This is a genomic window from Kitasatospora sp. NPDC098663, assembly GCF_044760075.1.
In the GTDB taxonomy this organism is placed as follows: domain Bacteria; phylum Actinomycetota; class Actinomycetes; order Streptomycetales; family Streptomycetaceae; genus Kitasatospora.
This window is the reverse complement of the sequence record NZ_JBIWAP010000015.1, coordinates 1-57,671: the sequence shown is the minus strand read 5'-3', so window position 1 is coordinate 57,671 and position 57,671 is coordinate 1. Positions and strand designations below refer to the sequence as shown.

Annotated in this window: 41 protein-coding genes and 2 pseudogenes (1 of these 43 running past the window's edge); 22 read left to right on the top strand and 21 right to left on the bottom strand. The window is 74.0% G+C overall.

Annotated elements, in window-relative coordinates; genetic code table 11:
* On the top strand, positions 1 to 4,390 hold the 3' portion of the coding sequence (locus ACIQVZ_RS18380) for an amino acid adenylation domain-containing protein (RefSeq protein WP_402451111.1). 1,169 nt of this gene lie to the left of the window's left edge; 4,390 of the gene's 5,559 nt are visible here — the last part of the coding sequence; its start codon lies beyond the left edge, outside the window; its stop codon occupies positions 4,388 to 4,390.
* Positions 4,387 to 7,623 (top strand): amino acid adenylation domain-containing protein, encoded by a 3,237-nt coding sequence (locus ACIQVZ_RS18375; protein WP_402451108.1) that lies wholly within the window; start codon positions 4,387 to 4,389, stop codon positions 7,621 to 7,623. The genes ACIQVZ_RS18380 and ACIQVZ_RS18375 overlap by 4 nt, the downstream gene beginning before the upstream one ends.
* A gap of 58 nt (positions 7,624 to 7,681) precedes the next feature.
* Here ACIQVZ_RS18375 and ACIQVZ_RS18370 read toward each other — a convergent pair whose 3' ends face one another.
* Positions 7,682 to 10,774, bottom strand: a complete 3,093-nt coding sequence (locus ACIQVZ_RS18370; protein WP_402451105.1) for an AMP-binding protein — start codon at positions 10,772 to 10,774, stop codon at positions 7,682 to 7,684.
* Between the two features lie 156 nt (positions 10,775 to 10,930).
* Between ACIQVZ_RS18370 and ACIQVZ_RS18365 the strand changes: the two genes are divergently transcribed.
* Positions 10,931 to 11,653 carry a leucine-rich repeat domain-containing protein gene (locus ACIQVZ_RS18365; protein WP_402451103.1) on the top strand — a complete coding sequence of 241 codons (723 nt, stop codon included), beginning with the start codon at positions 10,931 to 10,933 and terminating at the stop codon, positions 11,651 to 11,653.
* Between the two features lie 199 nt (positions 11,654 to 11,852).
* Positions 11,853 to 13,148, top strand: coding sequence for a threonine--tRNA ligase (gene thrS, locus ACIQVZ_RS18360; protein ID WP_402451100.1), 1,296 nt, complete (start codon positions 11,853 to 11,855; stop codon positions 13,146 to 13,148).
* Here thrS and ACIQVZ_RS18355 read toward each other — a convergent pair.
* Positions 13,142 to 13,552: a VOC family protein gene (locus ACIQVZ_RS18355; protein WP_402451097.1), complete on the bottom strand. Its 411-nt coding sequence runs from the start codon at positions 13,550 to 13,552 to the stop codon at positions 13,142 to 13,144. The genes thrS and ACIQVZ_RS18355 overlap by 7 nt on opposite strands.
* A gap of 95 nt (positions 13,553 to 13,647) precedes the next feature.
* Here ACIQVZ_RS18355 and ACIQVZ_RS18350 point away from each other — a divergent pair, with 95 nt between their 5' ends.
* Entirely contained in the window at positions 13,648 to 14,160 is a 513-nt protein-coding gene (locus tag ACIQVZ_RS18350) for a MarR family winged helix-turn-helix transcriptional regulator (RefSeq protein ID WP_402451095.1), read from the top strand.
* Between the two features lie 7 nt (positions 14,161 to 14,167).
* On the opposite strand, the gene ACIQVZ_RS18345 is transcribed toward ACIQVZ_RS18350, so the two are convergent.
* Complete coding sequence (locus ACIQVZ_RS18345) at positions 14,168 to 14,788, bottom strand: C40 family peptidase (protein ID WP_402451093.1); 621 nt, start codon at positions 14,786 to 14,788, stop codon at positions 14,168 to 14,170.
* A gap of 218 nt (positions 14,789 to 15,006) precedes the next feature.
* Here ACIQVZ_RS18345 and ACIQVZ_RS18340 point away from each other — a divergent pair, with 218 nt between their 5' ends.
* The 4 genes from ACIQVZ_RS18340 to ACIQVZ_RS18325 all read left to right on the top strand — a co-directional run bounded on the left by ACIQVZ_RS18340 (position 15,007) and on the right by ACIQVZ_RS18325 (position 18,452).
* On the top strand, positions 15,007 to 15,411 hold the full coding sequence (locus ACIQVZ_RS18340; RefSeq protein ID WP_402451092.1) for a RidA family protein: 405 nt from the start codon (positions 15,007 to 15,009) through the stop codon (positions 15,409 to 15,411).
* A 261-nt stretch (positions 15,412 to 15,672) separates the two neighbouring features.
* A complete protein-coding gene (locus ACIQVZ_RS18335; RefSeq protein ID WP_402451089.1) occupies positions 15,673 to 16,392 on the top strand; it encodes a ScbR family autoregulator-binding transcription factor in 720 nt (239 codons plus the stop codon).
* 422 nt (positions 16,393 to 16,814) lie between these two features.
* Positions 16,815 to 17,690, top strand: a complete 876-nt coding sequence (locus tag ACIQVZ_RS18330; RefSeq protein WP_402451087.1) for a BTAD domain-containing putative transcriptional regulator — start codon at positions 16,815 to 16,817, stop codon at positions 17,688 to 17,690.
* A gap of 84 nt (positions 17,691 to 17,774) precedes the next feature.
* Entirely contained in the window at positions 17,775 to 18,452 is a 678-nt protein-coding gene (locus tag ACIQVZ_RS18325) for a ScbR family autoregulator-binding transcription factor (protein WP_402451086.1), read from the top strand.
* A gap of 70 nt (positions 18,453 to 18,522) precedes the next feature.
* Here ACIQVZ_RS18325 and ACIQVZ_RS18320 read toward each other — a convergent pair whose 3' ends face one another.
* Positions 18,523 to 19,305 carry an MBL fold metallo-hydrolase gene (locus ACIQVZ_RS18320; protein ID WP_350886283.1) on the bottom strand — a complete coding sequence of 261 codons (783 nt, stop codon included), beginning with the start codon at positions 19,303 to 19,305 and terminating at the stop codon, positions 18,523 to 18,525.
* Between the two features lie 81 nt (positions 19,306 to 19,386).
* On the opposite strand from ACIQVZ_RS18320, the gene ACIQVZ_RS18315 reads away from it, so the two are divergent.
* From ACIQVZ_RS18315 to ACIQVZ_RS18305, 3 genes are all read left to right on the top strand, one after another.
* Positions 19,387 to 20,004, top strand: a complete 618-nt coding sequence (locus ACIQVZ_RS18315) for a CGNR zinc finger domain-containing protein (RefSeq protein ID WP_402451084.1) — start codon at positions 19,387 to 19,389, stop codon at positions 20,002 to 20,004.
* Between the two features lie 142 nt (positions 20,005 to 20,146).
* On the top strand, positions 20,147 to 22,213 hold the full coding sequence (ligA, locus tag ACIQVZ_RS18310) for an NAD-dependent DNA ligase LigA (RefSeq protein WP_402451081.1): 2,067 nt from the start codon (positions 20,147 to 20,149) through the stop codon (positions 22,211 to 22,213).
* Between the two features lie 284 nt (positions 22,214 to 22,497).
* Complete coding sequence (locus ACIQVZ_RS18305) at positions 22,498 to 23,289, top strand: putative protein N(5)-glutamine methyltransferase (RefSeq protein WP_402451079.1); 792 nt, start codon at positions 22,498 to 22,500, stop codon at positions 23,287 to 23,289.
* A 69-nt stretch (positions 23,290 to 23,358) separates the two neighbouring features.
* On the opposite strand, the gene ACIQVZ_RS18300 is transcribed toward ACIQVZ_RS18305, so the two are convergent.
* The 6 genes from ACIQVZ_RS18300 to ACIQVZ_RS18275 all read right to left on the bottom strand — a co-directional run bounded on the left by ACIQVZ_RS18300 (position 23,359) and on the right by ACIQVZ_RS18275 (position 30,775).
* Complete coding sequence (locus tag ACIQVZ_RS18300) at positions 23,359 to 24,705, bottom strand: MFS transporter (RefSeq protein ID WP_402451077.1); 1,347 nt, start codon at positions 24,703 to 24,705, stop codon at positions 23,359 to 23,361.
* Positions 24,698 to 25,897: a cytochrome P450 gene (locus tag ACIQVZ_RS18295; RefSeq protein ID WP_402451075.1), complete on the bottom strand. Its 1,200-nt coding sequence runs from the start codon at positions 25,895 to 25,897 to the stop codon at positions 24,698 to 24,700. The genes ACIQVZ_RS18300 and ACIQVZ_RS18295 overlap by 8 nt, the downstream gene beginning before the upstream one ends.
* 30 nt (positions 25,898 to 25,927) lie before the next feature.
* On the bottom strand, positions 25,928 to 26,647 hold the full coding sequence (locus ACIQVZ_RS18290) for a DUF5825 family protein (protein WP_402451073.1): 720 nt from the start codon (positions 26,645 to 26,647) through the stop codon (positions 25,928 to 25,930).
* A complete protein-coding gene (locus ACIQVZ_RS18285; protein ID WP_402451071.1) occupies positions 26,628 to 28,574 on the bottom strand; it encodes a RiPP maturation radical SAM C-methyltransferase in 1,947 nt (648 codons plus the stop codon). Before ACIQVZ_RS18285 ends, ACIQVZ_RS18290 begins: the two co-directional genes overlap by 20 nt.
* Before the next feature lie 78 nt (positions 28,575 to 28,652).
* Positions 28,653 to 28,814, bottom strand: a complete 162-nt coding sequence (locus tag ACIQVZ_RS18280) for a hypothetical protein (protein ID WP_159398304.1) — start codon at positions 28,812 to 28,814, stop codon at positions 28,653 to 28,655.
* On the bottom strand, positions 28,811 to 30,775 hold the full coding sequence (locus ACIQVZ_RS18275) for an alpha/beta hydrolase family protein (protein ID WP_402451069.1): 1,965 nt from the start codon (positions 30,773 to 30,775) through the stop codon (positions 28,811 to 28,813). Before ACIQVZ_RS18275 ends, ACIQVZ_RS18280 begins: the two co-directional genes overlap by 4 nt.
* Positions 30,776 to 31,275: 500 nt before the next feature.
* Here ACIQVZ_RS18275 and ACIQVZ_RS18270 point away from each other — a divergent pair.
* Together ACIQVZ_RS18270 and ACIQVZ_RS18265 are read left to right on the top strand one after the other, a co-directional pair.
* Positions 31,276 to 31,896 (top strand): annotated as a pseudogene (locus tag ACIQVZ_RS18270) (carbohydrate binding domain-containing protein); the annotation flags it as partial.
* A gap of 198 nt (positions 31,897 to 32,094) precedes the next feature.
* Positions 32,095 to 33,060, top strand: a pseudogene (locus tag ACIQVZ_RS18265) (chitinase); the annotation flags it as partial.
* A gap of 112 nt (positions 33,061 to 33,172) precedes the next feature.
* Here ACIQVZ_RS18265 and ACIQVZ_RS18260 read toward each other — a convergent pair.
* From ACIQVZ_RS18260 to ACIQVZ_RS18215, 10 genes are all read right to left on the bottom strand, one after another.
* Positions 33,173 to 33,811 (bottom strand): hypothetical protein, encoded by a 639-nt coding sequence (locus tag ACIQVZ_RS18260; protein ID WP_350886265.1) that lies wholly within the window; start codon positions 33,809 to 33,811, stop codon positions 33,173 to 33,175.
* A gap of 270 nt (positions 33,812 to 34,081) precedes the next feature.
* Entirely contained in the window at positions 34,082 to 35,272 is a 1,191-nt protein-coding gene (locus ACIQVZ_RS18255) for a hypothetical protein (protein WP_402451066.1), read from the bottom strand.
* A gap of 124 nt (positions 35,273 to 35,396) precedes the next feature.
* The gene (locus ACIQVZ_RS18250; protein WP_402451064.1) at positions 35,397 to 36,761 is read right to left on the bottom strand and encodes a sugar porter family MFS transporter; all 1,365 of its coding nucleotides are present in this window, start codon (positions 36,759 to 36,761) and stop codon (positions 35,397 to 35,399) included.
* A 254-nt stretch (positions 36,762 to 37,015) separates the two neighbouring features.
* Complete coding sequence (locus ACIQVZ_RS18245; RefSeq protein WP_350886306.1) at positions 37,016 to 38,368, bottom strand: phosphomannomutase/phosphoglucomutase; 1,353 nt, start codon at positions 38,366 to 38,368, stop codon at positions 37,016 to 37,018.
* Between the two features lie 10 nt (positions 38,369 to 38,378).
* Positions 38,379 to 39,569: a glycosyltransferase family 4 protein gene (locus ACIQVZ_RS18240; protein ID WP_402451062.1), complete on the bottom strand. Its 1,191-nt coding sequence runs from the start codon at positions 39,567 to 39,569 to the stop codon at positions 38,379 to 38,381.
* Between the two features lie 8 nt (positions 39,570 to 39,577).
* Positions 39,578 to 40,309, bottom strand: a complete 732-nt coding sequence (locus ACIQVZ_RS18235) for an NDP-sugar synthase (protein ID WP_402451060.1) — start codon at positions 40,307 to 40,309, stop codon at positions 39,578 to 39,580.
* Between the two features lie 11 nt (positions 40,310 to 40,320).
* Entirely contained in the window at positions 40,321 to 41,304 is a 984-nt protein-coding gene (locus ACIQVZ_RS18230; RefSeq protein WP_402451057.1) for an NAD-dependent epimerase/dehydratase family protein, read from the bottom strand.
* Positions 41,305 to 41,581: 277 nt separating this feature from the next.
* Positions 41,582 to 42,784, bottom strand: a complete 1,203-nt coding sequence (locus ACIQVZ_RS18225; protein WP_350886253.1) for a hypothetical protein — start codon at positions 42,782 to 42,784, stop codon at positions 41,582 to 41,584.
* A 356-nt stretch (positions 42,785 to 43,140) separates the two neighbouring features.
* Positions 43,141 to 44,538: a hypothetical protein gene (locus ACIQVZ_RS18220; protein WP_402451056.1), complete on the bottom strand. Its 1,398-nt coding sequence runs from the start codon at positions 44,536 to 44,538 to the stop codon at positions 43,141 to 43,143.
* Between the two features lie 189 nt (positions 44,539 to 44,727).
* Entirely contained in the window at positions 44,728 to 46,983 is a 2,256-nt protein-coding gene (locus ACIQVZ_RS18215) for an RICIN domain-containing protein (protein ID WP_402451054.1), read from the bottom strand.
* Positions 46,984 to 47,224: 241 nt separating this feature from the next.
* On the opposite strand from ACIQVZ_RS18215, the gene ACIQVZ_RS18210 reads away from it, so the two are divergent.
* The 8 genes from ACIQVZ_RS18210 to ACIQVZ_RS18175 all read left to right on the top strand — a co-directional run bounded on the left by ACIQVZ_RS18210 (position 47,225) and on the right by ACIQVZ_RS18175 (position 56,571).
* Positions 47,225 to 48,112, top strand: coding sequence for an SIS domain-containing protein (locus tag ACIQVZ_RS18210; protein WP_063345963.1), 888 nt, complete (start codon positions 47,225 to 47,227; stop codon positions 48,110 to 48,112).
* Between the two features lie 101 nt (positions 48,113 to 48,213).
* Positions 48,214 to 49,164 (top strand): ROK family protein, encoded by a 951-nt coding sequence (locus ACIQVZ_RS18205; protein ID WP_402451053.1) that lies wholly within the window; start codon positions 48,214 to 48,216, stop codon positions 49,162 to 49,164.
* Positions 49,161 to 50,111, top strand: coding sequence for a 1-phosphofructokinase family hexose kinase (locus ACIQVZ_RS18200; RefSeq protein WP_402451051.1), 951 nt, complete (start codon positions 49,161 to 49,163; stop codon positions 50,109 to 50,111). Before ACIQVZ_RS18205 ends, ACIQVZ_RS18200 begins: the two co-directional genes overlap by 4 nt.
* A 25-nt stretch (positions 50,112 to 50,136) precedes the next feature.
* Positions 50,137 to 50,997 carry a ketose-bisphosphate aldolase gene (locus ACIQVZ_RS18195; protein WP_402451049.1) on the top strand — a complete coding sequence of 287 codons (861 nt, stop codon included), beginning with the start codon at positions 50,137 to 50,139 and terminating at the stop codon, positions 50,995 to 50,997.
* A gap of 50 nt (positions 50,998 to 51,047) precedes the next feature.
* On the top strand, positions 51,048 to 52,829 hold the full coding sequence (locus ACIQVZ_RS18190; RefSeq protein ID WP_402451047.1) for a beta-galactosidase family protein: 1,782 nt from the start codon (positions 51,048 to 51,050) through the stop codon (positions 52,827 to 52,829).
* A gap of 454 nt (positions 52,830 to 53,283) precedes the next feature.
* Complete coding sequence (locus ACIQVZ_RS18185; protein WP_402451045.1) at positions 53,284 to 54,597, top strand: extracellular solute-binding protein; 1,314 nt, start codon at positions 53,284 to 53,286, stop codon at positions 54,595 to 54,597.
* A 103-nt stretch (positions 54,598 to 54,700) separates the two neighbouring features.
* Positions 54,701 to 55,657, top strand: coding sequence for a carbohydrate ABC transporter permease (locus ACIQVZ_RS18180; RefSeq protein WP_402451042.1), 957 nt, complete (start codon positions 54,701 to 54,703; stop codon positions 55,655 to 55,657).
* On the top strand, positions 55,654 to 56,571 hold the full coding sequence (locus tag ACIQVZ_RS18175) for a carbohydrate ABC transporter permease (RefSeq protein ID WP_350886237.1): 918 nt from the start codon (positions 55,654 to 55,656) through the stop codon (positions 56,569 to 56,571). The genes ACIQVZ_RS18180 and ACIQVZ_RS18175 overlap by 4 nt, the downstream gene beginning before the upstream one ends.
* 53 nt (positions 56,572 to 56,624) lie before the next feature.
* On the opposite strand, the gene ACIQVZ_RS18170 is transcribed toward ACIQVZ_RS18175, so the two are convergent.
* Entirely contained in the window at positions 56,625 to 57,383 is a 759-nt protein-coding gene (locus ACIQVZ_RS18170) for a DeoR/GlpR family DNA-binding transcription regulator (protein WP_350886235.1), read from the bottom strand.
* Between the last annotated feature and the right edge of the window lie 288 nt (positions 57,384 to 57,671).

Here is a 57,671-nt window from a genome sequence, read left to right as displayed (position 1 = left end):
GTTCCAGAACTACGGGGACCGCGCCGCCTCCACCGCGCCCGCCGCGGCGGCGGAGGGGTTCGGCTACGAGGCCACCACGACCCACGCCGACCTCGCCCTCTACCTGCGGGAGAAGAAGGACGGCGGGCTCTACGGCCTGATCACCTACCGGACCGGCCTCTTCGAGGCCGACACCGTACGGCGGCTCGCCGAGCGCTTCGAGGTGCTGATGGCGGCGGCGACGGCGGATCCGGCGCAGCCCGTCGACGGCCTGCCCATGCTGACCGGGGCCGAGCGCCGGGACGTGGTCGAGCGCTGGGCGGCGGGCCCCGAACTGCCCGCGCCCGAGGCCGGTTCCGCAACGCTGACCGGACTGCTCGCCGAGGCGGCGCGCGGCGCGGGCGACCGCCCGGCCCTGGTCTTCGACGGCCGCACCCTCTCCTACCGCGAGCTCGAAGCCCGGGCCACCGCTCTGGCCCGCCGGCTGCGGGCGCTGGGCGTCGGCCCGGACGACCGGGTGGCGGTGTGCCTGGAGCAGTCCCCGGAACTGGCGGCGGCCCTGGTCGGCGTCCTGAAGGCCGGCGGCGGCTACCTGCCGCTGGACCCGGAACAGCCGCCCGCGCGGCTCTCCCACCTGGTGGCGGACGCGGGCGTGCGGGTGCTGGTCACGGACTCGCGGCTGCGGGCGGCGTTCGCCGGCTACGACGGCGCCGAGCTGCTCGTCGACCAGCAGCCGGTGGGCCATGATGAACTCCCACTGGACGAAGCCCCGTTGGCGGAGGCGTCCGGGCCGGACGACCTCGCCTACGTGATCTACACCTCCGGCTCGACCGGGCAGCCCAAGGGCGTGGCGGTGCAGCACCGCCAGATCCTCAACTACCTGGCCGGCGTGCGGGAACGCCTGCGGATCGAACCCGGTGCGGCCTACGGGCTGCTGCAGTCCCTGTCCTTCGACTTCAGCATCACCATGCTGTACCTGGCGCTGACCACGGGCGGCCGGGTGCACCTGCTGCCGCGCCGCATCGCCGGCGCCGAACTCGCCGAGCACATGGCGGAGTCGGGCATCGATTACCTCAAGATGACGCCGTCGCACCTGGCCGCGCTGACCGCCGACGTGGACGCGGAGCGGCTGCTCCCGCGCCGGGCCCTGGTGCTCGGCGGCGAGGCGTCGCCCTGGGCCTGGGCGGCGGACCTCGCCGGCCGGGGCCGCTGCGCCGTGTTCAACCACTACGGGCCGACCGAGGCGACGGTCGGCGTCACCGTCCACGAGGTCCTGCCGGGCCCGGCAGGACCCGGCAGCACACCGATCGGCACCCCGCTCGCGGGCGCCCGCTGCTACGTACTGGACGAGGCCCGCCGACCGGTGCCGCCCGGGGTGGTGGGCGAGCTCTACCTCGGCGGGGACCGGCTCGCCCGCGGCTACCTGGGCCGCCCCGACCTGACGGCGGAACGTTTCGTCGAGGACCCGTTCGCCGACGGGCGGATGTACCGTACCGGCGACCTGGCCCGCTGGCGGCCGGACGGCACGCTGGAGTACCTGGGCCGCGCCGACGACCAGATCAAGGTCCGCGGCTACCGGGTCGAGCCCGGCGAGATCGAGGCCGCGCTCACCGCGCTGCCCGGCATCACCCAGGCCCTCGTGACGCTCCGCGGCGAGGGCGTCCGCCAGAACCTCGTCGCCTACCTCGAACACCCCGGCGCCGCCCCCGCCCCGACACCCGCCGAACTGCGGGAGGCGCTGGGCGCCGTCCTGCCGGACTACCTCGTCCCGGCCCGCTACGTCGTCCTCGACGCGCTGCCCCTGCTGGCCCACGGCAAGGTCGACCGCAAGGCGCTGCCCGAACCCGAGGACCCGGCGCCGACCGGCGGACACGTCGAACCCGACGGCGAGGCCGAGACGGCGATCGCCGCGATCTGGGCCCAGGTGCTGGGCATCGAACGGGTCGGCGCGCTCGACGACTTCTTCGACCTCGGCGGCCACTCCCTGCTCGCCACCCAGGTCGTCGCCCGCCTGCGCCGGGCCTTCCCGGAGCTGCCCGCCCCCATCGGCGTGATGGACCTGTTCACCCACTCCACCGTCCGCCGGCTCGCCGCCCTGGTCGCCGACCCGACCGCCGAACGCGGCCCCGGCGGCCTGCTCCACCGGCTCACCCCGCCGAGGGCGCGCACCACCGCCAGTGTCATCTGCGCCCCCTACGGCGGCGGCAGCGCGCTCATCTACAAGCCGCTCGCCGACGCCCTGCCCGAGGACTGGGCGCTCTACTCCGTCGCCGTCCCGGGGCACGAACTCGGCGAGGAGGCGATGGACATCGACGAGGTCGCCGCGACCTGCGCCCGCGAGATCGTCGAGAACGTCCCCGGCCCGATCGTGCTGTACGGGCACTGCGGCGTCGGCGTCCGCCTGGCCGTCGAGATCGCCCGGCAGGTCGAGGCCGCCGGCCGGGAGATCGACGCCGTCCACCTCGGCGGCATCTTCCCCTTCGCCCGCCCCCGGGGCCGCGGCGCCGCCGTTGGCGAACGCTGGGCCGACCTCACCGACCGGCTGCGCAACGACCAGGGCATGATCAACGCGCTGGCCGCCGCCGGGCTGGACACCGACGAGGTCGACGCCGAGCAGCTGCGGCTGATCGTCCGCAACCGCCGCACCGGCACCAAGGACGCCGAACGCTACTTCACCCGGCTGTTCGACGGCGAGGACGGCCGGATCAGGGCCCCGATCATCGCCGTCTGCGGCGAGCGCGACCCGGCGACGGACTTCTACCAGGAGCGCTACCGGGAGTGGCACCGGCTCACCGACACCGCCGCGGTCGTCGTGCTCGACGAGGCCGGCCACTTCTACCTCAAGTACCGGGCCGCCGAACTCGCGGAGATCCTCACCCGCGTCCACCGCTCGATCGCCGACGGCCAGGAGGAACGGCACCACCGGAGCGACGGCGCGACCTGGTGGCTGGCCGGGCTCTCCCGGGGCGACGGCGCGCCACCGGCGGAGCAGGCCCCGCTGCGACCGACCATGCGCCGCTTCCTCACCGTCGCCTCCGGGCAGCAGGTGTCGATGATCGGATCGGCGCTCACCGAGTTCGCCCTCCCGGTCTGGATCTACCTGCGCACCGGCTCCCTGGCCCAGTTCGGGCTGCTGGCCGCCTGCGGACTCGTCCCCGGCATCCTCGCCGCGCCGATCGCGGGCGCCGTCGTCGACCGGGGCGACCGACGCCGGATCATGCTCTACGGCGACCTCGCCGCCGGCGCCACCCAGGCGCTGCTGCTCCTGCTCCACCTCACCGGAAGCCTCCAGGTCTGGCACGCCTACGTGCTCATCGGCGTGCTCTCCACCGCGCTCACCTTCCAACGGCTCGCCTGGAACGCCGCCGTGCCCCAACTCGTCCCCAAGCGCTACCTCGGCCGGGCCAACGGCCTGGTGCAGATGGCCTTCGGCCTCGCCCAGTTCCTCGTCCCGCTGTTCGCCGTCGGCCTGCTCGCCGCGATCGGGCTCGGCGGCATCCTCACCCTCGACGTCGTCAGCTACGGCGCCGCCCTCGCCGTCACCCTGGCGGTCCGCTTCCCCGACCTGATGGGCGCCAGCCGGCGCGAGAGCGTCTCCGCCGAGATCCGCGAGGGCTTCCGGCGGGCCCTCGGCAGCCGGCACTTCCGGGCCATGCTGCTGTTCTTCGCGGTGCTGAACATCTTCCTCTCCCCGCTGTTCCTGCTCACCACCCCGCTGGTGCTCTCCTTCGCCCCGCTCGCGGCGGCCGGCTGGGTGTCGACGGCGGCCGGCCTCGGGGCCGTGCTCGGCGGGCTCACCCTGCTCGCCTGGGGCGGGCCGCGCCACCAGCGGCTGCGCGGGGTGCTGCTCGCCACCCTGGCCCTGGCCGCGGCGTGCCTGGTCACCGGGCTGCGCCCGTCACTGGTCGTGGTCGCCCTCGGCGCGTTCGGCATGGCCTTCGGCCTGGCCCTGGTCAACGGCGTCTACGCGACCATCGTGCAGACCAAGGTGCCGCTGCGCTTCCACGGCCGGGTGATCGCCGTGAACACCATGGTCGCCTGGTCGACCCTGCCGGTCGGCTTCGCCCTGGTCGCCCCGCTCGGGCCCCGGCTGCTCCAGCCGCTGATGGACCACGACGGCGCCCTGGCCCCGACCGTGGGCCGGCTCATCGGCACCGGCGACGGCCGCGGCATCGGACTGCTCTACCTGCTGTTCGGCCTCGCGATGGCCGCCCTGGTGCTGGTCTGCCTGGCCGTGCCCGTGCTCCGGCACTTCGACCGGGACGTCCCCGACGCCGAGCCCGACGACCTGGTCGGGCTGAAGACCCTCCAGGACCGGGCCGCGACCGCTCCCGCCACCCCTGCTGCCCCCGCTGCTCCTGCCGCTTCTGCTGCCCCGCGCCGCTCCGAGACCGAGGTGACCGTCCGGTGACCACCGCCATCCACCCGCTGACCGACGAACAGCGCCGGCTCTGGTTCCTCCAGCAACTCCACCCGGACGACGCCGGTTTCAACATGTACCTCAACCGCCGGTGGACCGGGCCGATCGACCCGGAGGCCCTGCGCACCGCGCTGCACCGGCTGACGGTGCGGCACGAGATCCTGCGCACCCGCTTCGCGCTCGGCGCCGCCGCAGGGCCAGGAGCCGCGGACGGGGAGGAGCCCGTCCAACTCGTCCAGCCCCCGGCCGAGATCGACCTCGCCCTGGTCCGGCTTCCCGAGGGCGCGGCCGAGGCCGAGTTCACCGACGCCTGCCGCCCGTACGTCAACGCGCCCTTCGACCTCGCCGCCGGGCCGCCGCTGCGGGCGGCGCTGATCAGCGCGGGGGACGGGGAACACGCGCTCTGCGTCGTCGTCCACCACATCGTGTCGGACGGCTGGTCGTTCCGGACGATGTGGCGTGAACTGCTCGCCCTCTACCGCGAGGCGATCGGCGAGGCCCCCGCCGAACTTCCGGAACTCCCGCTCCAGTACGGCGACTTCGCCCGGGCCGAGCAGGCCAGGACGGCCGGCGGGGCGGGTGAGGAGGCGTTCCGCTACTGGGCGGAGCGACTGGCCGGCACCGGCGCGCTGCGCCTTCCCCTCGACCACCCGAGGCCGGCCGAACCGGCCCGGCCCGCCGGGTTCACCACCGTCCGCCTCGACCCCGAACTGACCAGCGCCCTCGACCGGTTGGCGCGACAGGAGCGGTGCACCCCGTTCATGGTGCTGCTGGCCGGCTACCAGTACGTGCTCGCGCGCTGGACCGGCTGCCGGGACTTCGTGGTCGGCACCCCGCTGGCCGGCCGCAACGAGGCCGCGCACGAGGCGCTGCTCGGCTACTTCAGCCGGACGGCGGTGATCCGGGCCGACCTCACCGGCGACCCCGACACCGGGGACCCCGACTTCCGCACCGTGCTGCGGCGTACCCGCTCGGCCACGCTCGCCGCCCTGGGCCACCAGGACGTGCCCGTCGAACGGCTCGCCGGCCACCTCGGCCTGCCCGCGGAGCCCGGCGCCGGACCGCTGTACCGGGCCGTCTTCGTCCACCAGAGCCAGTACGACCTGGCGGCCGGCCCCGGCGCGCCCGCGCTGCCCGCAGGCGTCCGCACCGCGAGCATGGACTCCGGCTTCGAGCAGGCCAAGACCGACCTGCTGCTGGACAGTTGGCGCACCGCCGACGGCGGGATCGCGCTGTCCTTCTGCTTCGACCGCGAGGTGCTGGACCGGGAGACCGTCGAGGCCCTCGGCCGGCGGTGCCGCGCCCTGTTCGCCCGGGTGGTCGACGACCCGCAGCTCGCGCTGCACGGGGACTGGCTGGTCGGGCCCGAGGAGCGGGCGGAACTGCTCGCACTCGGGGCGGGCCCGGCGGCCCGGGAGGCCCGGACGGTGCTGGAGCGGTTCGCCGAGCAGGCCGCCGCCCGCCCGGACGCCCCGGCGCTGGAGTGCGACGGCCGCAGCCTGACCTACGGCGAACTCGACCGGCGCTCCAGCGCGTTGGCGAGGCGGCTCGGCCGGGTGGCGGGCCGGGTCGTCGCGGTGTCGATGCCGCCCTCCTTCGACCTGGTCGTCGCCCTGACCGCGATCTGGAAGGCCGGCGCCGCCTACCTGCCGCTCGATCCGGCCCACCCCGAGGAACGCCGCCGACTGATGGTGCGCGAGGCCGACGCCGCCCTGGTCCTCACCGGCGTCGACCCGACGGCGGACGGCCCCGGGCCCGACGGCCCCGACCCCGCCGACCTCGGGCACGCCGAACCGGTCCCGTCGGACCCCTGGGGCCCGGCCTACGTGCTCTACACCTCCGGCTCCACCGGCGCGCCCAAGGCCGTCGCCGTCGACCACGCCGCGCTCGCCGCGCGGGTGGCGTGGATGGCCGGGCCCGACGGCTACGCGCTCGGACCAGCCGACCGGATCGTCCAGTTCGCCTCGCTCGGCTTCGACACCCACGTCGAGGAGCTCTGGCCCGCGCTCGCCTCCGGGGCCTGCGTCGTCCTGCTGCCCGGCGGCGGCCGCACCCTGCCCGACCTGCTGGGCGGCCCGCACGGCGACACCGTCACCGTGCTCGACCTGCCCACGGCCTACTGGGAGGAACTCGTCGGCCTCGGCGAGCAGACCCGCTGGCCGGCCGCGCTGCGCCTGCAGATCCTCGGCGGCTCCCAGGTGGGCGCGGACGCCGTCGGCCGGTGGCGGCAGCGGCACGGCGACGCCGTCCGGCTGGTCAACACCTACGGCCCCACCGAGGCCACCGTCATCGTCACCGCGACCGACCTGACCGCCGCGGACACCGCCCGCCGGCCCGCGCTGGGCCGCCCGCTGCCCGGCGTCCGGCTCCACGTGCTGGACGAGCGCGGTGCCCTGCTGCCGCGCGGCTCCGAGGGCGAGCTGTACCTCGGCGGCGCCGGGCTGGCCCGCGGCTACCTGGGCCGGCCCGACCTGACGGCGGCCGCCTTCGTGCCCGACCCGTTCACCGCCGACCCGTTCACCGCCGACCCGTCGACCGGAGACCCGCTCAGCGGCGGCCGGATGTACCGCACCGGCGACCGGGTCCGCTGGCGCACGGACGGGCAGCTGGAGTACCTGGGGCGCGGCGACGGCCAGCTGAAGCTGCGCGGCTACCGGATCGAACCCGCCGAGATCGAGTCCGCCCTGACCGCGCACCCGGCCGTCGCCCAGGCCGCGGTGCTGCTGCGCGACGGGCGGCGGCTGCTGGCGTACGCGGTGCCCCGCCCGGGCGTCCGGCCCGGTCCGGCGGAACTGCGCGAGCACCTGGCCCGGCGGCTGCCCACCTATCTGGTGCCGGACGCCGTGGTGCTGCTGGACCGGCTGCCGCTGACCGCGAACGGCAAGCCCGACCCGGCGGCCCTGCCCGACCCCGAACCGGCCGCGGCGGCCCGCTACCTCGCGCCGCGCACCGACGCCGAACACCTGGTCACCGACCTGTGGCAGGAGGTGCTGGGCGTGCCCAGGGTCGGGGTGCTCGACGACTTCTTCGCGCTCGGCGGGGACTCCCTGCTGGTCACCCGGGTCGCCGCCCGGATCCGGGCGGGGCTCGGCCTCGACGTGCCGATCCGGGACGTCTTCGAGAGCAGCACCCCGGCCGTCCTGGCGGCCCGGATCGAGGCACTGCTGATCGCCGAGATCGACGGCCTCACCGAGGCGGAGGCCGCCGGCCGGCTCACCGGCTGAGGGCGCGGTCGACGGCACCCCCCGCCCCCGCCCCCGCCCCCGGCGCGGGGGCCCCGGTTCACACCCCCGCGGCGCCGGCCAGCGCGGCCGCGAGGTCCGCGGCCAGTGCGTCCACCGCCTCGGCCGTGAAGGCGTGCCCGTTGTACCGCAGCCAGCAGCGCAGCGAGCCGTCCGGCTGCTCGGTGACGGCGAGTTCCGGCACGTGCCGGTCGCCGCCGGGCAGCGGGTACGGCACGGTGGCGTTGCGCGGCAGCTCCCACGCGGCGCACGCCACCCCGGGCAGCTGCGCCGGGGCGCTCCAGCTCTCGTACCGCAGCCAGGCGGCGAACGGGACCAGCGGGCTGAACTCGGCGAAGGGGTACAGCTGGTGGTCCAGCGCGGTGGTGGCGGCCGTGCGGACGCGGCCCAGCAGTTCGGCGAACCCGGGCTCTCCGGCGGCGTCCACTCGCAGCAGCAGCGACTGGACGAAGCAGCCGACCGCGCGTTCCGCCTCCGGCCTGGTGCGGCCGGGCACCGGGGTCATCAGGACGAAGTCCCGCTGTCCGCTGCGGGCGGCCAGCAGCCCGCTCCACACCGCCGCCATCGCGAGGAACGGGGTGGCCCCCAGCTCCGCCGCCCGGGCCCGCAGCGCGCCCGCCCGCTCGGCCGGCACCTCCAGCGTCCGGGCGGCGCTCAGCACCACCTCGGTGTCCTGCCGCCCCGGGAACGGGTCGATCGCCGCGGGGGCGCCCGCGAGCGCCGTCGCGAAGTGCGCCCGGGTGGCCGGCCAGTGCGCGTTCGACCACTCCACCAGCTCCCGGTACGCCGGGCCGGGCCGGTCGGGCGGCGCCGGGCGGCCGCCGCGCAGCGCCGAGTACAGCACGCCCAGGTCGCGCAGCAGCACGCCCAGCGACCAGCCGTCGGCGACGATGTGGTGGACCGCCAGCATGACGACGTGGTCCCCGGGGCCCCGGCTCACCACGGCGAGCCTGGTCATCGCCCCCGAGGCCAGGTCGGTCAGCCGGTCGCGTTCGGCGACGAGCCGGGCCGACACCTCCGCATCGCTCGCGCCGGGGGCGTCCAGCAGCACCACGTCCGCGCGCGGCTCGTCGTCGAGCACGGCCCGCAGCACCCCCGGTTCGGCGTCCGGCACCGGGACGAACCTGGTGCGCAGCGCGGGGTGGCGGCGGATCGCCTGGTGGAGGGCGTCGACCAGGGTGTCCGTCTGCAGTTCCTCCAGCACCCGGAACATCACCGCCACCGAGCCGACGTTGCGGCCCTGCGCCTCGGCCATCCAGCGCAGGAAGTTCTCCTGCTGCGCGGTGAGCGGGAGCTCGTGCGGCTGGGCGCGCAGCGAGCGCAGGAAAGCCGTCGCCTCGGCCTCGGCCTCGGCCGGTACCGCCGGCCCGGCGGTACCGGCCGAGGCCGCCGCCTGCTCCAGCCAGGCGGCCTGGGCCCGCAGCGAGGGCCGCTCGAACACCAGGGCCGTACCGGCCGCCACGCCGAACTCGGCGGAGATCGCGGCGGCCAGCTGGACGGCCCGGAAGGAGTCCCCGCCGAGCGCGAAGAACTCGTCCTCCACGGCCCGGACCGGCCGCCCCAGGACGCCCCGCCACAGCTCGGCCAGCGCGCGCTCCCGGGCGGTGGCCGGTGCGGTGCCGACGGCGGGCACGGGCTCCTCGAACCTGGCCCGGAGCCGGTGCTTGACGACCTTGCCGCTGGGGTTGCGCGGCAGCGAGTCCGTCACCAGCAGGCGTACGGGCAGTTCGGCCCGGGCGAGCCGCTCGCCGAGGAAGAGCCGCAGCCCGTCGAGGTCGATCCCGCCCGGGAGCGGGACCACGGCCGCCACCGGCACCTGACCCATCACCGGGTGCGCAAGCCCGAGCGCGGCGGCGTCGGCGACCTGCGGGTGCTCGTGCAGCACCGCCTCGATGCGCAGCGTGGAGACCTTCAGCGCACCGGACTTGACGATGTCGCTCTCGCGGTCGACCAGGTGGAGGTAGCCGTCCCCGTCCAGCCGGCCCAGGTCGCCCATCCGCACCCAGCCGTCGCGGAACACGGTGTCGGAGTCCGCGCCGACGTACCCCCGGGGCGGGCCCGGCTGGCGCAGCCAGAGTTCGCCGGTGTCGCCGGGCGCGACGGGCCGCCCGGCCTCGTCCAGGATCCGCAGGTCGGCCGGGTCGGTGGGGCGGCCGACCGACCCGGGGCGGCCGGCGTCCACGATCGCGGAGATCTGGGCGGGGGAGGCCTCGGCGGAGGTGTAGGTGTTGACGACGGTCGCCTTGGGCAGGGCGGCGCAGAGCCCGGCGGCGACGGCGGGCGGGAGCGCGGCGGCCGAGCAGCTGACCAGGAGGACACTGCTCAGGTCCCGGCGCTCGGCGATCCCGGAGTTCAGCAGTTCCACCGCCATCGACGGCACCAGGAAGACGGTGCCCGCGCCGTACTCCTCGACCACCCGGCCGAACTCCTCCGCGTCGAAGCGCGGCAGGCAGATCGTGGCCGGCTGCGCGGTCAGCGCGTTCACCAGGACGACCTGGGCGGCGTTGGTCCCGATCGGGAAGGCGTGCACCGCGTAGCGCGAGTGCGCGTACGGGCGGGGGCGGGGGTTGAGGACGAGCCCGGCGGTCAGGCTGGCGTGCGCGGCCCGGACGCCCTTCGGGGTGCCGGTGGTGCCGGAGGTGCCGATGATCTGGGCGAGGTCCCCGGGAGCGGCCCGATACGGCGGTTCGGCGGCGCTGTTCTCGCCGTGACCGCTGCCCTCGCTGTCACCACGGCCCTCGCCGTCACCGCTGTTCTCCAGGTCGTCGAGGGTGAAGGTGGGCAGCGCGGTGCGCGGCCCGTTCCCGGCTATCGCCCAGCGCGCCCCGGCGGCATCGACGAGCCGCGCGACGTCCGTTCCGGAGAGGTCCGCACGGATCACCAGCCCCGCCGCGCCCGCGTAGTGCGTGGCCAGGAACGCCACGGCGTACGCGTCCCACTCCTGGTTGTCGAGCAGCAGCGCCACCCGCTCCCCGGGCCGTACCCCGGCCCGGGCCAGCCCGTGCGCGGCCCGCACCGCCCGGTCGCGCCACCGGCCGTAGGTGAGGCTGCCCCCGCCCGGCACCAGCAGCGCCTCCCGGTCGGGGTGCAGCGCCGCCCGGTGGTCCAGCAGGGCGGGGAGGGTGAGGGGCACGGGGACGGGCTGAGCGTTGATGACGACTCCCGGAGGGGCTGCTGACCGCTGAGTGATCCAGAACGTATCGGAGCAGTGAAGGAAGGCGCCAGATCCGTTCACATGTCGTCACGACCACCCGCCGGCAGCGGGCGCGCGGACGGGACAATGACGGGCGTGACAGACGTGACGCTGAACCTCTGGCGCCGGCCCCTCGGCGCGCTGCCGGCCGAGGTGTGCGACCGGACCGACCTGACCGTGCTCATCATCGCCGAGACCGGCCTGACCGAACTGCCGCCCGAGGTCGGTAGGTTGCGACGGCTTCGCACCCTCGACCTCGGACACAACCGGCTCACCGCCCTGCCCGCCGAACTGGGCGAGCTGACCGGGCTCGCCGACTTCCTCTACCTGCACGACAACGCGCTGACCGCGCTGCCGGCCGCGCTCGGCCGCCTCACCGCGCTGCGCTACCTCAACGTCGGCGACAACCGGCTCACCGAACTCCCCGCCGCCATCGGCGAGATGACCTCCCTGGTCGAGCTGCGTGCCCAGCGCAACCGGCTCACGGCGCTGCCCGACCGCCTCGGCGAACTGACCGCGCTGCGTGAACTCTGGCTGTGCGGGAACGGCTTGACCGCCCTGCCGGACACCTTCGGCGGCCTCACCGCGCTGCGCGAACTCGAACTGCGCGACAACGCGCTCACCGAGGTGCCACCGGTGCTCGCCGGGCTGCCACTGCTGCGCCGGCTCGACCTGCGGGGCAACCGGATCACCGAACTGCCGCACTGGCTGGCCGAACTGCCCGCACTGGAGAAGCTGGACCTGCGGTGGAACGAGGCGCGCCCCTCGCCGCGACTGCTCGCCGCGCTCGACGCGCGCGGCTGCGCCGTCCTGTTCTGAGCGGCCGCGGATAAAGATCACCACGGCGGTCGGTGCCCTGTTATCGTGGATCGCATGAAGCGCGCTGCACTCGCCACGACGACGCCGGAGAGAGTCCCGGTGCGCTGACTGCTGACCTAGTCCGAAGCCCCGGGGCGAGTGCCCCGGGGCTTCGCCGTTTCCGGACCACTCGCCCGCAGACCCGAGTGGAGACCACCCCATGCACGACGACGCCGCGCACGACCGCCCTGCACACGACCGCCCTGCGCACGACCACCGCAAGCTCGGCCGCGAACTCGACCTGTTCGACACCGACCCGCTGATGGGCTCCGGCCTGCCCTACTGGCTGCCCGACGGCGCCGCGATCCGGCACACCCTGGAGGAGTTCATCCGCGAGCGCGAGCGGCGGGCCGGCTACCGCCACGTGTACTCGCCGGTGCTCGGCAAGCGCGAGCTGTACGAGATCTCCGGCCACTGGGCGCACTACCGCGACGACATGTTCCCACCCATGGAACTGGGCTCGGAGGAGATGGTGCTCCGGCCGAGCCTCTGCCCGCACCACGCCCTGATCTACCGCTCCCGACCTCACAGCTACCGGGAACTCCCACTGCGGATGGCCGAGTTGGGCGGCATGTACCGCTCCGAACCGTCCGGCGTGCTGGGTGGGCTGACCAGGGTCCGGGCGATCCAGCTGAACGACGCGCACGTGTTCTGCACCCCGGAGCAGGCCGCCGAGGAGGCCGTCGCCGCACTGGAGCTGATCCGCGCGGCACACCGCGCGCTCGGTGTCGAACCGGTCCGCTACCGGCTCTCGCTGCCCGGCGCGGGCGGCAAGTACGTGGCGGATCCGGCCCTCTGGGAGCGGGCCACCGCGCTGCTCACCGACGTGCTGGAACGCTCAGGCCTGCCGTTCGAGGCGGCAGCGGGCGAGGCCGCCTTCTACGGGCCGAAGATCGACGTGCAGATCGCCGACGGCGCCGGGCGCGAGTTCACCCTCTCCACCGTGCAGATCGACTTCCACCAGCCCGAGCGCTTCGGCCTGCACTACATCGGCCCGGACGGCGCGAAACACCGGCCGGTGATGGTCCACCGCAGCGCGATCGGCAGCGTGGAGCGGGTGGTCGCCCACCTCATCGAGCTGTACGGCGGCGCCTTCCCGGCCTGGCTGGCCCCGGCGCAGGTGGTGCTGCTGCCGGTCTCCGAGGGCGAACTGCCGCAGGCCGAGCGGCTCCGGCGGCGCTGCCTCGACCTCGGGTTGCGCGCCGAGGTCGCCGGGCCCGAGCACGGCAGCCTGGGCGCCCGGATCCGGGCGGCGCGCCTGGTCCCGTACCAGGCCGTGATCGGGGCCAAGGAGGCCGTGGACGACCGGGTCGCGCTGCGGCTGCGGGACGGCCGCCGGCTCGAACCGCTGCCCGCGGAGGAGGCGTGGGCCAGGATCGGCGCGCTGGTGGCGGCGTGCAGCGCCGACCTCTGGGCGGACGACCCCGCGCGCCGACCGGGCGGGGCGGGTCAGTAGGACTGGAGCTCGATCAGGTGGCCGTCCGGGTCCCGCAGGTGGGCGTTGCGCAGGTTCGGGCCCCACTGGGGCCGGTCGGTCGGGCCGGCGACCGGGGTGGCGCCGTGGCGCAGGCAGAGGGCGAACGCGTCGTCCACGGAGGCCACCCGGAGGACCAGCATCGCGGCGTCCTGGGCGGGGGCGGCCGGGCGTTCGGGCAGGCCGGCGGTGCCCAGGGCGGCGGCCATCGCGGCGCGGTCGAAGAGCACCAGGACGGCCTGCCCGTCGACGTCCCAGTTGGCGTAGGGGCCTTCGGGGGTGCCCTTGACCAGGGCGGCGCCGGTGAGGGGCGGCAGGACCGCCCGGTAGAACCCGAAGCACTCGGCGAAACGGGTCACGAGCAGGCGGGGGTACAGGGCGTCCACGGTCGAAGCTCCCGGGATCGAGGATTCAGCGGGTCGGATCGGTCGAATATTAGTGGGTCGGCACCCACTATAGGGGCGGACCCTAGACTGGCGCCATGGCCCTCGAACCCCCGCTCCCCGAACCCCCGCTCGCCGAACTCCCGCTGTCCGCTTCCTCTCTGCCGCCGACGCTGCTCGACCTCAGTACCTACCTGCTCTCCCGGATCGGCCGGACGGCACGGGGCCGCCTCGCCGAGCAGCTCGCCGAACACGGCCTCCGGCTCTGGGACATGGCCGTGCTGGCCGCGCTCGCCGACTTCGGGCCGCACGCCCAGCGGGACCTGGTCCAGCGGCTGGGCATCGACCCGAGCGACCTCGCCAAGGTCGCCGACCAGCTGGCCGCCGCCGGATACGTCGAGCGCGTCCGCGACCCGGCGGACCGGCGGCGGGTCTCGGTCTCGGTCACCGGCGCCGGGCGGGCGCTGCTCGCGGAGCTGGACGCCCGGGCGCGCGCGGTGCAGGACGAGGTGCTGGCGCCGCTGGACGCGCGGGAGCGGCAGCTGCTGCACGGCCTGCTGCTGCGCGTCCACCAGGGCCAGCAGGGGCCGGGGGAGCGGCGCGGCCTCTGAGGCCCGCTCAGCCGGCCGGCCCGGGGCGGCGGGCACCGGCGAACTCGCCCGCCCAGCGCGGGACGTCGAGGGCGTGCTCGACCCGGGCGACCAGCGTCCCGGTGCGCTCGGCGTGGATCATCGCGCCGTCGCCGACGTGGATCCCGACGTGGTGCAGCGGCGCGTCCGGGCGGGAGAAGAACAGCAGGTCGCCCGGGGCGAGGGCGTCACGCTCCACCGGGGCGCCGCGGTGGAACTGGGCGACGGTGTAGTGCCCGAGCTCGACCGTGCCGTGGCTGGCCCGGTACCAGCAGTAGAGGGACAGGCCGCTGCAGTCGAAGCCGACCGTGGTCTCGCCCATGCAGACGCCGTCCAGGTAGCCGTTCTCGTCGTCGCAGAAGCCGAGGCTCGCCCCCAGCCGGTCGCCGCCGCCCCAGGCGTACGGCACGCCGAGCTGGGCGGTGGCCACCTCGGCGACCCGGCGGCCCAGGGCGCCGGCCGCGGACGCCGGGGTGTCCGACCGGGTTGTCGCGGTCGCCGTCGCGGTCGGGGCGAGGGCCGGGACGAGCCCCGCCCCGAGTGCCAGGCCCAGCATCCGGCGCCGGCGGACCCCGGAGGCCTCGTCGCGGTACGGCGGTCGGGATTCCATGGGTGACCTCCTGCTGTCGGCGCGGCGTCGACGACCCGCGCGGGTGACGGCCACCAGGATTCCGGCCGGGCGGGTCGGCCCGCCATCACCCGCAACGGTGAATCGTGGACGCGACGGGCCTGTGGCGGACGGGGCTGCGCTGGTAAATGGTTTGACGGTCGTTCAGAAGAGGCCAACGATGGGCGCGAACGTTTGGCCACGACCCTTCGGAGTGCCCCTTGAGCAGCACCGTCAAGCTGATCCGCAGCTCCCGCCTCACCCCGGCCGTCGACTACGCCTACGCGGCCCTGGTCGACGCCCCGGCCCGTTCGCTCTGGCTCGCCGGCGCCTGCCCGCTCGACGCCGAGGGGCGGACGGTCGCCGTCGGCGACTACGCGGGCCAGGCGCACCAGGTGATGCGGAACCTGATAACCGCGCTGGAGGACGCCGGCGCCGGGCTGACCGACGTCGCCCGGACGACGGTGTACGTGGCCTCCGCCGACCAGGCGGACCTGGTCGCGGTCTGGGACGTGTACCGCGCCTACATGGGGGAGCACGACGCCCCCAGCACGCTGCTGGGGGTGTCGGTGCTCGGCTACGACAGCCAGCTGGTGGAGGTGGAGGCGGTGGCCGTCCTGCCGTGACGCCTTCCGGTCCCCGGGTGTCCGAATGAGGAAACCGATCGTTCGGTTTTCTCTCGGGTGCGTGATGTGTGGCGCCGGTGCCGCTTTCGATCGTCCGGCGAAGGAACGGCGGTCCGTAGGCAAAATGCGGAGCATGCGGGTGGGAGGGGAGGAGCGTTTGAGGCGATTCCCCGACATCATCTTGTCGTCCGTAGGCCACCGGTAGCTAAGATACGGGGTGTTTGGTTTTGTTTTCCGGGAGCTCTGGGTGGGGTGGTTGCGGTGGTTCGGCAGGAGCGGGCGGTCCGGACGCGTCGGCTGATCCTGGAGGCGGCGGCGTCGGTCTTCGACGAGTTCGGCTACGAGGGTGCCACCATCGGCGAGGTGGTCGCGCGGGCCGGTGTGACGCGTGGTGCGGTGTATTTCCATTTCGCCTCCAAGCGGGATCTGGCCCAGGGCGTCGTCGAGGAGCAGTTCGTCCAGGACGGTGTGCCCGAACGGGTCTGCAAACTCCAGGAGTTCGTGGACACCGGGATGGTGGTGGCGTATCTGATGCCACGTGATCCACTGCTGAGTGCGGGGGCCCGGCTCTCGCTGGGCCAGGATGTCTTCGACGACCTCGGCGGCGGCGCGATCCCCGGCTGGATCAGTCGGCTGGAGGCGCTGCTGGTCGCGGCCGGGGAGCGGGGTGAACTGCTGCCGCACGTCGTCCCGGCCGACACCGCGTGGCTGGTCACGGCGGCGTGGACGGGCGTGCAGATCCAGTCGCAGAAGCTCTCCGGGCGCGCGGACTTGGAGCGGCGGGCCGCCGGGCTGTTCCAGCACCTGATGCCGAGCATCGCGGTGCCGGGTGTGCTCGGCTCGTTGCAGATGGGCCCGGACCGCGGTGCCCAGGTGGCTGCCGAGGTGGCGGCCGCCCGCGCGGCGGCGGAGGGCGCCGGGGCGCAGGGCGGGGCGCGGTCGGCGGCCCGGCCGGTCGCGGACGAGGTCGGTGTGGGCTGACGGTCCGGCCCCGGCTGGAAATCGCTTCGGCCGGTATGGAGTTGACCAGGGCTCGGTGGCCCCCTGCTCGCGGGGGCGTCCGGGCGGTGGTCGGCCGGCGGTCAGCGGCCTGACGGCGGCCTGGCGGCGGGCGCGGAGTGCGGGCGAATTGGTGGCGGCGCGGGATCCACGGGGGTCCGACGCCGCCTTCGGTTTGCCCGCACTCCGCTGCGTGCGGTGGCCGGTTCGTGGCGCAGGGTGGCCGCCGCGCCCATCTGTCCGAGGGTGCCGGCCCGTCCCAAGAAACAAACAGCACGTTCGGTTTTGTATTGACAAACCGCGCGTCCTGTTTTTGACTGGTGACAGTCGCCCTAGGGGTGTCGACCCGGGTGCCGGCCGCGGCGGATCGGCCTGCGGCGTTCCGTGTGATTGGGGTGGTCATCGTGGAAATTCGGGTGCTCGGGGCGTTGGACGTCCGGGTGTGCGGGGTGTCGGTGGTGCCATCGGCGCCGAAACCGCGTCAGGTGCTGGGGCTGCTGGCCCTACGGGCCGACCAGGTGGTGTCGGCCGGGGTGCTGGCCGAGGAGCTGTGGTCGGGTCGCCCGCCGCGCAGCGCGCGCACGACGGTGCAGACGTACGTGCTGCAGCTGCGCGACATGATCGACCGGGCACTCGGGCAGGTCGGCCCGGCGGCCGGGGTCTCCTGCGCCAAGGACGTACTGGTGACCTCGCCGGGCGGCTACATGCTGAACAGCGGCGGCGGGTTGACGGACGTCCGGGAGTTCGAGCGCCTGGCCGGCATGGGCTACCGGGCCATGGACGGCGACGACCACCCGCTGGCCGCCCGGATGCTCGGCGAGGCGCTCGGCCTGTGGCGCGGTCCGGCCTTCGCCGACGTCCCGGCCGGCGGCCAACTCGCCGTCGAGGCCAGGCGGTTGGAGGAGACCCGGCTCTGCGCGCTGGACCAGCGGATCGAGGCCGACCTGCGGCTGGGCCGCCACCGCGTCCTGCTCGCCGAACTCACCGTCCTGGTCGACCGCTACCGCACCCACGAGAGCCTGCACGGCCAGTACATGATCGCCCTGCACCGCTCCGGCCGGCGGGGCGAGGCGCTGGAGGCCTACCAGCGCCTGCGCAACACCCTGGTAAGGGAGTTGGGCATGGAGCCGTCCGCCGGACTGCGGCGGCTCCAGCGCTCCATCCTGCTCGCCGGCCCGGAGCGCCCCGAGCGTTCGGAGCGTTCGGAGCGTTCGGAGCGCGAGGCGGCCGCGACCGCGTCGCCGGAGGCGTCCGCGGCCCGGTTCACCCGGGTCGGCTGAGGACGCGCGGAAGGCGTCGTCGCGGCCGGGGCGCTGCTCGTATGTGGTTGGAACGTGCTCGTCGTGGTGAGGGGTGTGGGTCGGGTGGTGCAGGAGAGGTCGGAGCGGACACGCGGACGGCTGGTCGAGGCGGGGGCGGTGCTGTTCGACCGCTGCGGCTATGCGGGGGCCACGCTCGGCGAGATCGCCGGTGCCGCTGGAGTGACGAAGGGTGCGCTCTACTTCCACTTCGCGTCCAAGGAGGAGCTGGCGCAGGCGGTGTTCCAGCGGGCCGAGCGCTCGCTGCGGGGCGCCTGCGGAGGTCTGCGGGCCACCTCCTCCCCCCTGCAGACGCTGATCGACGTGGGCTACTGGCTGGTCGACGCCCTGGGGTCGGACGCGGTGGTCCGGGCGGCGTTCCGCCTCGGCCGGGAGGGCGGCTGGCAGTCGAGGACCGCCGCGTTCGCTCCCGCCGCGTCCGCCCCCGGCGTGCCGGTCGCGGGCGTGCGGGGCTTCCACGGCGTCTGGGCCGGTGTCGTCCGGGAGTTGCTGACCGGCGCCCGGCGCGCCGGCGAGCTGCGCGACCGGTCGGGAGATCCCGGCCCGGAGACCCTGGTGGTGGCGGCCGCCTGCGGGCTGGAGGTCGTCTTCGGCGACGGCTGCCCGGGCGAGGAGCGCGCCCGCCGGGTCGGCGCCCTGTGGGAGTGGCTGCTGCCCTGCCTCGTCCCCCCGGGCTCCTCCGGCGCCTACCGGACCAGGCCGCTGACGTCGCTGCCAGGTTGAGCGGGTGGTTCAGGGGCGGGCAGGGCGGACGGGCGGGGCGCCTCGTGCGGCGCGCCCCGTCCCGGTCCGGTCACGCCGTGTGGAGGCGCTCCGCCAGGCCGGCGGCCGTGAAGGCGGCCACCAGGTCGTCGCGGTCCTCGGTGAAGTGGGCCCAGCTGTCGTGGTGGACGAGGACGACCCGGCGGGCGTCGAGGATCGCGGTGGCCTCGGCGGCCTGGGCGCTGTCCAGGACGATGGGCGCGCCGTCGAAGAGGGCGGCGAAGCGGGGAGCCCCGGCGAAGAGGATCGCGGTGTCCACGGGGGCGAAGCGTTCGGCGATCTCCCCGACGGCGGGGAGGGAGGCGTTGTCCCCGCTGACGTAGACGGTGGGCAGCCCGTCCCCGGTCAGGACGAAGCCGACGACCTGGCCGGTGGCGGCCTCCACCTCCTCGCGGGCCCCGGGTCCGTGGAGGGCGGGCACGCCGGTCACGGTGACGGTGCCGCCGCCGGGGCGGTCCAGCGTGACCGACTCCCAGTCGGCCAGCCCCCGGGCCGTGCCGCCGAGGCGCAGGCCGCCGCCGGGGGTGGTGAGGGTGAGCGGGACGTCGGCCAGCAGGGCCCGGCCGGAGTGGTCGAGGTTGTCGGGGTGCTCGTCGTGGGAGAGCAGGACGACGTCGACGCGGCCGGCGTCGGCGGGGCTCCCGGAGGCGGGCGCGGTCTTGGTGAGGAGCGGGCCGCCCGGCCGCTGGTAGTCGCCCGGGCCGTCGAAGGTCGGGTCGGTGAGGAAGCGCAGGCCTCCGTACTCGAAGAGGGCGGTCGGGCCGCCGAAGAGGCGGACGGGGAACTGCTCGACGGTCGTGTCGGAAGAAGCCATGGTGAAGCACACCTCACGGTTGAGAGCGGTTTATCCGTGAGAAAAGCTAGCCGGTTCTCACGGATGAGCGCAAGCGCTACCATGAGACTCATGACGGACGCCGCGGACACCGCCACCGACGAGACCGCCGTGCCACCCGCGCCGGGCGAGCAGCAGTACCCCTCGCTCGCCCTGGTCAACAGCGCCGTCACGCTGCCCGGCGGACACGTCCTCGACCGCCTCGGCACGCCGGCCGCCGCCGGTCAGTGGCTCCTGGAGCACGGCCTCGCCCCGGCCGACGCGGGCCTCCGGGAGATGTGCACGGCGCAGGTGCGCTCGATGCGCGAACAGGTCAGGACGCTGTTCGCCGCCCGCGTCGCGGAGCTGCCCGCACCCCCCTCCGCCCTGGCCGCCGTCAACGACGCCCTGACCCGGCTGCCCACGGCCCGGCTGCTGCGGTGGGACGACGGCAGCGGCCCCTACCGCGCGGCCCCCCACCCCACCACCGAGATCGTCGACCACGCCCTGGCCACCCTCGCCGCCGACGCCGCCGACCTGCTCACCGGGCCCGAAGCCGCCCGCCTCACCGCCTGCGGCTCCACCCCGTGCACCCGGTACCTCCTCCGGCACGGCCGGCGCCACTGGTGCTCCACCCGCTGCGGCGACCGCGCCCGCGCGGCCCGCGCCTACGCCCGGCGCACCCGGCGCCAGTCGGACTGACCGGGCCGGCGTCCTCGGCCGGCGCCCACGCCGACGGTCCTGGCCGACATCCCTGGCCGTTGCGGGCCGCACCCCCGGGCGCGGTCCGTGCGAGCCGCGTTCGAGCGGGCCGAATGTCAGTGCGGCTCGCCATGATGGCGGTATGAAGGACGCAGCCGCCCTGGCCTCCCCTGCCGCCCTGGCCTCCCCGCAGGCCTACGCCGTCGCCGTCGCCGCCGCCGTGCGGGCCGCCGCCGCGTACTACGCCGACGGCTCCGCCCCGCTCGGCGACGACGAGTACGACGCCCTGGTGCGGGCGATCGAGGCCTACGAGCACGAGCACCCGGACGAGGCGCTGCCCGAGTCGCCCACCGGCAAGGTGGCCGGCGGCGCGGCGGTCGGCGACGTCCCGCACAGCGCGCCGATGCTCTCCCTCGACAACGTCTTCTCGGCCGAGGAGCTGGAGTCCTGGGCGGCCGGCCTGGAGCGCCGGCTCGGCCGGCCGGTCGCCGCCTGGTGCGTCGAACCGAAGCTCGACGGCCTCGCCGTCGCCGCCCGCTACCGGGCCGGCCGACTCACCCAGGTGCTGACCAGGGGCGACGGCCTGGCGGGGGAGGACATCACCGCCGCCGCCGACGCCGTGCTCGGCCTGCCCGCCCGGCTCGCCGAACCGGTCGACGTCGAGCTGCGCGGCGAGGTGCTGCTCACCCACGAGCAGTTCGAGCAGGCCAACGCCGTCCGCACCGCGCACGGCGCCACCCCCTTCGCCCACCCGCGCAGCGGCGCGGCCGGCACCCTGCGCGCCAAGGACCGCGCCTACCGCGTCGAACTCACCTTCTTCGCCTACGACGCCCTCGGCCTGCCCGGCCTCGACCACGCCGACCTGCTCGCCCGGCTCGCCGTCCTCGGCGCCAACACCGCCGCCAGCACCGACGCCGCGCCGCACCGCTGCGCGACCCTCGCCGAGGCACAGCAGCGGATCGACGAGATCGCCGGCCTGCGCGCCGCGCTGCCCTTCGGGATCGACGGCGTGGTGGTGAAGGCGGACGCGGTGGCCGACCAGGAGGCGGCCGGCTCGGGCTCCCGCGCGCCGCGCTGGGCGGTGGCCCGCAAGCTGGCGGCGCAGCACAAGGTCACCAGGCTGCTCGGCGTCGAGTGGAACGTCGGCCGCACCGGGATCATCGCGCCCCGGGCCGTCCTCGAACCGGTGGTGATCGACGGCGTCACCGTCACCTACGCGACCCTGCACAACCCGGCCGACATCGGGCGCCGCGGGCTGATGATCGGCGACCAGGTGTTCGTCTACCGGGCCGGCGACGTGATCCCGCGGGTCGAGGCGCCGCTGGTCGACCAGCGCACCGGCGCCGAGCAGCCGATCGCCTTCCCCGAGGTCTGCCCGCGCTGCGGCGACGCCATCGACACCTCCGAGCAGCGCTGGCGCTGCGTGCGCGGCCGGGCCTGCCAGGTGGTCGCCTCGGTGATCTACGCGGCCGGGCGCGACCAGCTCGACATCGAGGGCCTCGGCGGCACCCGCGCCGTCCAACTGGTCGAGGCCGGGCTGGTCGGCGACCTCGCCGACCTGTTCACCCTCACCCGGGAGCAACTGCTCACGCTGGAGCGGATGGGCGACACCAGCGCCGACAACCTGCTCGCCGCCATCGAGACCGCCCGTAGCCGCCCGCTGAACCGGGTGTTCTGCGCCCTCGGCATCCGCGGCACCGGCCGGACGATGTCCCGCCGACTCGCCGCGCACTTCGGCAGCATGGCCGCGATCCGCGCCGCCGACGCCGCGGCGCTGGCCGGTGTGGACGGCATCGGTGTCGAGAAGGCCGCCGTGATCGTCGCCGAACTCGCCGACGTGGCACCGCTGTTGGACCGACTGGTGGCGCAGGGCGTCGGCACGGCGGTGACCGGGCCGACGGCTCCCGCCGCCCAGGCCCCGGACGGCGGCGTGGCGGCCGCGGACGACACCGCGGCGGGCCCGCTGGCAGGCCAGAGCGTGGTCGTCACCGGCAGCATGACCGGAGCCCTCGCCGAGCTCTCCCGCAACGCGATGAACGAGCTGATCGAACGCGCCGGCGGCAAGGCCTCCTCCTCGGTGTCCAAGCGCACCACCCTCCTCGTCGCGGGCGAGAAGGCCGGCTCCAAGCGCGCCAAGGCGGAGGAGCTCGGAGTGCCCGTCATGACCCCGGAGGAGTTCGCCGCGCTGGTCGCCGAGCAGCTCGGCTAGACCGGCCGGCCAAGCGGGCGGACAGCCGCACAGCCGGGCAGGACGTGGGCCCGGAGGACCAGTTGATCGCCCGCGCCGGGGGGTGCGGTAGGGTGGCCGACGCCGTGTATGACCGCGACTCAAGGAGGTGAGCCCCATTACCGGTATGTCCGAGCGGGTGCTCCCGGAGCGCGGCCGTGCGGGCGTGTCGCGCGCGTAGCGCGGACGCGTCGGCGCGGTGCCGGCCCTTGCGGGAGCCCTGACGGAGTCGTTCGTCCTCCTCCCGATTCCCCCAAGGGGTCCTCTTGTCGGTTTTTGCCTCCGCAGCTCTCCGTTCCTCGGTCGTCGGCCGGCTGCGTGCCGCCGGTTGCGTGTTCGCCGAGGACGAGGCGCGGGTCCTGCTCTCCGCCGCCGCCACACCGGCCGACCTGGCCGTGATGGTCCGGGCCCGGGCCGAGGGCCGGCCGCTGGAACACGTCGTCGGCTGGGCCGAGTTCGCCGGGCTGCGGATCGCCGTCGACCCGGGCGTGTTCGTGCCGCGCCGTCGCAGCGAGTTCCTGGCCGCCACGGCCACCGGACTCACGGCCCCGGGCGCCGTGGTCGTCGACCTCTGCTGCGGCAGCGGCGCCCTCGGCGCGGCCGTGGCGGCCGCCGCCGCGCACCCGGTCGAGCTCTACGCGGCCGACGTCGACCCGGTCGCCGTCCGCTGCGCCCGGCGCAACCTCACCGGGCCCGGGGCCCCGGTCTTCGAGGGCGACCTGTTCGTCGCGCTGCCCGCCGCCCTGCGGGGCCGGATCGACGTCCTGCTCGCCAACGTCCCGTACGTCCCCAGCGCCGACATCGCGCTGCTGCCGACGGAGGCCCGGCTGCACGAGGCCCGGCCGGCGCTGGACGGCGGCGCCGACGGTCTGGACGTGCTGCGCCGGGTGGCCGCCGAGGCGCCGAACTGGCTGGCCCCGGGCGGGTCGCTGCTGTTCGAGACCAGCGAACGGCAGACCCCGGCGGCCCTGGCCGTCGTCCGCGCGGCCGGCCTCGACGCCGTCGACGCCTGGTGCGAGGACCTGGACGCGACGGTCGTCACCGCGACCCTGCGCTGACGGGGCCGCCGTCCGGGCCCGCCTCCCGCCTCCCGCTGGCGGAGGCGGGCCCGGCGGTCGGCTGGGCGCTCACAGCTCGCGCATCTCACGCCTGGTCAGCGCGTACCCGAACGCGCCCGTCAGACAGAGCCCGGTCGTCGCGAACACCCCCCGGCTCCCGAAGGCGTCCACCGCCGCGCCGGCCGCGATCACCGAGATCGGGAAGACTCCCAGCGCGCAGAAGGTGACGGCCGCCATGACCCGGGCCAGCAAGGCGGGCGGGGTGCTCTTCTGCACGCCGGTGACGATCAGGACGTTGGTCACCGTGCTGGCGCCACCGGCCAGGCAGAGCAGCAGCACGGCGCCGACGAGGCCGGTGAACGGCACCAGGCCTATCGCCGCGCCCATCACCAGGCCGGAGAGCATCGCCGTGCGGCCCCGCGAGCGCACCTCTGTGAGGCCGGCCGCGAACAGGCCGCCGACCAGCGCACCGCCGGTGAACGCGGCCAGCAGCAGGCCGAGCCCGACGGCTCCGGCGCCGAAGCCGTGGGTGGCCAGGGTCGGCAGGGCGACGCGGGTGGCGCCGCCCACCGTCAGGTTCGCGATCACCGTCACCGTCAGCACCGCACGCAGCAACGGCGACTCCCGCAGCAGGCCACGGAAGTTCTTCGGCACGGAGGCACGTTCGGAGATCGGGCTGGGGGGTGCGACGAGGCTGCCGCGACCGATCAGTAGCAGTGTGGCCGCCGAGACGGCGAACGTCGCCGCGTCCAGGCCCAGCGCGGCGGCCGGGCTCAACCAGGCGACCAGCGGGCCGGCCAGCGCCGGACCGAGCAGACCGGCGCCGAAGGTGACCGTACTGTTCAGTGCGTTGCCCGCGTGCAGGTCCTCGGCGGGCAGCAGGGTCGGGGTGATCGCCCAGGCGGCCGGCAGGAACACCCCTGCTCCGACGCCGACCAGCAGCGCGAGTCCGCCGATCAGCCAGAAGTTCGCCGCCCCGCCGGCGGCGATCGCGCACAGCCCGGCGGTGGCGAGCAGCCGGCCGAGGTCGGCGGCCAGCATCACCCGGCGGGCGCCGAACCGGTCGGCGAGCATTCCGCCGAGCGGGGTGGCGGCCAGCCGTCCCGCGCCGTAGGCGGCGACCACCAGGCTCAGCTGGCGGGCGCCTCCGGCGAGGGAGTAGACCAGCAGTGGCAGGGCGACCACCTGGAACGCGTTGCCGAACTCCGAGGTGCCCTGCCCGATCACCAGCAGCCGGAAGCCCGGCGCGCGCAGGGGCGCGACGCTGATCCGGGGGCGGAACCGCGACAGCCCCGCCGCGCCGCTCGTCCCTGCGCCGCTCGTCCCTGCGCTGTCCGTCCCCGCTCCGCTCGTCCTCGCGCCGCTCGTCCCCGCGCTGTCCGTCCCCGCTCCGCTTGCTCCCGTGCCGCTAGCCATCGAGCGAGACCGGCAGCGACTCCAGGCCGCGCAGCATGATCGTGTTGCGCCAGGGCAGGGTCTCCTCCGCGGCGGCCAGCTCGATCCGCGCGAAGCGCTCCAGCAGGCCGGTCAGCGCCACCTCGCTCTCCAGCTTGCCGAGGAAGGAGCCGAGGCACCGGTGCAGGCCCTGCCCGAAGGCCAGGTGGCCCGGATCGCCCCGGTCCAGGATCAGCCGATCGGGATCGGTGAAGCGGGCCGGGTCCCGGTTGGCCGCGCCGAGCGAGAGCAGCACCAGTTCGTCCGCCGGGATCTCCACGTCGTCGACCATCACGTCGGCGTTCGTGAACCGCAGGGTGGCCATGCTCACCGGAGACTCGTAGCGCAGGAACTCGTCGATCGCGACCGGCATCGCCGCCGGGTTGGCGCGCAGCCAGGCGAGCTGGTCGGGGTGGTGGAGCAGCGCCAGGGTCGCGGTGCCGAGCAGGTTGACGGTGGTCTCGTGGCCGCCGATCAGCAGCAGGAAGACCATCGAGAACACCTCCCGCTCGGTGAGTTCACCGGCGTCACAGGCCTGCACCAGGTCGGTCAGGATGTCCGCGCGCGGCGACGCCCGCCGGGCCGTCATCAACTCGCGCAGGTAGTCGTTCAGTTCGGCGGTGGCCTGGTCGAAGGTCATGTCGCCGCCCTGGGTGAGGATCGCCGTCGACCAGGTACGGAAGGCCTGCATGTCCTCCGGGGGGAAGCCCAGCAGCTCGCAGATGATCATGATCGGCAGCGGGAAGGCGAAGTCCGTCACGAGGTCGGCGGTCTCCCGCCCGCGCAGCCCGTCCAGCAGGCCGCCGGCGATGCGCTCGACCAGCGGTCGCATCAGATCGACCCGCCGGCGGGTGAAGACGCCCTGGATCAGCCGGCGCAGCCGGGTGTGGTCCGGCGGGTCGCTGTTGAGCATGTGGACCACCTCCGAACCGAGCGTCAGGCCGGATCCCCGCCCGCTCGCGATGGCCTGGCTGCGGCGGACGTCCTGCCCGAAGCACGGGTCCATCAGCGCGGCCCGGACGTCCTGGTAGCGCGTCACCAGGTAGACCGGCAGGCCTTCGCCGAACTCCACGACGGAGACCGCGCCGGCCTCGCGGATCCGGGCGAGCGTGGGGTAGGGGTCGCGGATGAAGGCGGACATCCGCGCGGCGGCGTCGTCGACCGCGGTGGTCATGGATCACTCCTCGGGCTCGAACTCCGGCAACTACACGGTCAGCGACGGGAAGGGCCAGCGGCGCACCCGCATGGGCAGGAACCAGGCGCGGCCGGCCTGTTCGGCGATCAGGCCGGCCGCGGCGAAGTCCCGGTGGACGGCGTCCGGCAGCCGGCCGACCTCGACGCCCTCGGCCAGCGCCTCGACCTGCGCCAGGTGGCCCGGCTCGTCGATGGTGAACAGCTCCAGCGTCCCGAACCGGCGGTCGCGCACCTCGACGAAGCCGGGGCCGCGCCGGAAGACGCACTTGCTCGGGTAGTACGTGGCGCGCCAGTCGGCGACGACGGCCTCGGGGCCGCCGGTCAACCGCTCGGGCGGGTACAGGTGGTGGAACCGGCGCTGCGCCGCGCAGCCGTCCGTGCAGTCGGCCTGCCAGAGCACGGCCAGCCCCTGCCCGGTCGCCTCGCGCAGCAGCATCAGCGCCCGCGCGGAGGCGGCCGGCGCGTCCGCGCAGAGCCGCACCGGTTCGGTCAGCCGCAGGCAGCGGACCCCGGCGCGGTGCAGTTCGGTGACTTCCGCCTCCGCCGGGCCGAGCAGGGTGCGGTGACCGAGCGCGAAGCCCGGCAACGCCCTGGCGGCGGGGTCGTAGTCGAGCCAGAGCTCGACCTGCGGGCCGGCCGCGCGCCAGGAGGCGGCATCGGTCCCTCCCGCAACGGCCCTTCCCCCAAGAGCCCTTCCGGCATCGGTCCGTTCAGCCGATCGTGACGGCATCGAGCACCTCCTCGGCGTCAGGGCGGGCGGCGGCGGGGCCGTGCCGGTGCCGCATCCGCATCAGCACCTGGTTGTCGGACTCGACGGCGACCTGGAGGAAGCTGTCCCCGTCGTGGAACAGCAGACCGAGCGCGGTGAAGCGCTCCAGCACCGGCTCGACCGCGGCCGCGCCGCCGGGCACCTTGGCGGCCAGCGCGGCGGTCGAGCGGGGCTGGTTCAGCAGCCGGAAGGCGGCGAGCTCCACCGGATCGGTCAGCTCGACCACCCGCCAGTCGTACCCGGGTCGGGTGTTGACGAGCGCGATCCGTCCGCCCGCGTCCCGGTAGCTGAGCCGGCTGTCGGGGAACCGCTCGATCCAGGTGTCCACCGCCGCGCTCAGCCGCTCCGCCAGGTCGCCGCCGATCCCGCGCGGCGGCGCGCTGAACACGTAGGCCAGTTCGGCCAGTTCGCTCTGCGGCAGGCGGTAGGTCGCGCCGTACTGGAAGGCCGGCCGGGTGATCGCGAAGCCCAGCTCGGGGCGGTCGAAGTACGGGCTGAACCGCTCGATCGCGATCCGGCCCGCTCCGGTCGGCGGGTCCAGGTGGTGCAGCACGGGCAGTTGGCGGATCACCGATTCGTAGTCGGCCGGCTGCTCGCCCGGGAAGCCGTAGAGGTAGTTCCAGCTGACCGACACTCCGGCGCTCTGCGCGTCCCGCAGCGCGCGGACGTTCTGGCAGCCCGTCACCCCCTTGTCCATGATCCGCAGGACCCGGGTGCTCAGGCTCTCGATGCCGGGCTGCACCTGGGCCGCGCCCGAGTCGCCGAGGAGCTGGAACTGGTGGCGGCGAAGGTTGGCCTTGATCTCGAAGTGCAGCCGCAGATCGACCGGGAGTTCGGCGAGCGACTTGAGGACGGTGTCGAAGTAGCCCATGTCCAGGATGTTGTCGACCACGTAGACGTCCAACAGCTGGTGGCGTTCGGCGAGCGTGAGCACTTCGGCGAGGAAGTCGGTCGGCGGCTTGGAGCGGAACTCCATCGAGGAGCCGTTGAGCCCGCAGAAGGTGCAGTGGTGCTTCTCGCCCCACCAGCAGCCCCGGGAGCCCTCGACGACCAGCTTGGGATCGACCCAGCCGGCCGCGACGGAGGCGTCGAGCCGCTGGTAGAAGCCGTCGTAGCGGGGCGCCAGGATCGCCGCGGGCGGCAGCGGGCGCCTCGTCATCTCGTTGGCCGTCGACTTCCCGGAGTCGTCGCGCCAGCACAGCCCGGGGACGGCGGAGAGGTCGCCGCCTTCCAGGAGCGCGGGGAAGGCGGCCTCGCCCTCGCCTCGCACCACGTAGTCCAGGAAGGGGAAGTTGCGGTGCAGCGCGGCGCCCTGCGGACCGTCGCAGTTCGCGCCGCCGAACACCGTGCGCACCTGCGGGCAGCGCTGCTTGAGCAGCCTCGCGGCGGCGAGGCTCGCCGTGTTCTGCTGGAAGGTGGTGGTGAAGCCGACCAGGTCCGGTGGGTCGGCGGCGAGTTCGTCGACCAGCCGGGCGATGAACGCGGGGGCGATCGCGCGGGTGGCCCGCGTCAGTGCGATCTCCTGCTCGCTCGCGCCGCTGGTGGCCAGGTACTCGAAGTAGGCCGCGAACTCGCCCTCGCCGTCGTCGATTTCGCTGTCCGCGCCGTCGACGCGGGTGCCGATGCCGGGTGCCGGGCCGTCGTCGCCGTACAGCGCGCCGGCGAACGCCCAGTCGCCCGCGCCCTGGAAGTAGGACTTCTCGGAGAAGTACTGGTAGTCGTCCACGCCGAAACCCGCGGTCTCGGCGGCCCAGTCCACGAAGTCCAGGTTGGCGTACCGCACTTCGACCTGGTGGTCGGCGCGTGCGGCGGCGGTGTGCATGATCCCGAGCGCCAGCGACGGCACGTCGATCGCGCCCCAGGGCATGTGCAGCAGGACGATACGCATGGTGGCCACTTCTGTTGTCCGCCGGCGGTCGATGAGGTGTCGCTCCGGGGCACCCAGGCGCCCCGGAGCGACGGTGAATCACTTGCCCTTGGTCTCCGCCTTCGGCTTCGGCTGCCCCTTGAGGGCGGGCGCGACCACTGCGGCCTTGGTGATGTCGAGCGCGAAGGCCTGGACCACCACGGCGCCCCGGTCACGCTCCGGGGTGCTGATCGGGTCGTTCTGAATGCTGCGTCGCTTCATGGCTGTTCACCTCCTTCCACCAGTTCGGCGGGTACCCCGGGGCGGTCGCCCCGGGGTGGCAGGGGGAGCGGTGCCGGCCAGGCGTGCTCGGCGAACCGGACCATCGTGGCCAGCACCGATCGGTGGTCGGCGGTCCGGCGGCTGTAGTGGCCGCCGTCCACCCAGAGCAGCTCGTGCGGCACCGCCAGCCGGCGCAGGTCCTCGGCGTACCTGGCGACCTGGTCGGGTGGGCACCGCTCGTCGGTCCGCGAGGCGACCAGCAGGACGGGCGAGCGGACCTGGTGCACGTAGGATCGCGGGTCGGCCGCGCGGTAGCGCTCCGGAACCTCGTCCGGGGTCCCGCCGAAGAGCTGCCGATCGAGCTCGCGCAGCGCGGGGGTGGTGGTTCGGTAGGCGGCGGGGTAGTCCGCGATCGGCTGAGCGGCCATGCCGAGTGACCACAACTCCGGCTGCGCGCCCAGCGCGAGCAGGGTCAGGTAGCCGCCCCACGAGAATCCGCACAGGCCGGTGCGCTCCGCTAGCGCCGTGCCGTCGGCGACCAGCTCCGCGCGGACGGCGGCCAGGTCCTCGATCTGCGCCAGCCCCACCCGGTGGCCGTACTCGTGCTGCCAGCGGGCGCCGTAGCCGGTGGAGCCGCGGTAGTTGGTGCGCACCACCGCGTAGCCACGGCCGACCAGGGCGTTCACCCGCGGGTCGTAGGAGTCGCGGTCGTGGGTGGCGGGGCCGCCGTGGACCAGGAAGAGGGTCGGCCACGGGCCCTCGCCGACCGGGGTGCTGACGAAGCTGTGGATCCGCCCGTACGGCCTGGGCGTCCAGCGCCGGCTGCGGGAGGTGCCGCCCTGGTCCGGATCGAGGCCCTGTCCGGGGTGGTGTGCGGCCTCCGTGCCGGGGCGCAGTACCAGCGGGCGGGGCGGTGTCGACTCCCGGCTCCAGACGCAGTGCAAGGTGCCGTCCGGAGCGCAGGACAGGTCGTGGATCGTGCCGCCGGGCGTGCTGATCTCCCGGACGGGCGGGGCCTGTTCGGCCGGTCCCTGCTGTGCGGCCGGCTGCTGCGTCGCCCCCTGCTGCGTCGCCCGCTGCTGCGTCGCCCCCTGCTGCGTCGCCCGCTGCCCCTCCGGCAGGTCGAGGTCGGCGAGGAGCAGTCGGCTCCGTCCGGCCCGCTCGTGCTGGATCAGCACCTCGCGCGGGCCCTGGTACCAGCCGGCCGATATCTGCGAGTCGAACGACAGCCCCGGGTACCTGCGCAGCCCCGTGCCGGCCCGCCAGGTCGCGACGGTGTACCGGTCGTCCTCCTCGACCACCAGCAGCAGCTCCGGTTCGAGTGCGGCGAGCGGGTTGAACTCGATCGGCCAGAGCCGCAGTCGGCGGTCCCCGGCGATCCGCAGCGGACCGTCCGCCTGGGCGTCTGCCTGAGCGACTGCCTGCGCGCCCGCCTGATCGTTCGCCTGAGCGCCCGTCGGCCACAGGACCACCGAGTCGTCCCCGTCGGGCCGCCCGCCGAGGGCGAGCAGCCGACCGTCCGGCGACAGGTCGGCCAGGCTCAGGTACCCCGGCGCCGAACCGATCAGCCGGGCCTCGCCCGCGGGCGGTCCGACGTAGCAGTGCGAGGCGCCGTCGACACCGACGACCACCGCGGCGAGGGCGCCCGTCCGGTCGAAGGCGACGCCGTACGTGCGCCCGCGCGGCACGTCGCGCAGCGCCTCGCCGCCCGCGCCGCCGGTGAACGGCTCGCGCCACCACCGCCCCTCCCCGGCGTTGTCGGCGTCGAACCACCAGACGGCGTCGCCGTCCGGCTCGATCTCGCTCAGATGGACGCCCCCCGGCCGGTCGGTGACCACCCGGCGCCGGCCCGTCCTCAGGTCCCAGGCCACCGCCTGCCAGCGCTCGTCGACGAGCCGCGTCTCGACCGCGCGGTCGGCCGCCAGCGCGGCGAAGCCGGGGGACTGGAACGCCTGCGTCACGGACCCGGCCCTTTCGGCTCGATGGTGGGAACAGACTGCGCTGAACGTCCCGAGGCCGGTGCACCGATGTGAAGATTCAGTGAACTGGCGTGAAGAAAAGGCCACTTGTGGAGGATGGCCGCCACTCTAGGGGGGTGCCGTGGTTGCGAACAGACCTTTCGCACAGTTGGCCGAAATGCAGCTGAGGTGAATGCGGGCCGCCGCCGACCGCGCGTTGATCACTTGTAGCGAACCGACGGGCCGTCCGCTCCGGACGGCCCGTCGGCCGCGCCCGGGCCCCTGCCCGGTGAGGCGGGCGGGGCCGTGCGGCGTGACCTCGGCCTCTGCTGCGGTCGGCCGGGCCGCGCCCCGCAATTGGTCCAGACCTATTGACGAGCTGCGCCGCCCCTCCTACGATCCGGTCCGGCACAGCCCCACATGTCCCCACCTCACCCACAGCCGGGCGTCGCGCCCCCACGCGTCGGTCATGTCCATGGCGCTCGGCGGGAAGGGAACGCAGCATGTTCCGTCGAAGGTCGCGTACTCCACGCCTGTCGGGCGAGGTCCGCCCCTGTCCGGATCCCGGCCGCCCCGAAGCCGACCGGGCCGGGAGCGAGCCGCTCCGGGCCGCTCGCCCGCAGCCGCGGGCGCGCGTGGAACGCGCAGCGCGGGTGAACCGGACCAGCGGTGCCCAGCACGGGCCGAGCGCCATGCTGCGCTCCCTCGCCGGGGTGAGCGCCGTCGCCGTCATCGGTGCCGGCATCGCCGTGGCCGGCTCCGTCACGGCCGGGGCCGCCACCCCCAACCTGGTGGCCAACCCCGGCTTCGAGAGCGGCCTCTCCGGATGGACCTGCTCCGGCGGTTCCGGCGAGGTCGTCAGCAGTCCGGTCCACTCCGGCGCCGCCGCGCTCAAGGCCACGCCGACCGGCCCGGACAGCGCCCAGTGCAGCCAGACCGTCAGCGTGCAGCCCAACTCCCAGTACACGCTGAGCGCCTACGTCCAGGGCAGCTACGTCTACCTGGGCGCCACCGGCACCGGCGCGGGCAGCGACCCGTCCACCTGGACGCCGAGCAGCGCGTCGTACAGCCAGCTCAGCGTCGGCTTCACCACCGGGCCGAACACCACCTCGGTGACCGTCTACCTGCACGGCTGGTACGGGCAGCCCGCGTACTACGCGGACGACGTGTCGCTCACCGGCCCCGGCGGCAGCAGCCCCACGCCTCCGACGACCCCGCCGCCCACGACTCCTCCGCCGACCACCCCGCCTCCGACGACCCCGCCGCCGACCACCCCGCCGCCCACGACTCCTCCGCCGACCACCCCGCCGCCCACGACCCCGGCGCCGGGTGATACCTGCCCGATGAAGCCCAAGCCGTCGGGCAAGGTCCTCCAGGGGTACTGGGAGAACTGGGACGGCGCCTCGAACGGCGTCCACCCCGGCATGGGCTGGGTCCCCATCACGGACAGCCGGATCGCCGCGCACGGCTACAACGTCATCAACGCCGCCTTCCCGGTGATCCTCTCGGACGGCACCGTCCAGTGGCAGGACGGCATGGACACCAACGTCAAGGTCTCGACCCCCGCCGAGATGTGCCAGGCCAAGGCGGCCGGGGCGACGATCCTGATGTCGATCGGCGGTGCCGCCGCAGGCATCGACCTGAGCTCCAGCACCGTCGCCGACCGGTTCGTGGCGACCGTCGTCCCGATCCTCAAGAAGTACAACTTCGACGGGATCGACATCGACATCGAGACCGGCCTGTCCGGAAGCGGCAGCATCGGCACGCTGTCCGCCTCCCAGGCCAACCTGATGCGCATCATCGACGGCGTGCTGGCCCAGATGCCCGCGGGTTTCGGCCTGACGATGGCCCCCGAGACCGCGTACGTGACCGGCGGGAGCGTGACCTACGGTTCGATCTGGGGCGCCTACCTGCCGATCATCAAGAAGTACGCCGACAACGGGCAACTGTGGTGGCTGAACATGCAGTACTACAACGGCAGCATGTACGGCTGCTCCGGCGACTCGTACCAGGCCGGCACCGTGCAGGGCTTCACCGCGCAGACCACCTGCCTGAACAACGGCCTGACCATCCAGGGCACCACCATCAAGGTGCCCTACGACAAGCAGGTGCCCGGCCTGCCGGCCCAGCCCGGCGCGGGCGGCGGCTACATGGACCCGGGCCTGGTCGGCCAGTCGTGGAACGCGTTCGGCGGTTCGCTGAAGGGGCTCATGACGTGGTCGCTCAACTGGGACGGCTCGAAGGGCTGGAGCTTCGGCGACAACGTGAAGTCGCTCCAGCGCCGTTGATCAGCTGTTGATCACCCGCTGACGTCCCGCCGGCTTCCCGTGCACCGGTGCACGGGAAGCCGGCGGGACGTCGGGCGTCGCCCGGGTCGGGGTGTGCTCGGTGGCGCCGGGCTCAGTAGCGCTGGGCCTTCACCACGACCGGGACCAGGGCCAGGTCGGCCGGCTGGCGGCTGAAGGCGATCGGACTGGCCTTCCCGCCCGGGGCCAGGTTCTCGGCGCCGACGATCGCCGAGTCGACGGCGTGGCCCGACGCATCGGTGAAGTCCACCTGGACCGCGTAGGACGCGGCCTCGCGGGTGCTGTTGACGATGGTCACGACGGCGGCGTGGAGGCCGCCGGTGGTGGATCGCGGCACGCCGGTCAGGGTGACGTCGGAGGTGGCGTTGCCGGGGCCCTCCACGGTCTTGAGCACCTCGGTCGCCTTCGCCCGGTTCTGCGCCGCCTGCGCGTCCGCCGAGGCCTCGAACGCCGAGGCGGCGGCCGCCGCCGAGGCCGAGCGCGCGGCTACCGAGGCCGAGGCCGACTCCAGCGCGGAGGCGAAGGCGGAGGGCGGCTCCCCGGAGAAGCTCGACGGGTTGGGTGCCTGCGACAGCGTCGCCCCCGCCGCGTTCGTCGGCGTCGCGGGCCCGGACGAGCTCCCGGACGAGCACGACGCCACGAGGAGGACGGCCGCTCCTGCCGCCGCGGCCAGGGCGGCCACTCGTCGCGGCAGCCGGGGGCCGCCGCCCTGGCTGGTGTACAGCGTACGCATCACGCACAACCCTCCGGTCGTCCCGTCATCCGCTCGGCCGTCGGTGGGTACGTGCAAGCCCGCGGCCGCCCGGTTCGTGCTCTCCATGCTTTGTTCTGCACGCCCGGACCACGAGCGGTGCTGGGCCGTCCGGACGGCACGGAGCAGTTCCGGCGGTCGGCGGCGGCCGGGCGAGCCGCCGGTCCGGCGCCTGCCGCCTCCCCGGCCCGCGCCCTCCCGATGCTCAGGGCAAGATCCACGGACCGGCTCGACGCGACAGGACGGCTGCGGTCAGAGGAGCCGGTCGCGGTGGCGGGCGGCGGTTTCGCGGACGAGGCGGGCGAAGTTCTCGCGGCTCCGGTGCCGGTGCTGCTCGGCTCGTTCGTCGTCCAGGTGCGCGTCGTCCGGGTCCGCGGTGGCCGGGTCCGCGTCGTCGGTGCCGAGGTGCTCCTCGTCGAGGTCGTCGAACTCGGTGTGGAGGACCCAGCAGCCGTGGATGCCGGCGAGGAGGTCTTCGAGGAGGTCGCGGGCGGGGCGCCTGGGGTCGAGGGGGGTGAGGCGCAGGCCGGTGTCCTCCGGGTCGCTCTCCTCGTCGTCGGCGTAGTCGTCGGGGTAGTCGTCGAGGGCCCCGTCGAGGTCTTCGAGTTGTTCGCGCAGACCGGCGGGGTCGGGGAGGAGGCCGTCGGCGATGTGGAGGGCGTGGCGGACGAGGCCGGTGACGGCGTCGTGGGGGGTGTGTCCGGCGTCGAGGAGTTCGAGGACGAGGGTGGGGGTCTGGTGCGGGAGGTCCTCGATGCTGTCGGCTTCGAGCAGGACGGCGGTGGCGTCGTGGCCGGAGGCGTCGGCGGCGACCTCGGCCGCGGCGGCGAGCCAGTGCGCGGCCGCGACGGCGGCGGCGGTCGGGTCGACGTCGGAGAAGAGGGCGAGGGAGCCGAAGGGGTTCTGCTCCAGCAGGTGGTCGGCGGCGGCGACCTGGACGGGGGAGGCGTCCTCGCGGCTGAGCAGGACGGCCTGCTGGGCGCGGCCGGTGAGGTTGCCGAGTTCGGCGCTCTCGACGGCGGTGAGTTCGCTGACGGTCTCGGCGAGGACGGCCTTCGTCAACTCGGGTTGGTCGAGGGCGTGCAGGGCGCGGCCGGCCTGGTGGGCGGATTCCAGCAGGGGGCTGTAGGAGACGGTGAGCAGGCCGCCGTGGGGCAGGTTCGGCGCGGCCACGGCTTCGGCGACCTCGCTGAAGGTGTCGCGTTCCTGTTCGCGGCGCCAGCCTTCGGTATCGGGTTCGAGGGAGCCGGCGGCGCTGGCGGGGTGGGTGTAGGTGCGCCAGGCCGCCTCCGACAGGCGGGTCAGCGCGCCGGCCAGACGCAGGAGCGTGGCGCCGGCCGCGTCGGCGGGGAGGGCGGTGATCCGGGTGGCGAGGTCGCCTTCGCCGGTTCCCCAGGTGGCGATGAGCTCGTGCCGGTTCGGGTCGACGCTGTAGCGGGTCATGATGCCTACCTTCGGGGACGCGCGGCTGATTGCTCGGCTGACGGCAATTCTGGCGCATCGTCAGGTGGCGGCGGGCGAAGCCCAGCCCGGGCGCGAGCGCGGGAGCCTCGCGCCCGGTCCCGTTTCACAGCAGCAATCGGCCCCGGGTCTCGGGCATCCAGCGGGCCAGGGCCAGGGCGGACGCCGCGCTGATCGCCGCGTACACACCGAACGCCCCGCCGAGCGACAGCTCCTGCACGAGGGGGAGGAACGTGGTCGCCACGACGAAGTCGGTTCCCCAGTGGGCCGCGGTGGCCAGACTCATCAGGACTCCGCGGGCACCCGCCGGGTAGATCTCGGCGATGTAGACCCAGAAGACGGCGGCGGGGCCCACCGCTCCCGCCATGATGAAGACGCACAGCAGCGCTGCGGTCGGCGCCCCCGTGTGCCCGAGCGGCTGCGCCACCGCGATGCCGACGGCCGCGACCGCCATGACCAGCAGTCCTCCGATCATCGTCTTCCGGCGGCCGACCCGGTCGAGCAGGGCGATGGTGACGACGGTGGCGGCCACGTTGCACAGTCCGACCAGGACGGCTCCCCGGATGCCTGCGGCGGCGGTCATGCCGCTTCCGCCCAGGATGGTCGGCACGTAGTAGATCGCGGTGTTCAGACCGGTCAGATGGACCAGGACGGCGATCGCCAGTCCCAGTGCGACCCAGCGGGGACCGGCCAGCGCGCAGGCCTGCCGGAGGGTCGCGGCGGGGGCGGCGGTCGGCCGTGCGACGGTCGCGGTCGCGGGGCCGGCGGTGGGCCGTGCGGCGGTCGCCGTCGCGGGGCGGCCACCGGGGCGGACGGCTGCGCCGCCCGGGTCGGGCGGAGACAGGCGCCGGGCGGCGCTCACCGCCCGGGCGGTGTCTCCCCTGGAGTGCAGCCAGTCCGGCGACTCGGGCACCAGGCACATGCCGGCCAGCAGTACGCACGCGGGCAGGAGCCCGAGGGCGAGCATCCAGCGCCAGGCCCCCGCGGGTTCCAGGAGATAGGCCACCACGTAGGACAGCAGGAGCCCGATCGTGATCATGAGTTGGTTCAGTGTGACGAGCGCGCCGCGCCGGGCGGGCGGAGAGATCTCGGAGATGTACAGCGGGACCGCGAACGAGACGGCCCCCAGGGCGAGTCCGACGAGGAACCGCCCGGTGAGGAGCGTGGTGGGGCCCGAGGCCGCCGCCGAAGCCGCCGTCCCGAGGGCGTACACGGCCGCGGCGGCGCCGATGACCGGCCGGCGCCCGAACCTGTCCGCCAGCCGCCCGCTGGTGAGGGCGGTGAGCGCCGCGCCGAGGAGGGCGGCCGACACCACCGCCCCCTGCTGCCACGGCGACAGGGCGAAGGTGGGGGCGACCAGCCGCAGGACTCCGGCGATCACCCCGATTCCGTAGCCGAACAGCAGCCCTCCGACGGAGGCGACGCCCACGGTCAGCAGCCGTGCGGCGCCCGGGGGGACGGGCGCCGTCATGGCGACACCCCCGCGCCGCCGTCGACATGGTCGTAGGACGGGGCCAAGCCCATGGGATGCCCTTCTTCGAAGTGCCGTAGGCGGGGGTGGGCCGGGGCCGATCGGGTCGCCGGGAATCCGCCGCCCACGCCGATGACCGACCCCGGACGCCGAGCCGAGGCGATCACCCGCTTCGCGAGCCGAGAGCAGACTACCGGCGTCACCGGCCGACCGGCCGCAACCCGAGCGCCGCCTGACCCATCGTCAGAAACGTCTTACGGTCGGATCAACGCGAGGACCTCGTCCCGGAGGTGCTCCATGGTCTCCTGGTCGTGCGCCTCCACGTTGACCCGAAGGACCGGTTCGGTGTTCGAGGGGCGCAGGTTGAACCGAATTCCGCCCGGCAGGCCGACCGTCAGACCGTCGAGCCGGTCCGTGGTCACCCCGGCCCGGTGCCGGTAGCGCTCCTCCACCTCCCGGATCGTGGCCGCGACGTCGGCGACGACGCAGTTGAGTTCACCGGACAGCGCGAACCGGCTGTGCGCGGCGATCACGGCGGACAGCGGCCGGTCCTGTCCACCGAGGGCGGCCAACACGTGGAGCGCGGCGAGCATGCCGCTGTCGGCACGCCAGAAGTCCCTGAAGAAGTAGTGCCCGGAGTGCTCTCCGCCGAACACCGCGTCGTGCTGCGCCATGAGCGCCTTGACGTGGGAGTGCCCCACGCGGGACCGGAACGGGCGTCCGCCGTGGCGGCGGATGCTCCGCACCGTGGCCTCCGCGGTGATCAGGTTGTACACGACGGCCGAGCCGGGGTGCCGTGCCAGCTCCCGGCCCGCGATCAGGCTGATGACGGCGGACGGTGAGACCGGCCGACCGCCTTCGTCGACGAAGAAGCAGCGGTCGGCGTCACCGTCGAAGGCGAGTCCGATGTCGGCCCCCTGCCGGCGGACTTCGGCCTGGAGGTCGACGAGGTTCCTGGGGTCGATGGGGTTGGCCTCGTGGTGGGGGAACGTGCCGTCGAGCTCGAAGTAGAGCGGGACGAGGTCGACGGGCAGGCCCGCGAAGACCTCCGGGGCGGTCAGGCCGGCCATGCCGTTGCCCGCGTCGGCGACGACCTTGAGGGGCCGGATCCCGGTGAGGTCGACGAGCTGCCGCAGGTGGGCCGCGTACTCCTTGAGGAGCGGCCTTTCCGTACGGGTGCCGGGGTCCGCGGCGGGTGCGGCGCGTTCCCCCGCCACGAGCCAGTCGCGGATCCGGCCGAGGCCCGTGTTCTCCCCCAGGGGGGCCGCGCCGCTCAGGCACAGCTTGATGCCGTTGTCCTTCGCGGGGTTGTGGCTGGCGGTGATCATGGCGCCGGGAAGTCCGAGCGATCCACTGGCGTAGTAGAGGTAGTCGGTGGAGCCGAGCCCGGCGTCGATGACGTCGGCACCGGCCCGGCGGGCGCCGTCGCCGAACGCCCGCACCAACATGGCCGAGGACGGGCGCATGTCCCTGGCCACCACCACCTGCGGGGCGTTGGTGAAGCGTACGAAGAGGCCGCCGACGCGTTCCGCGACCTCACCGTCGAGTTCGGTGGGGACTTCCCCGCGGATGTCGTAGGCCTTGACCAGTCGCGCGTAGTCGGACACGGTCACCCCTTCACGAGACCGGGGCCGCGGACGCCGACCGCCGGCGACGCGCCAGGGCCGCCCGGTAGCCGTCCAGGGTGTCCGCGACCATCCTGCGGCTGCTGAACTCCCGTTCCGCCGTGGTGTACGCGTTGGCCGCCAGCTCGGCGGCCAGCGCCTCGTCGGTGAGCACCCGCAGCATCCCGTCGGCCAGTGCGGGCGGGTCGGCCGCCGGCACGAGCAGGCCGTCGACGCCGTCGGTGATGACGTCGCTGATGCCGATGACGCGGGTGCCGACGACGGGCTTGCCGGCGCGCATCGCCTCGACCACGCTGAACGGAAGCCCCTCCGCCAGGGAGGGCTGGACCACCAGATCCGCCGCGGCGTAGACGGCGGGCATCGTCTCGGCCCCGAAGTCCTGGCGGAGGGTGACCAGTTCCGCCACACCGCCGCGTTCGAGCCGGCTCCACACGCTCTTCTCGTACGCGTAGTCCGAGACCCTCCCCGACAGGAGCACCCGCACCCCGGGCAGCTCCGCCGCGACCAGGGGCAGTGCCGAGGCCAGGTCGAGCTGCGCCTTGCGGGCGGACATCCGGCCCGGGAGGACGACCAGCCGCTGCTCGGGGGCGACGCCGAGTTCGGCGCGCAGTGCGGAGCGCAGGTTCCGGGCCACGTGGTCCGGCGGCGCGTCGGGAACGCCGTTGTGGACGAGCCTGATGCGGTCGGCGGGGGCGCCGAAGCGGGCGGCGCGCTCGGCGAAGAAGCGGCTGGGGACGAAGTGCATGTCGACGGGCAGGGTCCGGTACGACAGCAGGCACCGGCCACGGCCGAACCGCTCCAGGTCGGGGCTCTGCTCGTGCAACGAGCACACCAGCGCGGCGTCCGATTCGAGCGCCACGATGCTCGCGAGGATCAGCGCCTCATGGCTGTTGGCGTGGACGACGTCGAAGCTCTCGCCCTGGAGCACGGCCCCCAGTTCGTCGAGGACGGAGTACTGCATCTGCCGCCATCTCACCTTGTCCCGCGCGTCCACGCGGTCCGCGAAGTCGCGCAGCCGCACGACCCGCCCCGCGTCCTCCGCGCGCTCCCCGGGCAGGTCGTCCAGCCATGACCCGTCGGTCGCGATGACGACCTCGTGGCCGTCGGCCACGAGCCCTTCGCACAGCAGCCGCGCATAGGTCTCGGCCCCGCCGTGCAGGGGCTCGTAACTGGAGGTCAACATCAGGACTTTCATCGGTCCGCCCTTTCGGTGAGCCAGGGAATGAGCCCACGGCCGGCGTCCTCGCCGGCCTCGCGCAGCGAGTCGGGGGTGCCCACGTCCCGCCAGTAGCCGGTGAGCCGGTGCGCCCCCACGCGTTCGCCGGCGGCCATCAGCGCGGGGGCGAGCTCCCTGGCGTAGTCGTAGACGACGTCCTCGGGGACGTGCGCGATGATGCGGGGGTCCAGGCAGTAGACCCCGGCGCTGATCCAGTGCGTCTCGTCGTCGGGGACGTCCGGCTTCTCCCGGGCGCCGCGGATCCGGCCATCGGGGTCGATGTCCAGCACGCCGTAGCGGCGGGCCTGCCGGATCCGCGTACAGGCGAACGTCAGGGCGTAGCCGCCGCGGGTGTGCGCGTCGACGAGCCGTTGGAGCGGCTCGCCCATGATGACGTCGCAGGACGTGACGAGCACGGCGTCGAAGGCGGCCAGTTCCTCGTGGAACAGGCGCAGCGCCCCGGCGGGCCCGGTGAGGCGGGGCTCGGTCCGGGCGTGGACGGGCACCTTCGCCGTGGTGCCGTCGAGGAAGCGGAGGACCTGTTCGGCCTGGTAGTGCAGATTGAGGTAGACGTCCGTGACGTCGGTCTCGGCGCACCGGTCGAGCAGGTGCCCCAGCAGCGGCTTGCCCGCCAGGGGCAGGAGCGGCTTGGGCGTCCGGGCGGTGAGTGCTCCCATCCGGCTGCCGCGCCCGGCTGCCAGGATCATCCCCGCCAGCCTCATCCGGTCTGCCCCGCCTCGGCGGAGTCCGTCTTCTGGAGGGGGCGTGCGGTCAGCCAGGACACGACGGAGTCGACCCCGTCCTCCAGCGTCGTCCCGGCGGTCCAGCCCAACTGGGCCTGGGCGCGGGAGGGATCCAGGCACCCCCTGCGCACTTCTCCCGCCAGCGGCGGCCCGAAGCGGGGCGGCAGCGAACGGCCGGTCCGCTTCTCGACCGCCTGATGGATGTCCAGGACCGAACTCTCCTGGCCCTTACCGATGTTGATCAGACCGTGGCCCTGGTCCACGGCCCGCACGAACGCATCGGCCACGTCGCTCACATGCACGTAGTCGCGGGTCTGCAGGCCGTCCCCGTTGATGACGCAGGTCTGCCCGGAGAGCATGCGCTGCGCGAAGATGGAGACGACTCCCGCCTCACCGAACGGGGTCTGGCGGGGGCCGAAGACGTTGCCGAGGGCGAGCGCGACGTAGTCCAGGCCGTAGGTCTCGTGGTAGAGGCGCAGGTAGTCGACGGCGACGGACTTGGTCAGCCCGTAGAAGGAACTGGGCACCCGGCCTGCGGACTCCTTGATGGGCACCCCGTCCTCACCGGCGGGCCCGTAGATCGTCCCGCCGCTGGAGGCGAACACGACCTTGCGGCTGCGGCTGCGCCGCGCCGCCTCGAGCATCCGGACCAGGCCGATGACGTTGACCTGGGCGTCCAGCAGGGGATCGCGCATCGACACCTTCACGCTGAACTGCGCGGCCAGCAGCAGCAGCACCTCGGGCGCGAAGTCCTCCACCGCGGCCGCGGTGGACTCGTCGACCACGTCGGCCGTGAGAATGCTCAGCTCGGGCCAACGGGCCTCGCTCTCGGCGAGATTGGCCCGATCGCCGGTGGAGAAGTCGTCCACCACCAGGACGCGGTGTCCCTGGGCGCACAACCGGTCGACGATGTGCGAGCCGATGAACCCGCCGCCACCCGTGACGACAACCTTGCTCATGCCTTGGTCCCCTCTCGTGGTTCGCCAATGTGGTTCACATCCGGATCCGCCGGATCACGCCGCTGCATCACGCCGGCGGATCCGCAGAGCCACGCCGCAGCCGGGCGTCGTCCTGGAGGGTGCGCGGGCCGCCGGCTGCCGGGGACACGGGTGCCGCGGTGGCGGCGGCCGTGTCCCCGGCCCGCACGACACGGTCGGGGAAGTGGCCGGGGCGCGACGCCCGAGTGGCCGTGAGTTCCTCTTCCGATGTCTTTCCGATTCTCGGCCCTCCGGGCCCTTACGCGGCGCCCTTCTTGATGCGGTATCCGACGGCCGTCACGGGGTTGTCGACGAACATGCGGTGAACCGCCGTGTCGTCGAATCCGATGGAGAGAATGTTCTGCCGCTGCTGCTCATAACCGCTCGACCCCGCGGCCACGGCCCCGTCGTCGCGCAGCCACAGCGGATTGTGGTCACTCCGGGACAGCGGCTCCTGGGCCATCGTGGCGACCTCGGTGTGGTCGGTCAGCGCGATAAGGCGGTCCACGCCCAGGTATTCGACGGTGCGCCGGCAGATTTCGAGGTCGACGTGGTACCCGTCGAAGTTGATGCACGGGTACAGGAGGGACTCGCGTGCGGAGCGCAGCATTTCGGCCGGAACAGGGCCGAGCAGTTCCCGGAGGTCGGTCTTGTCCCAGTCGGGATCGAGCACCCGCCGCAGTTCGACTTCGCGGTTGACCCGCTCCTGCGGCGTGCGCCAGGAATGCGTGAAGTTCCGCGGGGTGTCGTTGTACAGATGGTCGGTCAGGACCAGGTACGGGGAGGAGTCGTAGCGGCTGTGCAGGAATTCGAGCACTTCCCGCAGTCGGACGGCACTGCGCTCGGGCGCCTCCCGGTGGAAGTGCCCCACGGCGATCCGGAGCCCCTGCTCGTAGAAGCTGGTGAGCAGGTCGGCGAAGGTGGGGCCGGCGTCGATGCGCTCGTCCAGGGCCATGGCGTCGGGCGCCATCACGATGTAGCGCAGGCCGAGCGGGCCGAGGGACGCGATGACGTCCCATTCCTTCGCCGACGGGAACCACCGTCCGGCCCGGGGTATCCCTCCCTGCGGCCCCAGCAGCGGGCCCTCGATCGCGAAACCGGCGATGTTGGGAACCGCGTTCGCCTGTTCGAGCCGGTGGTACTCCTGGAGGACCTCCACCAGGCGGGGGAGATTCTCCCGCCGCAGGTAGACGGTCGGCAGAATTCCGTACTCACGGGATTCCGCAGCCTTCTGGACCTCGGGGAGGTCCTCGGGCGAGATGGTCGAGAAATCGAAGTCATCGATTCCGTGGAAGTGGTAGAGAAGGGCCTTCACTTTTACCCTCGTTCCGTCTCGGACTATTCCTTGGACGGTTGGATTGGGTGCCGTCTCCACAGATACGGCTATCGACTTCCTGAGGCTTTTCTGATTGTCACGATCGACCTCACGAGTCGTCGCCGGGAGCAGCACGTCCTGCTGCAAACTCCGTGGACTGGCCTGCGGATGACACGGCAGCGCCAAAAGAACGGAGACTGTACGTACAAGCATCCGTCGCCCGAGGGTTGTTGAAAACCAAATCCTGGACAGTGTCCTGAAGTCACTGCGGCCTGGCGCACCTTGATGCCTTGACAGTGGTCGTACAATTCGGGGTAAGTATGTGGTGATTATGTGCTGGCGACGCCGGGCGGCACGGTTCTCGCCCGAACGCTGTTACGGGTGTTGCCATTGTTCCTCCCCGCCGGATCATGCTTTTCGCGGCCGGGATGACCGGTGATCCGGCCCTTCACCGGCGGATTCCGGAACCCGCCTGGTCAGCACCCGTAACAGCCCGTCCGGCGTCAGTGCGTGAGGAGCCGGCGGAGGAAGACGTCCGAGACGTGGTTGGTGTCGCCGGGGACGAGGGTGCCGTCCTCGGAGGTGAACAGCACGGCGCTGCCGGAGGCGTCGGTGTACGGGTTGTCCGAGGTGCCGGTGCTCGCCGTGCCGTCCTCGGCCGCGCCGGCGAGTTCGACGGCTCCGGTGGCGAGGTCGCGGCGGAACACGTTCTGCCGCCCGCCGTCGACGCCGGGGACGAGGTTGCCGGCGTCGGAGACGAAGTAGACCCAGCGGTCGTCGTAGGACATGGTGCCGCGGCCGGCGGAGCCGACCGTGGTGGTGCCGGGCAGCGGGGTGGTCACCCTCGTCACGGTGCCGGTGCGCAGGTCGCGGGTGTAGAGCTCCTGGTGGCGGTTGAGGATCGGCCCGCCGGGCGCGTCGAGGGTGTAGACGGCGTACTGCCCGTCGGGGCTGAGGGTGGCGTCCAGGCCGGTGTCGGCGAGTTGGCCGGCGGGGTCGGTGCTCGCGCCGCTGATCACCCCGGTGTGCTGGTCGAACACGTAGAAGGGGTAGGAGGCGTGCCCGAGGATCGCGGGGGAGTCGTGGTCCGTGTGGTCCCCGGGGGCTGCGGGGGTTGCGGAGGCCTGGGTGGGAGCCGGGAGCAGGTTGTACGCGCGGGACTTGAAACCGATGACGCGGCCGTCGGCGCTGATCGAGGGCAGGTAGGAGTCGCCGTTGCCCGGTTTGCCGTTCACCCCGAGGGTGACCAGGCGGGTGGTGCCCTCCCGGCGGTCGGTGACGTAGATGTTCTCCTTGGTGAAGGCGCCGACCGGCGCGAGGTCGGTCCGGGAGGAGGAGAAGGCCACGAAGCGGCCGTCCCAACTGGCCACCGCGTCACGGGAGATGCGGCCGTCCTGGCCGGTGGCGGCCGGGTCGCCGGCGGTGATCAGCTCGGTGACGCCGTCCCGGAGGTCGCGGAGGTAGACCTCCCCGCCGCTGTTGGCCCGGTGGCCGGGCAGCACGTTGGTGGCCTTGGTGCTGAACGCGACGAAGCGGCCGTCGCCGCTGATCGAGGCCTGGGTGGTGGGGGCGTCGAGCTGGGCGCCGTCCGCACCGACGCTGACGCGTTGGGTGCGGCCGCTGCGCAGGTCCCGGACGAAGACGTCCGTCACCCCGTTGGTGTCGCCGGGCACCAGGTTGGTCGCGTCCGAGGAGAACAGCGCGTAGCGGCCGTCGGCGCTCAGCCCCAGGGCGGCGGACGCGCCGTCCGGCTGGGCGCCGTCGAGGCCGACGCTCACCCGGACGATCCCGCCCGTGCGCGGATGCGCTTCGGCGGCCGGTGCGGCGAGGCCGGCCAGTACGGCGGCGAGCAGGGCGCAGCCGCCGCGCAGCAGCCCGCGCCGGGGGTGTGTGGTGGTCATGAGGTGGGGTCCTCCCCTTGGTGAGTGACGACGGCGCGGGCGGTGCCACCCTGGTGGGTGGCACCGCCCGCGCAACTGGCTGGGGAGAGCCAAACGCCCGGCGGACCGGAGGTCAACGGGCCCGCTTCCGCACTGGCAGATTCTCGCCAACTGACCTAGGGGGAAGGGAGGTTGGATACTGCTGGATGGTCAGTCGACGGCCCAGAGCTGGAGGGGGGATCCGGTGTCGGGCTGCTGGGTGGTCCGGGCGCCGTCGGCGGTGGAGGCGGTGGTGAGGAGCAGACCGCTCTTCTGGGAGGTGATCCGGTAGCCGCCGGCGGCCGGGGTGAGCTGCCAGCGCTGGTTGCCGCCGCCGGTGCAGGCCCACTGGATCACCTTGGCGCCGGCGGAGGTGGAGCCGCCGTCGACGTCCATGCACAGGTGCGACTCGCCGTTGGCGATCTGGTAGCTGCCGTCCGCCTGCCGGGTGAGCACCCAGGTCTGGTTCGGGCCGCCGTTGGGGGCCCAGGTGACCAGCTGGGTGCCCTGGGCGGTGGAGTGGCCGGGGTCGTCGAGGGCCTTGCCGGCGGCGGTCAGGGTGTGGGTGCCGTCCAGCGGGGGGTTGGGCGCGGTGCCGGTGGCGGTCAGGGTGAGGGTCTGCTCGCCGGGGCCGCGGGTGCCGCCGACGGGGTTGCCGGTGGTGTCGGCCCAACTGCGGGTCGGGGTGGTCTCGGTGGACCGGCTGTCGGTGGAGGAGAGGCCGAGGACGAGTCCGCTGTAGCGGTTGACGAGCTTGAACGTGCCGGTGGCGGTTCCGTCGGCGGACTTCCCGGGGATGACGAACCACTGCTGGCCGACGGTGGGCCCGCCCGGGCCGGCGGCGGTGGCGGTGGGGCGGGCGCCCCAGGCGCGGCCGGCGGTGGCGGTGGAGTCGACGCCGAGCAGGCGGCCGGTGGCGGCGTTGGTGATCCGGTAGGAGCCGTCGCCGTTGGTGGCGAAGCTCCAGGACTCCAGGGCGGAGCCGGTGCCGGCGGCCAGCGAGGTGGTGGCCGGGCCGCCGGCGACCTGGGCGAGGACCCGGCCGTCGGCGTTGCCGATCCGGTAGGTCCTGCCGGGGTCGACGGGGGGAGCGGCGGGCGCGGAGCCGTTGATCGTCACGTCCACGTACTCGCCGGACGCGCCGTTGGAGCAGCCGAAGGCGCAGTACGAGCGGAAGGTCTTGCCGACGACGGTGCTGTTGGTGCGGTTGGCGCTGTCGAGGAACCAGCGGTACCAGGACGCGGTGTGGTAGCCGCCGGTGTCGCCGATCGGCACCCACTTCTGGCTGGCGAGGTCGGCGGTGGCGTAGTACTGCTGGGGCGCCGAACCACTCTGGTCGACGGCCTGCGGCTCGGCGATGTAGAGCCCGAGGTAGGCGTTGTAGGTGATGTCCATGACGAACAGCGGTGAGGTGGGGGGCATCGTGCCGGCCGCGACCTGCTGGGCCACGGTGCCGGTGTTCGCCGGGTCGTACTCGTCGGCGACCGGGGTGTAGCCGGTGGGGTGGGCGGAGTCGGCGGGCACCAGGTTGCTCTCCCGGCCGCCGGTGCCGGGCTGCGACCACGCGCCGTCGTACCACTTCTGCCACGAGTCGGGTGCCATCTTGGCGGCGATCGGGGCCCGGGCGACGTGTTCGTGGAAGGCCTTCCAGCTGCCGCCCTTGTCGACGATCCGCGAGCCGTAGAAGACGTAGAAGTAGCCCGAGGCGGTGTCGACGAAGAGGCGCTGGTCGCCGTCCCCGTAGTCGAAGGTCTGGTTCGGGAAGGCCGCGGTGTCGCCCCGCCGGGTGCTGTAGGGCGAGGTGATGGCGTGGTCCTTGATGGTCCACGTCCGGCCCTGGTCGCTGGAGACGGCGTAGTCGATGGCGTCGAAGTGGAGTCCGTCGCCGAAGGGTTGCGGGGTGAACTCGTTGTGCACCAGCCCGTACCAGTCGCCGGTGTCCGGGTCGACCCAGATGCCGGAGAGGTCGCAGTAGTTCTTCTGGGCGTAGCCCGACCCGGCGGGCGCGGAGGTCGAGGTGAGGCCGGTGGGGCTGTTGTTGCAGCGCCAGGTGGTGTCGTTGTTGCGGTCCTTGGGGTTGGCGGGGTTGACGGCGTTGCTGAGCGCGCTCGACCGGGTGGCGGAGTCGAAGTCCGTGCCGGTGAAGAAGTCCCAGTACCGCGGGTCGTTCGCGCCGTAGAGCGCGGCGGACTGCTGGAAGTAGAAGGTGCCGTCCTTGTCGGTGTACGGGACGGCGGGGGTGTCGGTGGGGTGGCCGTAGCCGACCGGCTTGCCGACGCTCACGGTGTACGGGGCGGTCGACGGGCCGCCGGCCGGGGCGGCCGACGGTTCGGGGGCGGCCGACGCGGACGGGGCGAGGCCCGCGCTCAGCGCGAGGAGGGCGGGGGCGAGGACGGCGGCGAGTGCTCTGCGGGGTGGGGCGGACACGAGGTCTCCTTCGGTGCTGCACCGTCGGGGCGGGGTGGGCGGTGCTTCTCGGGCCCGCCGGTCGTCGTTGGGGGCGCGACCGCCGAGGCCGACGATGGCATGCAGTATCCGGCCCTCCTGCGCGCAACTGTCAACACCTCTGAGCAACAAATTGCGCAGACGGGTTCCATGGAGTGCTTGAAGATGCTTGAATCTGGCCAGAAAGAAGCAGGTATCAGCAACTATCACGTGGAGGTGGCCGATGGCGACCCATGTCGAGGCCGAGATCGCCAGCCAGCCGGACTGCTGGCGCCGAGCGGCGGAAGTCGCGGCGGCGGAGTGCACGGCGCTGCCGGAGGCCGGTGAACGGGTCGCGGTGATCGGTTGCGGGACGTCACTGTTCATGGGTCAGGCGTACGCCGCCATGCGGGAGTCGAGCGGACAGGGCGTCACGGACGCCTTCGCCGCCTCCGAGTTCCCGGGCGTGCGCTCGTACGACCGCGTGATCGCGCTGACCCGCTCCGGCACCACGACCGAGGTCCTGGCCCTGCTGGAGCGGGTGCGCGGAAAGGTCCGCACCGCGGCCGTCACCGCCGACCCGCGGACGCCCGTGATGACCGCCGCCGACGACATCGCCGTGCTGGACTTCGCCGACGAGCGGTCCGTGGTGCAGACCAGGTTCGCCACCACGGCGCTCACCCTGCTGCGGGCCCACCTGGGCCTGCACACCGAGGCGGTGGAGGCCGACGGCCGGGCGGCCCTGGCGGAGCCGCTGCCCGAAGGCCTGGTGGACTGCACCCAGTTCACCTTCCTCGGCACCGGCTGGACGGTCGGGCTGGCGAACGAGGCCGGCCTCAAACTGCGCGAGGCCGCGCTCGCCTGGAGCGAGGCGTACCCGGCGATGGAGTACCGGCACGGCCCGATCAGCATCGCCGCGCCGTCCACCGCCACCTGGATGCTGGGCGCCGCACCGGTGGGCCTGGCCGAGCAGGTCCGGGGCACCGGCGCCCGCTGGATCGAGGGCCGGCTCGACCCGCTCGCCGAACTGGTGCGCGTCCACCGGCTGGCCGCCGCGCTGGCCGCCGCGAAGGGCCTGGACCCGGACCAGCCGCGCAACCTGACCCGGTCCGTGGTGCTCGCCGACTCATGACCGACCAGCCTCGGCTCACGACCGATCAGCCCCGGCTCACGACCGGCCGGCGTCAGCCCGTGCCCGACCGGCGCCAGCCCATGACCGACCGATGCCAGCCCATGACCGGGCAGCGCCTGGTCGTCGCCGTGGACGTCGGTGGCACTGGCATCAAGGCCGCCCTGCTCGACCGGGAGGCGGCCGTCCGGTACCAGGTACGGCGCGCCACCGGGCGCGAACGGGGCCCGGAGGCCGTCGTGGCCACCATCGTCGACCTGGTCGCGGACGTGCGGCGGGAGGCCGGGCGGCAGGGCGCGGAGGTCGACGCCGTCGGCCTCGCCGTTCCCGGCATCGTCGACGAGGCCACGGGGACGGGCGTCTACTCCGCCACGATCGGCTGGCGGGACGTCCCCTTCCGGGAACTCGTCGCCGAGCGCACCGGCCTGCCCGTGGCCGTCACCCACGACGTGCGCGCCGGCGGCGTGGCCGAGGCCCGGCTCGGAGCCGGGCGCGGCGAGGAGCGCTTCCTGTTCGTCCCGGTCGGCACGAGCATCGCCGCCGCCGTGATGACCGGCGGCCGCGCCCTGCCCGGCGCGCACCACCGGGCCGGGGAGATCGGCCACCTCGTGGTGCGCCCGGGCGGGGAACCGTGCGCCTGCGGGGCCCGGGGCTGCGCCGAGACCTACGCCTCGGCGGCCGCCGTGGCGCGGCGCTACACCGAGGCCACCGGCCGGCCGGCCCTCGCACCGGAGGTGGCGCGGCTGGCCGCCGAGGGGGACGGGGCGGCCGGCGCCGTCTGGCAGGAGGCGGTCGACGCCCTGGCCGACGCCCTGCTGACGGCCGTCCTGGTGCTGGACCCGCCGCTGGTCGTCCTGGGCGGGGGCCTCGCCGAGTCCGGCGACCTGCTGCTCGCCCCGCTGGCCGCCGCGCTGGCCGCCCGCGCCCGGATCCAGGTCGCGCCGCGCCTGGTGCCCGCCGCGCTCGGCGACCAGGCCGGCTGCCTGGGCGCCGGACTGCGCGCCCTGGACGCCGCGGCCGGCCGCGCGGCCCCGGAAGGGAGCCCGGCGCCGTGATCGTCACCGTGACCCCGAACCCCGCCCTGGACATCACCTACGGCGTGCCGGCGCTGCGCCCGCACACCAGCCACCGGGTGGCCTCCGTCCACGAACAGGCCGGCGGCAAGGGCGTGAACGTGGCCCGGGTGCTGCACGGTCTCGGGCGGCGCACCACCGCCGTCCTGCCGCTCGGCGGGCCCACCGGCGCGGCGCTGCGGGCCGACCTCGACCGGGCCGGCATCGCCTGCCTGGGCGTCCCGCTCGCCGCCGGCACGTCGACCCGGCGCACCGTCGCCGTGGTCGACGCCGTCGACGCCACCGTGCTGAACGAGCCCGGACCGGAGCTCTCCGCCGAGGACTGGACGGCCCTGCGTACCGCCGTGCGCGGCCTGCTCCCCACCGCCCGGGCCCTGGTGCTGTCCGGGAGCCTGCCGCCGGGCCTGCCGGGCGACGCCTACGCGGACCTGGTCCGCCTCGCCCACGCGCAGGGCGTGCCGGTCGTCCTGGACGCCGACGGCGCCGCGCTCACCGGGGCACTGGCGGCCGGGCCCACGGCCGTCAAACCGAACGCGGTCGAACTGCGCCGCGCCACCGGCATCGCCGACCCGCTCCGCGCGGCACACGCCCTCGTCGACGCCGGCGCCCGGGCGGTGGTCGCCTCGCTCGGCCCCGACGGGCTCCTCGCCGTCACCCCGGACGGCAGCTGGCGGGCCCGCCTGCCCCCGGAGACCGACGTGCGGGGGAACCCGACCGGCGCGGGGGACGCGGCGGTCGCCGCGCTGGCCGAGGCCCTCGCCGACGGCACGCCGTGGCCGGCGGCGCTGGCCCGCGCGGTGGCCCTGTCGGCCGCCGCCGTCCAGGCCCCGTACGCCGGCCGATTCGACCAGCAGGCCTACGACGGCCACCTCCCGCTGGTCCGGGTCACCCCGGCCACGCCCCCCGCCGGCTCAGCCCCTTCCGACTGAACAGCCCCACCCGACAGGAGAGTTCATGCCCCTGGCAGCCACCGGCGGCCTCGTCGCCCGGGCCGCGGCCCGGCACGGCGCCGTCGCCGCCTTCAACGTCATCACCCTGGAGCACGTCGAGGCCGTCGTCTCCGCCGCCGAGACCGCCGGCACCGCGGTGATCCTCCAGGTGAGCGAGAACGCGGTGCGCTTCCACGGCGGGCGGCTGGCCCCGCTCGCCGCGGCCGCCGTGCGCTGCGCCGAGCCCAGCACCGTCCCGGTGGCGCTGCACCTGGACCACGTGAAGACCGGCGTCCTGCTCCGCCAGGCCGCCGAATGCGGGTTCAGCTCGGTGATGTACGACGCCGCGCACCTGCCCTACGCGGAGAACGTCGCCGCCACCCGCGAGGCCGCCGTCTGGGCGCACGGCGCCGGGCTCTGGCTGGAGGCCGAACTCGGCGAGGTCGGCGGCAAGGACGGCCGGGGGCCGCTGGACGCCCACGCACCGGGAGCCCGCACCGACCCCGCAGAGGCGCGGCGCTTCGTCGAGGAGACCGGCGTGGACGCCCTCGCCGTCGCCGTCGGCAGCTCCCACGCGATGACCTCCCGCGACGCCAGGCTCGACCACGACCTGCTCGCCACCCTGCACGCGGCCCTCGACGTCCCGCTCGTCCTGCACGGCTCCTCCGGAGTCCCCGACGACGAACTGCGCCGCGCCGTCCACGGCGGCATAGCCAAGGTCAACATCGGCACCGCCCTGAGCATCGCCATGACGACCGCCGTCCGGTCCCACCTGGCGGCGGACGAGCGGGGCGTCGACCCCCGCGCGTACCTGGCCGCGGGCCGCGGGGCGATCACCGAGGCCGTCGGCCGGCTCCTGCCCGTCGTCGCGGGGACCGCCGGATGACCGCGCCCCGGCCGACCCCGTCCCCCGAACCACCCCCACGAGGACCGCTCATGCTCCAGATCGACCGGACCGGGTTCACGCTCGACGGGCGCCCCCTGCGCCTGCTCTCCGGCGCCCTGCACTACTTCCGCAGCCTGCCCGGGCAGTGGCCGCGCCACCTGAGGATGCTGCGGGCGATGGGCCTCAACACCGTGGAGACGTACGTCCCCTGGAACCTGCACGAGCCCCGCCCCGGCGTGTACGACTTCACCGGCATCGCCGACCTGGAGGCCTTCCTGCGGGCCGCCGCGGACGCCGGACTGCACGCGATCGTCCGCCCGAGCCCCTACATCTGCGCCGAATGGGAGAACGGCGGCCTGCCCTGGTGGCTCCTGGCCGAACCGGGCACGGCGGGCCGCGGCCTGCCGCTGCGCACCAGCGACCCGCGGTTCCTGGCCCACGTCGACCGCTGGTACGACACGCTGATCCCGATCCTGGCGGCGCACCAGACCACGCGCGGCGGAAACGTCCTGATGGTCCAGATCGAGAACGAGTACGGCTCCTACGGCACCGACCGGGCCTACCTCGCCCACCTCGCCGACGGTCTGCGCGCCCGCGGCATCGACGTCCCGCTCTGCACCTCCGACGGGCCGGAGGACTTCTTCCTCACCGGCGGCGCCCTCCCCGGCCACCTCGCCACCGTCAACTTCGGCAGCCGCGCCACCGAGGCCTTCGCCGAGCTGCGCCGCCACCGCCCCCAGGACCCGCCGATGTGCATGGAGTTCTGGAACGGCTGGTTCGACCACTGGGGGGAGCCGCACACCACCCGCCCGGCCGAGGACGCCGCCGCCGCCCTGCGCGAGATCCTGGCGGCCGGGGCCTCCGTCAACCTCTACATGGCCCACGGCGGCACCAACTTCGGCACCTGGGCGGGCGCCAACACCGCGGACCCGCGTACCGGCCGGGGCTACCAGCCGACCGTCACCTCCTACGACTACGACGCCCCGCTGGACGAACGAGGCGCCCCCACGGCCAAGTTCCGGGCCTTCCGCGAGGTCCTGGCGGCGTACGCGGACGGCCCGGTGCCGGAGCCCGAGGAGCTCCCGGCCACGCTGCCGGCGTGCCGGGTGGAGCTCGACCGGGCCCTGCCGCTGGCGGACGTGGTGGACCACCTGTCCACCGGCGAGGTCCGCTCCGCCGTCCCGCTCTCCTTCGAGGAACTCGGCCTCGCGCACGGCCTCGTCCGCTACCGGACCACCATCCCCGGCCCGCGCACGGCGTACCCGCTGACCGTCGAGGGGCTCGCCGACCGGGCCCACGTCCGCGTCGACGGCACCCACCTCGCCACCCTGGAACGCGACGTCGAGCACGAGCCCCTGCTCGTCCCGGTGCCCGGCGCGGGTGCCCGGCTGGAGCTGCTGGTGGAGTCGATGGGCCGGGTCAACTACGGCGCCGGGATCGGCGATCGCAAGGGGATCGCCGGGGCCCTGCACACCCAGCAGTACCTGCACGGGTGGACGGCCGACCCGATGCCGCTGGCCGACGGGACGCCGGACCGGCTCCCGTGGGACGCGGCCGGCGCCCCGGCCGGCGGCCCCGGCGCGGCCTTCCACCGCGGCACCTTCGAGGTCGGGGAGCCCGCTGACGGCTACCTGGCGCTGCCGGGCTGGGGCAAGGGCTACGTCTGGGTCAACGGCTTCCTGCTGGGCCGCTACTGGGACCGCGGACCGCAGTGCACGCTCTACCTGCCCTGGCCGGTTCTGCGCAGCGGGACGAACGAGATCACCGTCCTCGAACTCGACCGGTCCGGCGAACCCGCCGTGCACCTGGTGGCCCGGCCCGACCTGGGCTGACACCCCGTGCACCCGGCCCGCCGCCTGGCCGTCCGCGCGACGGGCCGTGTCGAAACCGAGACCGCTTCGTGCTCCGAAGCCCTAGGAAGATGCTCGATATTGAGCAATACTCATCCGAACTGCGCACCATAGAGCAGGGGGTGGTCCGATGGGCACGCGGCCACCGACGCCCGGACCGGGCCCGGACCAGGATCCGGCCCCGGCCCTGGATCCGGCCCTGGATCCGGCCCCGGAGCCGGACCCGGTCCGGTGAGGAAGCCGCCGACGCGCGGCGGCACTCCCGGCCGGCCCCGGAACCTCCGGAACCCGGGCACCCTGCCGACCCCCACCGCACCCCACCCCCACCGCACCGCACCGCACCCTCACCGCACCGCACCCGCTCGCGCCAGCCGCCGTCCACCCGACGCCGCGCCGCGATGGCCGAGGGCCAGTACACGTAAAGGACGAGATCCTCATGGCGAAGACACGAATCCGCACCCGCCTGCTGGCCGCCGCCGCGACGCTGCCGCTGCTCGCCGGCATCGCGGCCTGCGGCTCGGGCGGTGACGGCGCCTCGGGCGGCAAAGGCTCCGCCGAGGTCACGTTCTGGGGCTGGGCGCCGGGCTACGAGGAGGCGGTGGCCCAGTACAACGCGGCCCACCCGGACGCCAAGGTCAAGTTCGAGAAGATCGTGTCGGGCAGCAAGGGCGGCTACGCCAAGATCTTCGCGGCCGTCAAGGCCGGCAACGCCCCCTGCCTGGCCCAGGTCGGCTACGAGTCGCTGCCCAGCTTCGTGGTGGAGGGCGCCGTCCAGGACGTCAGCGGCGAGGCCGGGCAGTACCAGTCGCAGTACGGGGACGGCGCCTGGAACGCGGTGAAGGTCGGCGGCCAGGTGTACGGCATCCCGGTCGACGTGGGCCCGATGGCGCTCTACTACCGCACCGACCTGTACGCCCAGTACGGCCTGAAGCCGCAGGCCACCTGGGAGGAGTTCGCCGCAGACGCCGCCAAGGTGCACGCCGCCAACCCCAACGGGTACCTGAGCGTGTTCAACCCGGACGACCCGTGGTGGTTCGCCGGCATGTCCGCCCAGGCCGGCGGCAGTTGGTTCGGCACCGACAGCAAGGGCTGGAAGGTCTCGCTCGCGGGCGACCCGGCCACCGCCAAGGTCGCGAAGTACTGGCAGGGCCTGATCGATCAGGGCCAGGTCAAGTCCGAGCAGGGCTTCAGCCCCGACCTCTACAAGGACCTCCAGGACGGCACGCTCGCCGCCTACCCCGGCCCGGTCTGGTTCTCCTCCATCCTCGAACAGAACGCGGCGCAGGCGTCCGGCAAGTGGGCGGTCGCCCCGATGCCGCAGTGGCAGGACGGTGCCAAGTTGGTCGGCAACGACGGCGGTTCGTCCACCGCGGTGGTCAAGGGCTGCAAGAACACCGCCGCCGCGCTGCGCTTCGCCAACTGGATGAGCACCGACGCCGCCGCCGTCGGCACCCTCGTGGACAAGGCCGGCATCTACCCCGCCTCCACCGGCGGCACGTCGGTGCCGGCGCTGGCGAAGCCGAGCGCCTACTTCGGCAACCAGCCGATCTTCGACGTCTTCAAGCAGGCGACGGTGCAGGCCCCCAAGTGGAGCTGGGGCCCGACCATGACCCAGACCTCCAGCGACCTCACCGACGCCTTCGGCGCGGCCGTCGCCGCCCACGGCGACCTGACGGCGGCGCTGGGCACGGTGCAGAACAAGACCGTCGACGCGATGAAGTCCAAGGGGCTGACGGTCACCGCCGGCTGACCGGCTCGCCGGCGGACCCCGCGCGGTCCGCCGGCCCGGGCGCGTCCGACACCCCCGACGCGCCCGAGGGACCGACCACCGCCCGCACGAGAGAGAACCCCAGATGAGCGCAGCAACCCCGGCGGCGCCGGGCCGCACCGCCCCGAAGGCCGCCACCGCACGACGGAAGCCGTCCCGCAACCGCGCGGCCCTCGGCTTCCTGGCCCCCTTCGGCCTGCTGTTCACCGTCCTGTTCCTGCTGCCCATCGGGTACGCGCTCTGGCAGAGCCTGTACCGCGTGGAGCGCTCCGGCCTCGGCTTCGGCCCGGCCAGAACGGTCTTCGCGGGGCTCGACAACTACACGGCGGCCCTGGGCGACGGCTCGTTCCTCGCGGGCGTCGGCCGGGTGCTGCTCTTCGGCGTGGTCCAGGTCCCGGTGATGCTCGGACTGGCCCTCGGCCTCGCCCTGCTGATCGACGCCAAGGGCACCCGGCTGCGGAAGTTCTTCCGGCTCGCCTACTTCCTGCCGTACGCGATCCCGGGTGTCGTGGCCACCATCCTCTGGGCGTTCCTCTACCTGCCCGGTACCAGCCCGCTCGTCGCCGGACTGAGGGACATCGGCATCGACGCCGACTTCCTCTCCTCCGGCACCGTCCTGTGGTCGATGGCCAACATCGTCACCTGGACCTGGACCGGCTACAACATGCTGGTCATCCTCTCCGCCCTGCAGGCCATCCCCAGCGAGCTCTACGAGGCCGCCGACCTCGACGGCGCCGGCCCCTGGCGGACCGCCTGGCACATCAAGATCCCGCTGGTGGCCCCCGCCCTGGTGCTGACCGGGATCTTCTCCATCATCGGCACCCTCCAGCTCTTCACCGAGCCGATGGTCCTGCACTCGCTGGCCTCGACCGTCTCCGCCGACTACACGCCCAACATGGCGGCGTACAACGCGGCGTTCGGCACCAACGACTACGGCAAGGCGGCGGCCATCGCCGTCCTGCTGGCCCTGGCCACCTGCGTCCTGTCCTTCACCTTCCTGCGCCTCTCGGTGCGCATCACCGGAAACCGGGTGACCGCATGAGCACCGCCGACCTCCGCCGCCCCGAGACCGCCGGCCCGGCGCGCCGCCGCCCCGCCGGGCCCGCCCCACTGGGCGCCCCCGGCCGCCGGCCGCGCCCCAACGTCCTCGGCACGGCCGTCCTGTTCGTGCTCTCCGCCTACTTCCTGCTGCCCGCCTGGTGGCTGCTGGTGGCCTCCACCAAGAGCAGCAGCGACCTGTTCGGCAGCGGCGGCTTCTGGTTCTCCACCCTCCACCTCGGCGACAACCTGCACGACCTGGCCACCGCCAACAACGGGCTCTACTTCCGCTGGCTCCTCAACACCGTGCTGTACGCGGGCGTCGGCGCCGCGGCCGCCACCCTGCTCGCGGCGATGGCCGGCTACGCGCTCACCAAGTACCGGTTCCGGGGCCGCGAGGCGGTGTTCAACACGATCCTCGCCGCGGTGCTCGTCCCCGCGCCGCTCCTCGCCCTGCCGGTCTACCTGCTGCTGTCCAAGGCCCAGCTGGTCAACACCGTCTGGGCGGTCCTGCTGCCCAGCATGGTCAGCCCGTTCGGCGTCTACCTCAGCCGGATCTACGCCGCCGCGTCCGTCCCGGACGAGATCCTGGAGGCCGCCCGGATGGACGGCGCGGGGGAGTTCCGGATCTTCTTCACGGTGGTCCTGCGGATCTTCTCGCCGGCGCTGGTGACCATCTTCCTGTTCCAGTTCACCACCATCTGGAACAACTTCTTCCTGCCGCTGGTCACGCTCTCCGACCAGAAGCTCTGGCCGGTCAACCTCGGCCTCTACTACTGGAACGGCCTGCGGGACCACACCCCGTACAACCTGGTCGTCACGGGCTCGCTGGTCTCGGTCGTCCCGCTGGTCGTGGCCTTCCTGCTGCTGCAGCGGTTCTGGCGCACCGACCTGACGGCGGGCGGCGTCAAGGCCTGAACCGGGCCCGGGGCGTGGTCGGTGGATCAGGCCACCCCCGGGCCCGTCGGCGGTCAGGCCCGCAGGACCCGGACGCCGCAGCCGGTGACGGCCCGCTGCTGCGCGTCCGTCAGGCCGTCGTCCGTCACCAGGTCGTGGACGTCGGAGAGCGGGCAGATCCGGGCGAAGGTGACCTTGCCGACCTTGGTGCTGTCGGCCAGCACGACCGAGCGCGCGCTGCTGCGCAGGAACGCCCGGTCGGTCTGGGCCTCCATCTCGTCGTGCGTGGTGCAGCCCTCCTGCGCCGTCAGGCCGTCGACCCCGATGAAGGAGATGTCCAGGTGGTACTGCGAGAGCATCCGGTCGGCGGCCGGGCCGACCAGTTCGTAGCTGGCCGTGCGGGCGATGCCGCCGATCACCACGAGACGCACCTCGGGGCGGACGATCAGGTCGGCGGCGATGTTCACCGCGTTGGTCACGACGGTGATGCCGCTGCGCTCGGCGAGCACCCGGGCGAGCTCGCTGGTGGTGGTGCCGCCGCTGAGGCCCACCACCGCCCCCTCCGGCACGAGTTCGGCCGCCGCCAGGGCGATCCGGCGCTTCTCCTCCCGCTGCTTCTCGCCGCGGTGGCGCAGCGGCAGTTCGAGGTTGACCGAGCCGGTCACCGCGCCGCCCCGGGTGCGGTGCAGCAGCCCCTGCTCGTGGAGCTCCTGGAGATCGCGGCGCACGGTCGCGGTCGAGACGTCCAGGAGTTCGGCGAGCGCGTGCACATCGGCGCTCCCCGCTTCGGTGACGTGCGAGAGGATCCGGGTAGCGCGATCAGCTTTGAGCATGACGCGATTCTAGCCCGGTCGGGAGCCAAACCCCTGGGTGGCGCCGGGTCGGGCTGATTCCGGCGAGCAGGTCGCAGGTCTGGTCGTCCGCTCGAATCTGACTATCATGGCTATGAAACAAGCAACTTCACTCAGTTCTACGGCTGCCTGGCGCAGCGCCGGAGGTGACCGCGTGACAGCGGACCGCATGTCCCTGGCCGGCGCCCGGCTGGTCCTGCCCGGCGGCGTCGTCGAGGGCGGCCGCCTGGCCGTCGAGGGCGACCGGATCGCCGGCCTCGGAGGCGAGAG

Coding starts and splice junctions, on each gene's coding strand:
- thrS (WP_402451100.1), top strand. CDS start 11,853: ATGCACGACGACGCCGCGCACGACCGCCCTGCACACGACCGCCCTGCG.
- ACIQVZ_RS18350 (WP_402451095.1), top strand. CDS start 13,648: ATGGCCCTCGAACCCCCGCTCCCCGAACCCCCGCTCGCCGAACTCCCG.
- ACIQVZ_RS18345 (WP_402451093.1), bottom strand. CDS start 14,788: ATGGAATCCCGACCGCCGTACCGCGACGAGGCCTCCGGGGTCCGCCGG.
- ACIQVZ_RS18320 (WP_350886283.1), bottom strand. CDS start 19,305: ATGGCTTCTTCCGACACGACCGTCGAGCAGTTCCCCGTCCGCCTCTTC.
- ACIQVZ_RS18315 (WP_402451084.1), top strand. CDS start 19,387: ATGAGACTCATGACGGACGCCGCGGACACCGCCACCGACGAGACCGCC.
- ligA (WP_402451081.1), top strand. CDS start 20,147: ATGAAGGACGCAGCCGCCCTGGCCTCCCCTGCCGCCCTGGCCTCCCCG.
- ACIQVZ_RS18300 (WP_402451077.1), bottom strand. CDS start 24,705: ATGGCTAGCGGCACGGGAGCAAGCGGAGCGGGGACGGACAGCGCGGGG.
- ACIQVZ_RS18295 (WP_402451075.1), bottom strand. CDS start 25,897: ATGACCACCGCGGTCGACGACGCCGCCGCGCGGATGTCCGCCTTCATC.
- ACIQVZ_RS18290 (WP_402451073.1), bottom strand. CDS start 26,647: ATGCCGTCACGATCGGCTGAACGGACCGATGCCGGAAGGGCTCTTGGG.
- ACIQVZ_RS18285 (WP_402451071.1), bottom strand. CDS start 28,574: ATGCGTATCGTCCTGCTGCACATGCCCTGGGGCGCGATCGACGTGCCG.
- ACIQVZ_RS18280 (WP_159398304.1), bottom strand. CDS start 28,814: ATGAAGCGACGCAGCATTCAGAACGACCCGATCAGCACCCCGGAGCGT.
- ACIQVZ_RS18260 (WP_350886265.1), bottom strand. CDS start 33,811: ATGCGTACGCTGTACACCAGCCAGGGCGGCGGCCCCCGGCTGCCGCGA.
- ACIQVZ_RS18255 (WP_402451066.1), bottom strand. CDS start 35,272: ATGACCCGCTACAGCGTCGACCCGAACCGGCACGAGCTCATCGCCACC.
- ACIQVZ_RS18250 (WP_402451064.1), bottom strand. CDS start 36,761: ATGACGGCGCCCGTCCCCCCGGGCGCCGCACGGCTGCTGACCGTGGGC.
- ACIQVZ_RS18240 (WP_402451062.1), bottom strand. CDS start 39,569: ATGTTGACCTCCAGTTACGAGCCCCTGCACGGCGGGGCCGAGACCTAT.
- ACIQVZ_RS18235 (WP_402451060.1), bottom strand. CDS start 40,309: ATGATCCTGGCAGCCGGGCGCGGCAGCCGGATGGGAGCACTCACCGCC.
- ACIQVZ_RS18230 (WP_402451057.1), bottom strand. CDS start 41,304: ATGAGCAAGGTTGTCGTCACGGGTGGCGGCGGGTTCATCGGCTCGCAC.
- ACIQVZ_RS18220 (WP_402451056.1), bottom strand. CDS start 44,538: ATGACCACCACACACCCCCGGCGCGGGCTGCTGCGCGGCGGCTGCGCC.
- ACIQVZ_RS18210 (WP_063345963.1), top strand. CDS start 47,225: ATGGCGACCCATGTCGAGGCCGAGATCGCCAGCCAGCCGGACTGCTGG.
- ACIQVZ_RS18205 (WP_402451053.1), top strand. CDS start 48,214: ATGACCGGGCAGCGCCTGGTCGTCGCCGTGGACGTCGGTGGCACTGGC.
- ACIQVZ_RS18195 (WP_402451049.1), top strand. CDS start 50,137: ATGCCCCTGGCAGCCACCGGCGGCCTCGTCGCCCGGGCCGCGGCCCGG.
- ACIQVZ_RS18190 (WP_402451047.1), top strand. CDS start 51,048: ATGCTCCAGATCGACCGGACCGGGTTCACGCTCGACGGGCGCCCCCTG.
- ACIQVZ_RS18185 (WP_402451045.1), top strand. CDS start 53,284: ATGGCGAAGACACGAATCCGCACCCGCCTGCTGGCCGCCGCCGCGACG.
- ACIQVZ_RS18180 (WP_402451042.1), top strand. CDS start 54,701: ATGAGCGCAGCAACCCCGGCGGCGCCGGGCCGCACCGCCCCGAAGGCC.
- ACIQVZ_RS18175 (WP_350886237.1), top strand. CDS start 55,654: ATGAGCACCGCCGACCTCCGCCGCCCCGAGACCGCCGGCCCGGCGCGC.
- ACIQVZ_RS18170 (WP_350886235.1), bottom strand. CDS start 57,383: ATGCTCAAAGCTGATCGCGCTACCCGGATCCTCTCGCACGTCACCGAA.